Source organism: Marinobacter sp. VGCF2001 (assembly GCF_049943275.1).
Taxonomy (GTDB): Bacteria; Pseudomonadota; Gammaproteobacteria; order Pseudomonadales; family Oleiphilaceae; genus Marinobacter.
Genome location: NZ_JBNFVX010000018.1, coordinates 1 through 57,671 on the forward strand (window position 1 = coordinate 1; position 57,671 = coordinate 57,671).

Annotated in this window: 47 protein-coding genes (1 of these 47 running past the window's edge); 26 read left to right on the forward strand and 21 right to left on the reverse strand. The window is 58.7% G+C overall.

Annotated elements, in window-relative coordinates; translation table 11 throughout:
* Nucleotides 1-13: 13 nt before the first annotated feature.
* The 5 genes from ACP2AU_RS14570 to ACP2AU_RS14590 form a co-directional block, all read right to left on the reverse strand.
* Entirely contained in the window at nt 14-1,318 is a 1,305-nt protein-coding gene (locus tag ACP2AU_RS14570; protein WP_426376943.1) for an ABC1 kinase family protein, read from the reverse strand.
* Nucleotides 1,319-1,377: 59 nt separating this feature from the next.
* Nucleotides 1,378-2,040 carry a fumarylacetoacetate hydrolase family protein gene (locus tag ACP2AU_RS14575; RefSeq protein ID WP_426376944.1) on the reverse strand — a complete coding sequence of 221 codons (663 nt, stop codon included), beginning with the start codon at nt 2,038-2,040 and terminating at the stop codon, nt 1,378-1,380.
* A 14-nt stretch (nt 2,041-2,054) separates the two neighbouring features.
* Entirely contained in the window at nt 2,055-2,597 is a 543-nt protein-coding gene (locus ACP2AU_RS14580) for an adenine phosphoribosyltransferase (protein ID WP_426376945.1), read from the reverse strand.
* A 31-nt stretch (nt 2,598-2,628) separates the two neighbouring features.
* On the reverse strand, nt 2,629-3,927 hold the full coding sequence (locus ACP2AU_RS14585) for an NCS2 family permease (RefSeq protein WP_426376946.1): 1,299 nt from the start codon (nt 3,925-3,927) through the stop codon (nt 2,629-2,631).
* A gap of 131 nt (nt 3,928-4,058) precedes the next feature.
* On the reverse strand, nt 4,059-4,676 hold the full coding sequence (locus ACP2AU_RS14590) for a trimeric intracellular cation channel family protein (RefSeq protein ID WP_426376947.1): 618 nt from the start codon (nt 4,674-4,676) through the stop codon (nt 4,059-4,061).
* A 181-nt stretch (nt 4,677-4,857) separates the two neighbouring features.
* Between ACP2AU_RS14590 and ACP2AU_RS14595 the strand changes: the two genes are divergently transcribed.
* Both ACP2AU_RS14595 and ACP2AU_RS14600 read left to right on the forward strand, forming a co-directional pair.
* Entirely contained in the window at nt 4,858-5,421 is a 564-nt protein-coding gene (locus ACP2AU_RS14595; protein WP_426376948.1) for a BLUF domain-containing protein, read from the forward strand.
* Nucleotides 5,422-5,575: 154 nt separating this feature from the next.
* Complete coding sequence (locus ACP2AU_RS14600) at nt 5,576-6,556, forward strand: NADPH:quinone oxidoreductase family protein (protein WP_426376949.1); 981 nt, start codon at nt 5,576-5,578, stop codon at nt 6,554-6,556.
* 175 nt (nt 6,557-6,731) lie between these two features.
* On the opposite strand, the gene ACP2AU_RS14605 is transcribed toward ACP2AU_RS14600, so the two are convergent.
* From ACP2AU_RS14605 to ACP2AU_RS14640, 8 genes are all read right to left on the reverse strand, one after another.
* Nucleotides 6,732-8,561: a long-chain-acyl-CoA synthetase gene (locus ACP2AU_RS14605; RefSeq protein WP_426376950.1), complete on the reverse strand. Its 1,830-nt coding sequence runs from the start codon at nt 8,559-8,561 to the stop codon at nt 6,732-6,734.
* Nucleotides 8,562-8,633: 72 nt separating this feature from the next.
* The gene (locus ACP2AU_RS14610; RefSeq protein ID WP_426376951.1) at nt 8,634-9,461 is read right to left on the reverse strand and encodes an SDR family oxidoreductase; all 828 of its coding nucleotides are present in this window, start codon (nt 9,459-9,461) and stop codon (nt 8,634-8,636) included.
* A complete protein-coding gene (locus ACP2AU_RS14615) occupies nt 9,458-11,416 on the reverse strand; it encodes an acetyl/propionyl/methylcrotonyl-CoA carboxylase subunit alpha (RefSeq protein WP_426376952.1) in 1,959 nt (652 codons plus the stop codon). The genes ACP2AU_RS14610 and ACP2AU_RS14615 overlap by 4 nt, the downstream gene beginning before the upstream one ends.
* Nucleotides 11,417-11,644: 228 nt before the next feature.
* Entirely contained in the window at nt 11,645-12,463 is an 819-nt protein-coding gene (locus ACP2AU_RS14620; RefSeq protein WP_426376953.1) for an enoyl-CoA hydratase/isomerase family protein, read from the reverse strand.
* A gap of 178 nt (nt 12,464-12,641) precedes the next feature.
* Nucleotides 12,642-13,802 (reverse strand): acyl-CoA dehydrogenase family protein, encoded by a 1,161-nt coding sequence (locus tag ACP2AU_RS14625; RefSeq protein WP_426376954.1) that lies wholly within the window; start codon nt 13,800-13,802, stop codon nt 12,642-12,644.
* A 30-nt stretch (nt 13,803-13,832) separates the two neighbouring features.
* Nucleotides 13,833-15,449, reverse strand: a complete 1,617-nt coding sequence (locus tag ACP2AU_RS14630) for an acyl-CoA carboxylase subunit beta (RefSeq protein WP_426376955.1) — start codon at nt 15,447-15,449, stop codon at nt 13,833-13,835.
* Nucleotides 15,450-15,458: 9 nt separating this feature from the next.
* Nucleotides 15,459-16,325 (reverse strand): SDR family oxidoreductase, encoded by an 867-nt coding sequence (locus tag ACP2AU_RS14635; RefSeq protein WP_426376956.1) that lies wholly within the window; start codon nt 16,323-16,325, stop codon nt 15,459-15,461.
* A 213-nt stretch (nt 16,326-16,538) separates the two neighbouring features.
* Nucleotides 16,539-18,335, reverse strand: coding sequence for an acyclic terpene utilization AtuA family protein (locus ACP2AU_RS14640; RefSeq protein WP_426376957.1), 1,797 nt, complete (start codon nt 18,333-18,335; stop codon nt 16,539-16,541).
* A gap of 132 nt (nt 18,336-18,467) precedes the next feature.
* Here ACP2AU_RS14640 and ACP2AU_RS14645 point away from each other — a divergent pair, with 132 nt between their 5' ends.
* The 8 genes from ACP2AU_RS14645 to ACP2AU_RS14680 all read left to right on the forward strand — a co-directional run bounded on the left by ACP2AU_RS14645 (nt 18,468) and on the right by ACP2AU_RS14680 (nt 30,677).
* The gene (locus tag ACP2AU_RS14645; protein ID WP_426376958.1) at nt 18,468-19,097 is read left to right on the forward strand and encodes a TetR/AcrR family transcriptional regulator; all 630 of its coding nucleotides are present in this window, start codon (nt 18,468-18,470) and stop codon (nt 19,095-19,097) included.
* A gap of 326 nt (nt 19,098-19,423) precedes the next feature.
* Nucleotides 19,424-20,455: a hypothetical protein gene (locus tag ACP2AU_RS14650; protein WP_426376959.1), complete on the forward strand. Its 1,032-nt coding sequence runs from the start codon at nt 19,424-19,426 to the stop codon at nt 20,453-20,455.
* A 63-nt stretch (nt 20,456-20,518) separates the two neighbouring features.
* Entirely contained in the window at nt 20,519-21,529 is a 1,011-nt protein-coding gene (locus ACP2AU_RS14655; RefSeq protein WP_426376960.1) for a putative solute-binding protein, read from the forward strand.
* A gap of 15 nt (nt 21,530-21,544) precedes the next feature.
* Nucleotides 21,545-23,596 (forward strand): TRAP transporter large permease subunit, encoded by a 2,052-nt coding sequence (locus tag ACP2AU_RS14660; RefSeq protein ID WP_426376961.1) that lies wholly within the window; start codon nt 21,545-21,547, stop codon nt 23,594-23,596.
* 152 nt (nt 23,597-23,748) lie between these two features.
* Nucleotides 23,749-26,331 (forward strand): S8 family peptidase, encoded by a 2,583-nt coding sequence (locus ACP2AU_RS14665; protein ID WP_426376962.1) that lies wholly within the window; start codon nt 23,749-23,751, stop codon nt 26,329-26,331.
* A complete protein-coding gene (locus ACP2AU_RS14670) occupies nt 26,328-26,825 on the forward strand; it encodes a protease complex subunit PrcB family protein (RefSeq protein ID WP_426376963.1) in 498 nt (165 codons plus the stop codon). The genes ACP2AU_RS14665 and ACP2AU_RS14670 overlap by 4 nt, the downstream gene beginning before the upstream one ends.
* Before the next feature lie 93 nt (nt 26,826-26,918).
* Nucleotides 26,919-28,814 (forward strand): DNA topoisomerase IV subunit B, encoded by a 1,896-nt coding sequence (parE, locus tag ACP2AU_RS14675; RefSeq protein ID WP_426376964.1) that lies wholly within the window; start codon nt 26,919-26,921, stop codon nt 28,812-28,814.
* Between the two features lie 96 nt (nt 28,815-28,910).
* Nucleotides 28,911-30,677 (forward strand): SLC13 family permease, encoded by a 1,767-nt coding sequence (locus ACP2AU_RS14680; protein WP_426376965.1) that lies wholly within the window; start codon nt 28,911-28,913, stop codon nt 30,675-30,677.
* On the opposite strand, the gene ACP2AU_RS14685 is transcribed toward ACP2AU_RS14680, so the two are convergent.
* Nucleotides 30,665-31,948, reverse strand: coding sequence for an EAL domain-containing protein (locus ACP2AU_RS14685; protein WP_426376966.1), 1,284 nt, complete (start codon nt 31,946-31,948; stop codon nt 30,665-30,667). The genes ACP2AU_RS14680 and ACP2AU_RS14685 overlap by 13 nt on opposite strands.
* A gap of 590 nt (nt 31,949-32,538) precedes the next feature.
* Here ACP2AU_RS14685 and ACP2AU_RS14690 point away from each other — a divergent pair.
* Complete coding sequence (locus ACP2AU_RS14690) at nt 32,539-33,087, forward strand: cytochrome b (protein WP_426376967.1); 549 nt, start codon at nt 32,539-32,541, stop codon at nt 33,085-33,087.
* A gap of 59 nt (nt 33,088-33,146) precedes the next feature.
* The gene (locus tag ACP2AU_RS14695) at nt 33,147-33,728 is read left to right on the forward strand and encodes a YceI family protein (RefSeq protein ID WP_426376968.1); all 582 of its coding nucleotides are present in this window, start codon (nt 33,147-33,149) and stop codon (nt 33,726-33,728) included.
* Nucleotides 33,729-33,904: 176 nt separating this feature from the next.
* Here the strand turns inward: ACP2AU_RS14695 and ACP2AU_RS14700 are convergent, their stop codons facing one another.
* Nucleotides 33,905-34,168 carry a hypothetical protein gene (locus ACP2AU_RS14700; protein WP_426376969.1) on the reverse strand — a complete coding sequence of 88 codons (264 nt, stop codon included), beginning with the start codon at nt 34,166-34,168 and terminating at the stop codon, nt 33,905-33,907.
* Nucleotides 34,169-34,341: 173 nt separating this feature from the next.
* Here ACP2AU_RS14700 and parC point away from each other — a divergent pair, with 173 nt between their 5' ends.
* Both parC and serB read left to right on the forward strand, forming a co-directional pair.
* Nucleotides 34,342-36,648, forward strand: a complete 2,307-nt coding sequence (parC, locus tag ACP2AU_RS14705; RefSeq protein WP_426376970.1) for a DNA topoisomerase IV subunit A — start codon at nt 34,342-34,344, stop codon at nt 36,646-36,648.
* Complete coding sequence (gene serB, locus ACP2AU_RS14710; RefSeq protein WP_426376971.1) at nt 36,641-37,873, forward strand: phosphoserine phosphatase SerB; 1,233 nt, start codon at nt 36,641-36,643, stop codon at nt 37,871-37,873. Before parC ends, serB begins: the two co-directional genes overlap by 8 nt.
* 51 nt (nt 37,874-37,924) lie before the next feature.
* Here serB and ACP2AU_RS14715 read toward each other — a convergent pair whose 3' ends face one another.
* From ACP2AU_RS14715 to epmB, 3 genes are all read right to left on the reverse strand, one after another.
* Nucleotides 37,925-40,009 carry an EAL domain-containing protein gene (locus ACP2AU_RS14715; RefSeq protein ID WP_426376972.1) on the reverse strand — a complete coding sequence of 695 codons (2,085 nt, stop codon included), beginning with the start codon at nt 40,007-40,009 and terminating at the stop codon, nt 37,925-37,927.
* Nucleotides 40,010-40,111: 102 nt separating this feature from the next.
* The gene (locus tag ACP2AU_RS14720) at nt 40,112-41,923 is read right to left on the reverse strand and encodes a GTPase (RefSeq protein WP_426376973.1); all 1,812 of its coding nucleotides are present in this window, start codon (nt 41,921-41,923) and stop codon (nt 40,112-40,114) included.
* Nucleotides 41,924-42,100: 177 nt separating this feature from the next.
* The gene (gene epmB / locus ACP2AU_RS14725) at nt 42,101-43,168 is read right to left on the reverse strand and encodes an EF-P beta-lysylation protein EpmB (RefSeq protein ID WP_426376974.1); all 1,068 of its coding nucleotides are present in this window, start codon (nt 43,166-43,168) and stop codon (nt 42,101-42,103) included.
* Nucleotides 43,169-43,213: 45 nt separating this feature from the next.
* On the opposite strand from epmB, the gene efp reads away from it, so the two are divergent.
* Together efp and epmA are read left to right on the forward strand one after the other, a co-directional pair.
* A complete protein-coding gene (gene efp, locus ACP2AU_RS14730; protein ID WP_426376975.1) occupies nt 43,214-43,789 on the forward strand; it encodes an elongation factor P in 576 nt (191 codons plus the stop codon).
* Nucleotides 43,790-43,798: 9 nt separating this feature from the next.
* A complete protein-coding gene (gene epmA / locus ACP2AU_RS14735; RefSeq protein WP_426376976.1) occupies nt 43,799-44,767 on the forward strand; it encodes an EF-P lysine aminoacylase EpmA in 969 nt (322 codons plus the stop codon).
* A gap of 6 nt (nt 44,768-44,773) precedes the next feature.
* Here epmA and asd read toward each other — a convergent pair whose 3' ends face one another.
* Complete coding sequence (gene asd / locus ACP2AU_RS14740; RefSeq protein ID WP_426376977.1) at nt 44,774-45,634, reverse strand: archaetidylserine decarboxylase; 861 nt, start codon at nt 45,632-45,634, stop codon at nt 44,774-44,776.
* Nucleotides 45,635-45,813: 179 nt separating this feature from the next.
* Between asd and motA the strand changes: the two genes are divergently transcribed.
* Both motA and motB read left to right on the forward strand, forming a co-directional pair.
* Nucleotides 45,814-46,665, forward strand: coding sequence for a flagellar motor stator protein MotA (gene motA, locus ACP2AU_RS14745; protein ID WP_426376978.1), 852 nt, complete (start codon nt 45,814-45,816; stop codon nt 46,663-46,665).
* A 31-nt stretch (nt 46,666-46,696) separates the two neighbouring features.
* Nucleotides 46,697-47,656 (forward strand): flagellar motor protein MotB, encoded by a 960-nt coding sequence (gene motB / locus ACP2AU_RS14750; protein ID WP_426376979.1) that lies wholly within the window; start codon nt 46,697-46,699, stop codon nt 47,654-47,656.
* 15 nt (nt 47,657-47,671) lie between these two features.
* On the opposite strand, the gene rsgA is transcribed toward motB, so the two are convergent.
* Nucleotides 47,672-48,727 carry a small ribosomal subunit biogenesis GTPase RsgA gene (gene rsgA, locus ACP2AU_RS14755; RefSeq protein WP_426376980.1) on the reverse strand — a complete coding sequence of 352 codons (1,056 nt, stop codon included), beginning with the start codon at nt 48,725-48,727 and terminating at the stop codon, nt 47,672-47,674.
* Nucleotides 48,728-48,832: 105 nt separating this feature from the next.
* Here rsgA and orn point away from each other — a divergent pair, with 105 nt between their 5' ends.
* Entirely contained in the window at nt 48,833-49,375 is a 543-nt protein-coding gene (gene orn, locus ACP2AU_RS14760) for an oligoribonuclease (protein ID WP_426376981.1), read from the forward strand.
* On the opposite strand, the gene queG is transcribed toward orn, so the two are convergent.
* Nucleotides 49,370-50,458: a tRNA epoxyqueuosine(34) reductase QueG gene (queG, locus tag ACP2AU_RS14765; RefSeq protein ID WP_426376982.1), complete on the reverse strand. Its 1,089-nt coding sequence runs from the start codon at nt 50,456-50,458 to the stop codon at nt 49,370-49,372. The two genes, orn and queG, sit on opposite strands and share 6 nt — an antisense overlap.
* Before the next feature lie 137 nt (nt 50,459-50,595).
* Here queG and ACP2AU_RS14770 point away from each other — a divergent pair, with 137 nt between their 5' ends.
* The 7 genes from ACP2AU_RS14770 to hflX all read left to right on the forward strand — a co-directional run.
* Nucleotides 50,596-52,155: an NAD(P)H-hydrate dehydratase gene (locus tag ACP2AU_RS14770; protein ID WP_426376983.1), complete on the forward strand. Its 1,560-nt coding sequence runs from the start codon at nt 50,596-50,598 to the stop codon at nt 52,153-52,155.
* Complete coding sequence (gene tsaE, locus ACP2AU_RS14775) at nt 52,155-52,652, forward strand: tRNA (adenosine(37)-N6)-threonylcarbamoyltransferase complex ATPase subunit type 1 TsaE (RefSeq protein ID WP_426376998.1); 498 nt, start codon at nt 52,155-52,157, stop codon at nt 52,650-52,652. Before ACP2AU_RS14770 ends, tsaE begins: the two co-directional genes overlap by 1 nt.
* Nucleotides 52,649-53,983 carry an N-acetylmuramoyl-L-alanine amidase gene (locus ACP2AU_RS14780; protein ID WP_426376984.1) on the forward strand — a complete coding sequence of 445 codons (1,335 nt, stop codon included), beginning with the start codon at nt 52,649-52,651 and terminating at the stop codon, nt 53,981-53,983. The genes tsaE and ACP2AU_RS14780 overlap by 4 nt, the downstream gene beginning before the upstream one ends.
* Nucleotides 53,984-54,004: 21 nt before the next feature.
* Nucleotides 54,005-55,888, forward strand: coding sequence for a DNA mismatch repair endonuclease MutL (gene mutL / locus ACP2AU_RS14785; RefSeq protein WP_426376985.1), 1,884 nt, complete (start codon nt 54,005-54,007; stop codon nt 55,886-55,888).
* Nucleotides 55,889-55,947: 59 nt separating this feature from the next.
* A complete protein-coding gene (miaA, locus tag ACP2AU_RS14790; protein ID WP_426376999.1) occupies nt 55,948-56,940 on the forward strand; it encodes a tRNA (adenosine(37)-N6)-dimethylallyltransferase MiaA in 993 nt (330 codons plus the stop codon).
* Nucleotides 56,941-56,974: 34 nt separating this feature from the next.
* Nucleotides 56,975-57,220, forward strand: a complete 246-nt coding sequence (gene hfq / locus ACP2AU_RS14795) for an RNA chaperone Hfq (RefSeq protein WP_426376986.1) — start codon at nt 56,975-56,977, stop codon at nt 57,218-57,220.
* Nucleotides 57,221-57,313: 93 nt separating this feature from the next.
* A protein-coding gene (gene hflX, locus ACP2AU_RS14800; protein WP_426376987.1) for a ribosome rescue GTPase HflX crosses the window boundary here: on the forward strand, nt 57,314-57,671 show its 5' end (the start). The gene runs 941 nt beyond the window's last position; 358 of the gene's 1,299 nt are visible here — the first part of the coding sequence; the start codon lies at nt 57,314-57,316; the stop codon falls past the right edge of the window.

Genomic DNA, 57,671 nt, shown 5'->3' on the forward strand with positions numbered 1-57,671 from the left:
CAGGGCTCTTGCCTCAACCTCTCAGGTATTTCTCCAGTTCACTTTTGAATGCCGCTTGCACACCGAGCCGCTTCAACATCCAGTAATGCCCGGCAATCATCCGGTCGATAAAGATGCTTTCCACCGGTGGCTTGAAATAATCGAGATATTTGAACACGGTGCTGGTTTTCGCGGCCACGTGTTTGTGGAGATCGGCTTCGGCAAAGTCGTAGGGTTCGTCATTCAGGAACGGGATGATCAGGATGTCCCGCCACATGGCGTAATAGGCTTCATCTACCGCCGGTTGATGGTCCACCCGGGCGCCCAGATCGATCAGGTACTGGTCCAGAGCCTGATAATCTTCATCAAGCGCAGCGACCAGGGCCTTGCGGTAGGCATCGACGATCTCGGGTTTGAGTTTCTTTACGCACCCGAAGTCGTACATGATGATGGTGCCGTCGGGCCGGTAGGCAAAGTTGCCGGCATGGGGGTCGCCGTGGATGCACTGGAAGCGGAACAGTTGGTCCGCCATGATGGTGAAGATGCGGTGGCCGATCAGGTTCAGGGTTTCCTGGCTGTAGCGCTCCGGTGTTACCTTGCTGACGTGATCGCCTTCCACCAACTCCAGGGTGAGTACGCGTCGGGTGGAATGACTGTCGACGACTTCGGGGATGATGACCCAGGGCTGGTCCTGATGGAATTCGTGGAACAGCTTCAGGTTGCGGGCCTCGTTTTCGTAATCCAGCTCCTCTTTCAGTCGCACCCGGATTTCCCCGAACAGCTGGTCGACCGATTCTTTCGGCATCTTCAGCAGACCGCCCAGTTTCAGCGCCATACGCAGCTGTTTCAGGTCGGAATCGCAGGATTCGTCGACACCGGGATATTGCACTTTCACAATGACATCGGTGCCGTCGTGCATCCTCGCCCGGTGCACTTGGCCGATTGACGCCGACGCATAGGGTGTTTCCTGCAGGTATTCGAATAACTCACCCACGGGCTTGCCCAGCTCGCTTTCCACCTGTTCCAGAATGACGCTGAACGGCATGGGCGGGGCTTCTTTCTGGAGCTTTTCGAGAGCATCAGAAAACTCTTTTGGCAGAAAGTCCTGGGTCTGGGAGGCAATCTGGCCGACTTTCATTACCGCACCCTTCAACTCTCCCAGGGTATCCGCAATCTGGCTGGCCATTCTGGTGTAACTTTCGCTTTGGGCGCCCTCATCGTTTTCGGTACGGAGCATACGCCGCGCTCTCTGGCCGGCGTATTGGCCTGCAACCGAGGCGGTCATACCCGCAAGTTTGAAAAAACGTCCTGTGCGTGAGGTAACTGGTTTCCTGGCCATGTGCTTGCCTGTTTCCCGGGATGTAAAAGCTCGTCTGAATATCCGTATCAGGATCCCGTTCAGACCACTCTGGTCTCCACAAATAACACATCAGACAGTTCCAGGGACAGGGTTTGCCCCGGGATTAACGGGCCAACCCCCTTGGGAGTGCCCGTCAGCACCACATCGCCAGGCACCAGGCTGAAATGTGAACTCATGTGGGCAATCAGTGGCGCAACGGGGTTGAGCATATCGCGGGTGTCACCGGTTTGCCGGCGCTGGCCATCAATGTCCAGGGTAAAGTGGATATTTCCCGGTGGCAGGGTGTCGGCGGCAACGAAGGGCGACAGGGGGCAGGCGCCGTCGAAAGCTTTGGCACGCTCCCACGGGTGGCCATGCTGTTTCAGGCGGTTTTGTACTTCTCGCAGGGTAAGATCGAGGGCGAGGCCGTAGCCGAGAATAGCGCTCTCTGCCTCACTGGCAGAGGCATTGGCCAGCGGACGACCGATCAGAATGGCCAACTCCGTTTCAAAATGCACCTCACCCTGGTTTTTGGGTGCATCCAGGGGCCGGGTGATGTGAACCGCTGCCGTGGCGGGTTTGATGAACAGCAGCGGTTCCTCGGGCACCGGGTTATTCAGCTCCCGGGCGTGCTCCGCGTAGTTGCGCCCGACACAAACGATCTTGCCTAAAGGAAGATGCACCGGTGTGCCATCTTTCCAGTGATGCTGGTAATCGCCCATGATGGCGCCTCCGCTCAGTCTCCTTCGAATGAGCAGACAGTATAAACCCGAAGGCCTTCTTCCTGTAGCTTGCGTGACCCGCCGAGATCCGGCAAATCAATCATGGCGGCAACCTCGACGATCTCGGCTCCGATCCGGCGGATCAGGCGGGTGGCTGCCAGCATGGTGCCGCCGGTGGCAATCAGGTCATCAACCAGCACCACGTTGTCGCCGGGCTTGAACGCATCCTTGTGCAACTCGACCGAGGCCGTGCCGTATTCCAGCTCGTAGTCCTCGACCAGGGTATCGAAGGGCAGTTTGCCTTTCTTGCGAACCAGTACCAGAGAGGCGTTGAGCTCATAGGCAAGGGCCGAGCCGATAATGAATCCCCGGGCATCCACCGCCGCCACCGCATCGATGTGCTGGCCATGGTAGCGATGCACGAAGGCATCGATCAGTTTTCTGAAGGCCGTTTTATCCTGCAGCACCGTTGTGATGTCGCGGAACGATACGCCGGGGTTCGGCCAGTCGGGCACCGTGCGAATGGCTTTTTTAATGCTTTCGGAGAAGTAGTCCATGGGCTGATCCGGTGATAACGCTGGAGGCCGTTCAGGCGGCGTCCAGGAACGTGAATTTCAGAACGAAGACAACGGCAATCGTTACCACGCTGGCGTTCAGGTCAGACCAGCGACCGGCAAGAGCCTTGATCACCGCATAGGTAATGAAGCCCAGGGCGATGCCGTTGGCGATTGAAAAGGTCAGGGGCATGGTCAGCGCTGTGACGATGGCCGGCGCCGCATCGGTGATGTCATCCCAGTCCACCAGTTTCAGGCCGCTTGCCATCAGTACCGCAACGTAGAAGAGCGCCGGTGCCGTGGCATAAGCCGGAATGATGCTGGCGATGGGGGAGAGCAGAAGGCACGCCAGGAACAACAGGGCCACGACCACGGCGGTGAGGCCGGTGCGACCGCCGGCCGAGATACCGGCCGTGGACTCGATATAACTGGTGGTGGTTGACGTGCCCAGTGCCGCGCCAGACATGGTGGCCACGGAATCCGACATCAGCGCGCGGCCCAGGCGCGGTAGTTTGCCGTCTTTATCCAGCAGTCCGCCGCGCTGGGCAGCACCAATCAGCGTTCCGGATGTGTCGAAAAGGTCCACAAACAGGAAAGCAAAAATAACGCTGATCATGCCGACATTCAGTGCCCCGGCCAGATCCATCTGCATGAACGTGGGGGCGAGGCTCGGAGGCGCAGAGACAAAGCCTTTGTACTCGACCATGCCCAGCATCATGGCCGCAACGGTTACGGCAAGAATGCCGATCATTACGGCGCCGGTGATCTGGCGAAAAGAGAGCGCGCAGATCAGCACGAAGCCACCGAAGAACAGCAGGCTTTCGGCGACCTTGATATCGCCCAGACCCACCAGAGTGGCCGGGTTATCAACCACGATACCCGCGTTTTTCAGCGCAATCAGTGCCAGGAAAAAACCGATACCGGCGGAAATACCGAAGCGCAGCGACATCGGAATACTGTTAATAATCCATTCACGAATTTTTACAACGCTGAGAATGAAGAAAATAAAACCTGAGAGAAAGACGGCCCCCAGAGCTACTTCCCAGCTGTAGCCCATGCTGCCGACGACGGTGAACGAAAAGAAGGCGTTCAGGCCCATGCCCGGGGCGAGTGCGATGGGATAATTCGCCAACAGGCCCATGATCAGGGTGCCGATAGTGGCCGCCAGACAGGTGGCGACAAAGACAGCGCCGAAATCCATACCGGTGGATGACAGAATGCTGGGGTTGACCACGATGATGTAAGCCATGGTCAGGAAAGTGGTAATGCCCGCTACCACTTCTTTACGAACAGTAGTGCCGTGGGCCTGGAGTTGAAACAGTCGTTCAAGCATGACGGGGGCTGCCTCTGAGAATACCTGGGTTAGGGGATATGAAAGTTTGTCTGTGCGCGGAAATGTGAACTGTGTGAAAAGACGGCAATGTTACCGGCTAGAACGTCTGACGCCAAGCGTTGATTGTGCGTTCAATCCAGTACCTGATCACGCTGCAGGCGGATATCGAAACGCACGGCGAGCATACGCACAATCACGATAAACAGCAGGCCAATGGTCAGGGCCAGGGATTCACTCTCCAGGAACCACTGGCAGACGAAGTACAGCCAGCAGCCGGCGAATGCGATGGAGGCGTAGATCTGGTCTTTACGGAAGATAAACGGCACTTCATTGCACAGGGTGTCGCGCAGCGCGCCGCCGAAGCAGCCGGTCATGACTCCCAGCATGGAGGCGATAAACCAGGAATGGCCAAGATCCAGGGCCAGTTGGGCGCCGAGAATGGAGAAAATGCCAAGACCGATGGCATCGGGGAAGACAATTCTGGATTCCTTGAGGGCATGGGCGCGGCTCCAGTAGCTGAAAACGATCGCCATGGCGAGTATGAGGATCGGTTGTTCCTCGTGTTTGATCCAGTACAGGGGGTGGTTGTCCATGATCAGATCCCGCAGAGTGCCGCCACCAAGCGCTGTGACGAAGCCGATCGCGAACACGCCGACAGGGTCCATATTTTTGGAGCGGGCAACGATCATGCCGGAGATGGCGAAGGCCACAACGCCAATCATTTCCAGGGTGTAGATGATGTCGAACATGGGCGGCTCTGGTCTGGCGAAAGCGGGCTGGGGGGCTCCCAGAGGGCTGAAGCATAGCCGAATTCGGCTTTTGATTCATCTTCCCGGGTGCCGGGTGTGGTGGCGGGATGTGATCTGTTTCACAGGCGGCAACCGTAAGATACCGTTTGTTTGCTACTTAATGGAACTGGAGTATTGCGCTATGGCCCTGATGAGACTGGCTTACGCCAGCGAAGCAACGTTCGAAGCACAACCCCTGGAGAAGGGCGTAGAGCCACACGTGGCCAGAATTCTTATGGCCTCCCGGCGCAACAATGCCCGCACTGAGCTGGTGGGCGGACTGTATTACGGCGACAACCGGTTTTTTCAGTACCTGGAAGGTGAGGAAGAGTTTGTCCGGGAAACCTTTGAGTGCATTCGCCAGGATTCGCGCCACCGGAATATCCGCACACTGATCGAGGAGCCGCTGGGTTCGCGAACCTTTTCCAACTGGTCTATGAAGTACGTGCCCTTGTCGTCTGACGTACAGGCGTTTCTGGAGAAACACCAACTGTCGAGTTTTAACCCGGCGGGGTTTTCTGGTGAACAATGCGAAGAAATGATCGAGTTGATACGGCGTTCCAGTGAAGACCAGAAACTGGTGAACCATGATGATCACAGCGCTCTGGCCCCGGCGCAGGCCCTGGCCCCGGGCGTTAAATACGGTTTGCTCGCGGCGGGTGTGCTGGTTGTGGTTGCCTTGGTGGCAGGCGCTCTGGTGTTTTGATTGCAGATTTATCAGCCGGACTTATTGCCCGTAATAAGCAGCCTTGATTTGCTTAGCAGGGTCTGTGCGTTTAGCTTGATCCGGGTCAATTATAAGATCAAGCCAGTACCCGCCTGACAATGTCAGGATTGGGGCAGACACACCAGGAGCAAACATGAAAGCCATTCTGTGCAAGGAATATGGGCCGGCCGAGAATCTGGTCATCGAAGACATTGCCAGCCCGGAGGTCAAGGGCAGTGGTGTTAAAATCCGGGTCAAGGCCGCAGGCCTGAATTTTCCGGATACCCTGATTATTCAGGGCAAATACCAGTTCCAACCACCCATGCCGTTTGCTCCCGGCGGAGAGCTTTCTGGTGAGGTGGTCGAAGTGGGCGAGAAAGTAACTCGCTTCAAGCCCGGTGATCGGGTAGCGGCGCTGACCGGATGGGGCGCTTTTGCCCAGGAAGTGGTTGCCCCGGAGTCCAATCTGCTGCCGGTTCCGGATACCCTGCCGGACGAAAAAGCGGCGGCCTTTATGATGGTTTATGGCACTTCTTACTATGCGCTTAAACAACGCGCCAATCTCCAGTCCGGTGAGACGTTGTTGGTGCTCGGTGCCAGCGGCGGGGTAGGCCTGGCAGCCGTGGAACTGGGTAAGGCCATGGGAGCGAGAGTGATTGCGGCAGCCAGCTCCGCAGAAAAACTTGCGGTGGCCAAAGAGGCAGGCGCCGATGAATTGGTCAACTACACCGAGGAATCGCTCAAGGATGCGGTGAAAAAGCTCACCAAAGGTAAGGGTGTGGACGTTATTTACGACCCGGTAGGCGGCGATTTCACCGAACAGGCGCTGCGTACCATGGGTTGGAATGGTCGCCATCTGGTGATCGGCTTTGCGGCAGGGGATATCCCGAAAATTCCGGCGAACCTGACGTTGCTCAAGGGCTGTTCGGTGGTTGGCGTGTTCTGGGGCAGTTTCACCCAGCGGGAGCCACAGACCAGCGCCCAGAACATGATGGAGCTGTTGCAGATGTACGCCGACGGCAAGATCGATCCGAAGGTCAGCGAGGTGTTCCCGTTCGAGGAGTATGCCGCGGCGCTTGGGGCGCTGACTGAGCGGCGGGCGACTGGCAAGATCGTTTTGCGGGTGGGCGAGTGATGCTCTTAGCCTTTTAGGTTTGGTGCGGGGTGCCCCTCCCAAAAATTTCGGAGGCCATGGATGGCCGGAGAGAAGCGCACATGGATGTGCTTGTAGCGGTTTCTGGGAGGGGCACCCCGCTCTCGCTATCACCAAACCTTTCAGGCTGGATTACGGCGCCCCTCAAAGGCCGGTATTAAAACCGAATACTCCCCGAATCCATATTGGACACCAACTCCGGCGTCAGCAACGCGTAACCGGACGAACCGGGCAGCCAGGCATAAACATCATCCTCCGGCCGCTCCAGCGAGTAGCCAAGCTTCTGGATATCCACTTTCCGGTACTTGAACGTTCCCGTCTTTTCGATGGCATTGGTCACCCGCACAAACACCGGCACCGCGTAAGCCGGCAGATTATCCTGCAGATAAGCGAACAATGCGTTCACGTCAAAGGCCGGCCCCTGAGCTTGCGGCACCAGCGTTACCATGCCGGCCTTGCCGTTGGTACCCGGTATCTCCACACCATAAACAATGGCTTCATCCACCAGCCCGGAGCCGTCGATGATATTCTCGACCTCCGTGGTCGACACGTTCTCGCCCTTCCAGCGGAAGGTGTCGCCCATGCGATCAACAAACTGGAGGTGCCGACAGCCGATCTCCTTCAGGACATCACCGGTGTTGAACCAGGCGTCGCCCTTTTTGAAGGCTTCCCGCAGGATCGATTTTTCCGTGGCCTCCTTCTGCGTATAGCCCTCAAAGGCCCAGTTCTTGTTAATCTCCCCGATCAACAGGCCGGGCTGGCCCTTGGCAACTTCCTGCAAACGGCCTTTGTCATTCCGGACCGGGTCGCGGGTGCCCTCGTGGTACTTCACCAGCTTGTAGGGCGCGGTTGAAAAGCCCACGGTGTTGTCCATGTTGAAAAAATTACTGAAACCGATGTTGCCCTCAGAAGAGGCATAAAGCTCCGCAACCTTGTCGATACCGAAGCGTTGCTTGAATTCTTTCCAGATGGACGGCCGAAGTCCGTTACCGATCATTTTGGTGAGGTGGTGGTTGCGGTCCTGGTCGCTTTCCGGCTGATTCAGCAGGTAGCGGCAAAGTTCGCCCACGTAGCCGAACGTGGTGGCCTGGTAACGCCGAACGTCTGGCCAGAAGGCGCTGGCCGAAAACTTTCTGCGCAAGGCAATGGCCGAGCCGCCGGCCAGTACCGATCCCCAGCACACCAGCAGGGCGGTGCCGTGGTAAAGCGGAAGCGTGCAGTAGAGTACGTCTTCCGGCTCCATGGCCAGCGACAGCAGGCCAAAGCCGCCATAAGCCCGGATGAACTTGCGGTGCGACCCGGGGGCCGCTTTCGGCAAGCCAGTGGTGCCGGAGGTGTAAAGATACACGGCCGTGTCGCCCAGGGTTACCGGATTGCTCAGAATCGGGCGGGTAGAGGGTCGTCGGCTGACTTCCAGGGCAAGGTTAACGTAACCTTCGGGTGCTTCGCCGAAGGTGTTGAGGGTATTGCCATCGTGGAAATAAAGCAGTGGTTGAGTGTGCCTGAATTGAAGATCGCCACGAACCGATTCGGCGTGGCTCAGCAGCTCTGAACCGACCACCAGCATCCGGGGCTCGATCAGGTTGATACTGTGCGCCAGCACCTTTCCTTTCTGGGAGGTATTGAGCATGGCGCAGGCAACGCCCACCTTGGCGGCGCCGACGACGGTTGCCAGCAGTTCCGGACGATTCTCCAGAAGCACGGCAATGGCATCGCCCTTCACCAGTCCCTGGTCTTTCAGGTAATGGGCTATCCGGTTGCTCCAGGCGTCAAGCTCCGCCCAGTTGATCGCCCGGTCTTCAAACAGGATGGCGGGCCTGTTCGGGTATTTGTCGGCGTTCTGCTCGACCAGCTTGCCCAGGGTCAGTTCTTTGCTGTCATCTTTGAGCTTGTAGTAGTACAGGCCTTTGGCGACGGAGGGAAAGTTCCTGAGTACACCGGGCAGGCTGCGCATAATGTCGCGAGCGGTTATGTTGTCCTGGCTCATATTGCATCCGTTTCAGTCGTCTTTGTGTTGTTATCGGTTGTCGTCCGCAGAGCAATGCGCCAGGCCCTGCGGTTAATCGAGGAAGAGATCCGGCAGCAAAGGTTTGTCGCCTTCGGCATATCGGTAATGTTCGAAATCCTCAACACCATCCTGGCGGAGCACATCTTCATCAATCAGCGCCTGTCCGGTCAGTTCTTCGGCTGTCCGCGACAGGATGCTGACAGCGGCATCGGCCATGATCTCGGGCTTGCGGCCCTGCGCCATCAGTCGCGGCCCACCCACCTCGAATTCGATGGCTGCGGTCGAAATCAGCGTTTTCGGCCACAGGCAATTTACCGCGATACCGTGCCGGCGGAACTCTTCGGCCATCCCCATGCTGAGCATGGTCATGGCGTACTTGGTGGTGGTGTAAGGACCATGTTGGGCGAACCAGCGGGGATTCAGGCTGATGGGGGGCGACATACTGAGGATGTGGCCATGATCCGACTGTTTGAGCCAGGGCAGTGCGGCCTGGCTGCAGGTGAAGACGGCCCGGGCATTGACCTGATGCATCAGGTCGTATTGGCTGGTTTTCAGTTGTTCCACCCCGGTCAACCGGATGGCGCCGGCGTTGTTGATCAGGGCGTCGATACCGCCGAAATGATTGGCGGCCTCGTCTATACGCTGTTTCACTTGTTGCTCATCGCGGACATCCAGCACCAGTGGCAGCGCTTCGCCCCCGAGTTCCCGGATTTCGTCGGCGACGGTATGGATGGTGCCGGGCAGCTTGGGGTGCGGACTATCGGTTTTGGCGGCAATCACCACCCGGGCGCCCTTTCGTGCGCAAGCCAGCGCAATGGCGCGGCCAATGCCCCGGCTGCCACCGGTGATGAATACGGTGCGATTTTCCAGTGATATCATGATGTAGCCTCTTCCGTTGTTGTTATTTCCGCGAGTAATTGTCCGCGTTTTACCTGGTGGCCCGGCTCAATCAGCAGGCGCTCCATTTTTCCACCCCTGTCGGCTTTTACCGGGTGCTCCATTTTCATGGCCTCCAGTATCAGCAGGGGTTGTCCCTGTTCTACCGTGTCGCCTTCTGCCACCAATACATCAATCACTGCGCCATCCATACCCGCCTGAATGCGCCCGCTACCCGCACCGGCTTTGCTGCTGGCGGGTTGGTGTGTTACATCGCGCACCGCCCAGGATCGCCCAAGCGCCTGCAAATATAGGAAATCTCCGTGGCGGTAGTATTGGCACCGTTGACGGACCCCGTTGTCGATTATGCATAAGGTTCCGGGGCTGTGGCTTTCGAGCTGTATTTCGTAGTCGTCCTGGTTAAGCGCTACCAACAATGCATCATGGGTATGGCGTACCAGCAGTTCGAAGGTTTCGTCCTGGGCTTCCAGCTTCATGGGCATCACGGAAGCCGGGGCGTTGCTCCAGCCATTCTGGCCGGCCGTTCCAAGGCTCAGGGCGCAGGCGCTCAGGGCTAGTTCCCGAAGGGTCAGCGATTGTGGGGATAGTGAACTATCGTCTTTGAAGGCCTGCTGGAGGAAAGCGGTCGTTGCCTCACCGGCGCCAAAGGTTTGGTCTGCGATGATGCGGCTCAGGAAATGGCGGTTGGTGGTAACGCCAAATACGGTGGTGTCTTCCAGGGCCCGGATGAGCCGGCGCCGGGCGTCGTCCCGGGTGGGCCCCCAGGCGATGACTTTCGCCAGCATCGGGTCGTAGTGGGGGCTTACCACATCGCCGGAACGCACCCCGGTGTCAAACCGCAGGCCTTCGCCCGCGGCCGGGATGAATTGGTGCAGGGTGCCGGTTTGCGGCGTGAAGCCGCTGGCCGGGTCTTCGGCGTACAGGCGAACTTCAATGGCGTGGCCGTTAAGCTGGATGTCGTCCTGGGCGAGCGGTAGCGGCCGGCCCTCGGCGACCATCAACTGCCAGGCCACCAGATCCTGCCCGGTGATCAGCTCGGTCACCGGATGCTCTACCTGCAGGCGGGTGTTCATTTCCAGAAAGTAGAAGTTACGGTCTTTGTCGACCAGAAATTCCACCGTGCCTGCGCCTTCATAGCCGCAGGCCAGCGCGGCTTTGACGGCGGCTTGGCCCATGGCCTGGCGCAGTTCCGGCGTAACGAAAGGTGAGGGGGCTTCCTCGACGACTTTCTGGTGCCGGCGTTGCACGGAGCAGTCCCGCTCACCCAGATAGACGGCATGGCCACGACGGTCGGCGAAAACCTGTATTTCCACATGACGGGGTTCGATGACGGCTTTTTCGATGATCAGTTCGTCGTCGCCGAAGGCCTGTTTCGCTTCGGAGCGGGCCCGTGTGATGTTATCGGCCAGTTCGCTTTCGCTTTCCACCAGTCGCATACCCCGGCCTCCGCCGCCGGCGGAGGCTTTGAGCATGAGCGGGTAGCCGATATCCTGTGCGGCGGCGATCAGTTCATTATCGTTTGCATTATCGCCTTCAAAGCCGGGAACCACGGGCACACCAGCTTCCTGCATGGCGATTTTGGAGCGGCGTTTGCTGCCCATCAGTTCAATGGCGTTTTCAGGCGGGCCAACGAAGGCAAGGCCGGCCTCTTTGATGGCTTTGGCGAAGCCCGCATTTTCCGAGAGAAAGCCGTAGCCGGGGTGAATGCAGTCCGCGCCGGTTTTTCGTGCGGCATCTAGAATGGCATCGGCGTTCAGATAGGAGGCGCTGACCTGGGCGGGGCCGATGCAGACGGCTTCGTCGGCGTATTCAACGTGCAGGGCGTTGCTGTCAGCTTCGGAGTAGACAGCCACAGTCCGGTAGCCTAGTGCCCTGGCGGTGCGGATGACCCTGACGGCGATTTCGCCACGGTTAGCGATGAGTAGTTTTTTTAGCATACGCGTTATCTGCCTTGTTACTGGTCCGCCCCAGGTTAGTGTTCGTCCGCACCACCGGCGGGATAAGCCTCCGGAAAACCGCTACGAGCACATCCATGTGCGCTTCTCTCAGGCCATCCTTGGCCTTCGAAATTTTCCGGAGGCTTATCCCGCCAGTGGCGCTCCCGCGACCTTGGGTGTTTGCCTGCCCAATGATTGTTGAGTGGCTTGTTTTAATATTTGTATTCGTTAACTCTCGGCCCATTTCGGTTCACGCTTTTGCATGAACGCCATGGTGCCTTCTGTACCTTCGGGCCCACGGATGGCACCGGCGAACTTCTCAGCCGCATCATCCAGCAGCCCCGCCATGGCCTCATGGCCCACGCGGTGCAACAAGGCCTTGGTTTCTGCCGTGGCATCGGGGGCGCACAGGCGTACCCGTTCCAGCGCCTGGTTCAGCATATCGTTGAGCTGTTCTTCGGATGTGGCAACCTGATGAACAATGCCCAGAGCGCAGGCTTCGGTTGCGTCGACCCTCAGGCCCAGCAGGGCCAGCCGACGGGCCTGGGTCAGGCCGATCCGCTCAACCACGAACGGGGCAATCTGGGCGGGAATCACGCCCAGGGTGGTTTCCGGCATAGCGAATTTGGCACTGGGACTGGCGATGGCAAGGTCCGAAACGCAGGCCAGGCCGAAGCCGCCGCCCATGACGGCGCCTTCGGTGATGGCGATGACGACTTTGGAGGATTCGTTGACTTGCTGAATCATCTGGCCGAAGGCGCGGTTGAGTTTGTAGAACGGGTCGTCGCGGCCTTCGCCGGCTTTCTGGCCCCGGGCGCCGGCCATGTCTTTGATGTCGCCGCCGGCGCAAAAGTGCCCACCGGCGCCGCGGATGACGGCGGCGCGAATGCTGGTGTCGTTTTCGATCTCGCTGAAGACGGTGGCCAGTTCCGCCACCATTTGCAGGCTCATGGCGTTGCGGACGTCGGGGCGGTTGATGGTGATGAACAGGGTCGGGCCCTGTTTTTCCAGAATCAGGGTTTCGCAATGTGGTAGTTGTTGGTCCATGTCAGACTCCATGTTTGGGTAGTCAGCAACGGGCGCTAGCTCAGGCGTTGGTGGGCTTGTGGGCAGGTGGAGTTTTCCGGGACTGTCTGCAGCAGGGATGCTGCAGTCAAGCGTACAGGGATGTATTCACCGCGTGTCCCGGAAAGCTCCACCTGCCTACAAGCCCATACTCCAAAGACTAGTCGCGCTGCTTGCCCGGCAAAGTCCCCATCAGCTTGCAGATAATGCCCAGCATGATTTCGTCGGCACCGCCGCCGATGGACACCAGCCGAACGTCCCGATAGGCCCGGGACAGCGGGTTATCCCACATATAGCCGTTACCGCCCCAGAACTGCAGACAGGAATCCGTAACCTCACGGCCCAGACGGCCCGCTTTCAGTTTGGCCATAGACGCCAGCTTGGTGACATCCTTGCCCTCAATGTGCAGCTCACAGGCCTGATAGGTCAGCGCCCGCAGAGCTTCAATTTCCGTTTGCAACTCCGCCAGGCGGAAATGAATGTACTGGTTGTCGATCAATGGCTGCCCGAACGTTTTGCGCTCGCGACAATACTCGATGGTCTGGTCTACGCAGTGCTCCAGAGCCTTGATGATGTTCGCGGCACCCCACAAACGCTCCTCCTGGAACTGCAGCATCTGCATCATGAACCCCGTGCCCTCGGCACCGATGCGGTTGCGTTGGGGAATGCGGACATCGTCCAGGAACACCTGCGCGGTCTCGGAGGAGCGCATACCCAGCTTGTTCAGGTTTGGGCTGAAGGAAATGCCCGGGGTATTCATGGGCACGATCATCAGCGTCTTGTTCTTGTGGGGCTTGTCGTCGCTGGTGTTGGCCAGCAGGCACATGAAGTCGGCTTTGGGCGAATTGGTGATCCACATCTTGGAGCCGTTGATCACATAGTCATCGCCGTCTTTCTTCGCGGTGGTTTTCAGGCCGGCCACATCGGAACCCGCCCCCACTTCACTGACACCAATACAGCCGACCATATCGCCTGAAATAGCCGGCGCCAGAAAGTCTCGCTTGAGCTCGTCGGAACCAAAGCGGGCGATGGCCGGCGTGCACATATCGGTCTGCACCCCCACGGCCAGCGGAACACCGCCACATTTCGCCATGCCGAGTTCCTCGGCAGCGACCAGGTTGTAGCTGTAATCCAGGCCCATACCGCCGTATTCCTCGGGCTTCTGGATGCCCAGCAGGCCCAGGTTGCCCAGTTTCTTGAACAGATCGTGAATGGGGAATTCGCCTGCCGCTTCCCATTCATCGCAATACGGGTTGATTTCTTTTTCCACGAAATCGCGGACGGTTTTTCTGAGGGCTTCGTGTTCGGCTGTGAATTTCATTGTTGTTCTCCCAGTGAATCAGTAACGAAATCAGAAACGGGCGACGCCGTAGGCGTTTGGCCGAAGTGGTCGTTGTTCGGCTTCGCGACAGACCGAGAGCACCAGCGCCAGCACCCGGCGGGTGTCTCGTGGATCAATCAGGCCATCGTCCCAGAGTCGGGCAGTGCCGTAGAGTGCGGTAGAGCCATCCTCCAGCTTTTTGGCGGTGGCCTGTTCCAGGAATGACAGGGTTTTTTCATCTGGTTCGAGGCCGCTTTTGCGCTGTTTTTCTTCGGCCACAATACGCATGACTTTGCCGGCCTGGGCTGGCCCCATAACGGCGGTACGGCTGTTGGGCCAGGCAAAGATAAAACGCGGATCCAGACCCCGGCCACACATGGCATAGTTGCCAGCGCCGTAGGAGCCCCCTACGACGATGGCAATCTTGGGCACCCGGCAATTGGCCACGGCCTGAATCATCTTGGACCCGTGTTTGATGATGCCGTTCTGCTCGGAATGGGTACCGACCATGAACCCGGTGGTGTTATGCAGGAACAGGAGGGGTGTGCCCGCCTGGTCGCACAGCTGGATAAACTGGGCGGCCTTGGTGGAGCCGGCCGGTGTGATCGGGCCGTTGTTGCCAATAATGCCCACGCTGTGGCCTTCAATCCGGATGGTGCCGCACACCGTCTGGTCGTCGTAATCGTTTTTGAAGTCCAGGAACCGGGAGCCATCGGCAATGCGGCTAATAATGTCGCGGACGTCATACGGTTTCTTGGCATCGGATGGCGTCACGCCCAGCAATTCCTCCGCCGGATACAGAGGTTCGTCCCACTGGGGCTCCCGGCGAAGTGGCAGGTTTTCGTTCCAGGGCAGGGCGCCAAGAATTTCCCGGGCCTGGCGAATGCCGTCGGCATCATCTTCGGCCAGGTATTCGGCGGTGCCTGCGACTGTGGCGTGCATTTCCGCACCGCCCAGCTCCTCATCAGTCGCGATCTCGCCGGTGGCCGCTTTGAGCAGTGGCGGGCCGGCCAGGAACATCTTGGCCTGTTCACGGACAGTAATCACGTAATCCGACAACCCCGGCTGATAGGCACCGCCGGCCGTGGCATTGCCGTGCACCACGGTAACCTGAGGAATGCCGGCGGCCGACATTCGCGCCTGATTGGCAAACCCCCGGGCCCCCAGCACGAAAATATCCGTGGCATAGTTCAGGTTGGCGCCCCCGGATTCCGACAGCGACACCACTGGCAGCTTGTTCTCCATGGCGATCTGCTGCAGACGCAGGGTCTTATCCAGGCCGGCGGGGGTGATAGTGCCGCCCTTGATGGCACTGTTGCTGGCCACCACCAGACAGCGCACACCCGCTACCCGACCAATGCCGGCAATAATGCCGCCACCAGCCAGAGAGCCGTCTTTATCATCGTGCATTTTATAGCCGGCCAGTGAGCACAGCTCCAGGAATTCACTGCCCCGGTCCAGCAACCGGTTGATGCGATCCCGCGGCAGAAGCTTACCGCGTTTGGCGAACTTGTCCCGGGCAGACTCTGCAAGATCCAGCACCTTCTGCTCCACATCCCGGAAGGTGTTGATGTGCGCTTCCATGGCCTCGACATTGGCCCGGAATTCGTCGGACTGGGGGTTTATTGTTGTATCCAGTACCTGCATGGCAAATCCTCAGTCGTCGCTCAATACTTTCGGCGTAACCGCCCGGTGGAAACCGTTGTAGGGCTCATTGTTCTTCGCCTTTGGCATCGGCCAGATGCGCGTACCCTGCGACGCCGCGCCGTCAATACGCAGGCAGTCGCCGCTGATAAACGCAGCCCCAGGGCTCAGTAAAAAGCAGATGGCGGAGCTCACCTCCGACTCCGTGCCCATGCGTTTGATGGGCACCGCATCGGCCAGGCCGCGAATCCACGATTTCATGTGGGCCGGGTAGTTATCCATCCCGCTGGAGGCTATCCACCCTGGTGCCACCGCATTGACCCGAACCCCTGACGGCGCCCACTCCACGGCGGCTGTCTGGGTGAAATTCACCATCCCGGCACGAGCCGCCCCGGAGTGCCCCATACCCGGCATACCGCCCCACATATCGGCGACAATATTGACAATCGCGCCCCCGGATTTGCTCAATGCCTGGGTGTAGGCCTCCCGGGCCATCAGGAATCCGCCGGTCAGGTTGGTCCGGACGACCGTTTCCCAACCCTTCTGATTAATCCCGGTCAGCGGTGACGCAAACTGCCCGCCGGCGTTGTTCACGACCCCGTTCAGCCCACCGTGGGTCTCAATAATGGCGGTTACCGTGGCTTTCACCGATTCCTCTTCACGAATGTCGCAGGCGTGCGCACTGGCAACGCCGCCGTCTTCTTCGATCTCGGCTTTCACGGCCTCCAGTTTTTCCTGCTTACGCCCCACCAGTGCGACCCGGGCTCCCAGTGCTGCCAGCTCGTGAGCCGTACACCGGCCAATGCCCGAGCCTCCACCTGTGATAATGAAAACCTGGCCGGCAAACAACCCGGGCCGGAGAACAGACTGATAACTCATAAACACTTTCCTATAAAATGCGTCGAATCCACGAAAAAGCCTGGGGCGCCTCGCTGGGGGGAAGCCTTACCAGAACTGTGCGCAGCAGGGATGCTGCGCTCAAGCCCCCAGGGATGGGTTTACGGCGTGTTCGGGAAAGGCTTCCCCCCAGCGGGGTGCAGGCACCAAGGTTTGATACCGATGGCGATTGATCCAGAACGGCGATAACAGGGCTCATTGCGGCACCAGATTCGAGGGCACTGGTACTGGAAACTCCAGCAACTGCTGGGCAAACGCCTTGCCCTGCGGATCAATCCGCAGCGAGGCCACGCCACCGCCACCCAGGCTGTGCTCCAACAGGAAATTAAACGCCTGCAAGCCCGGCAACGACCAGCGAGTGACCTTGCCAGACGCCGGATCCAGCGTGTGCGCCATCCATTCGGCCACCGCCTGCTCCGTCAACGCCGCCTCAATGTAAGGAAGATACCCGGCATCCCGCGCAATCACCCCGATATTGCTGTGGTCACCCTTGTCGCCAGAGCGCGCCCAGGCCAGGTTGATCAGGGGAACGGTCGTATCGGTGGCGACCTCCACCCGTGATTGCGGTTCCGGTGCCAGCAACTCCGTGTGAAAGCCGCCGTTGGTGGCAACGGCAACCTCGGAGCTTTCACCATCCTTATCGACCGACACCGTGACTTCCGACTTCGGCACCAGACACGAAAACAGACGAATCTTCGGCCACACCGTCGGTCGGCCGCCGACGATACCGGTGATGCCCGGCGCCATGCCGGTGGCGGCCTGGGCGATTTCCCGGGAGAACAGCACCAGCGCTTCTTTCTTCGGGTGCGCGGTGGCGATCTTGATCACCACTTCGCGACAACCGCTGCCGTTTGCGTGAGCGCCGTAAGTGCTCTCGGTCCCCAGCAACTCGATGCTGGTTTCGGAATAATCCGGCAATCCCCGCTGCGCAAACATCGCCGAGGTTTTGGCGAGAATGGCCTCCGCGACTTTCTGCGCCTTGGCGGGGGCATTGATACCGGCCAGCAGGAAAGTGACTGTACATTTGAATCCATCCGGCCAGGTGCCAGACACCTTGTAACTGTCCGTAGGTGGCAAGCCCCGGGCTCCCTTCACGCGAACCTGATCCTTGTCGATGTCATCGAGGGTTACCTGGGTAAAATCACAGGTGACATCCGGCAGCAGATAGGCCCGTGGATCACCAATTTCATACACCAGCTGCTCGGCTACCGTGCCCCGGCTGACCATGCCGCCCGTGCCTTCGGGCTTGGTCATCACAAACTCGCCCGAGCCGCTGACTTCAGCAATCGGAAACCCCATGTTGGCGAAGCCGTCGGCCACCTCTTCCCAGTCGGTGAAGTTACCGCCGGTGGATTGGGCGCCGCACTCCAGCAAATGCCCGGCCAGGCTGCCCTGGGCCAGCTTGTCGTAATCGTCCCAGTGCCAGCCAAACTCATGGACCAGTGGCGCCAGCACCAACGCGCTGTCGGCTATCCGGCCAGTGATGATGACATCGGCACCCTGTTCCAGAGCGGCGACCAGCCCCGGTGCACCCAGGTAAGCGTTCAAGCTCACCATCATGGCGGGGAAGGGCTGGCCTGTGGTCATTTCAGCAATGCCGGCTTCGGCCAGCGTCTGCTTCTTCGCGAGCAGATCGTCGCCAAGTACCAGGGCAATGTTCAGGTCTACGCCCGCCTTGTCACACAGTGCCTGGAGTGCATCGCGGCAGGCCTCGGGATTGACGCCACCGGCGTTGGCCAGCACCCGGATACTCTTTTCTTTGATCTCACCGAGCAAGGGCCCCATCACAGTTTGCACGAAGTCCCGGGCGTAACCCTGGGTGGGATCTTTCATCTTCTGGCCGGCCATGATCGACATAGTGATCTCGGCCAGGTAATCGGCCACCAGATAATCAATATTGCCGTGGCGCACTAACTGCGCCGCTGCCGTTTCGGTATCGCCCCAGAAAGCGGCAGAGCAGCCGATACGGATGGTTTGGTTGGCGTCTGACATATTCTTGGCCTTGTTCTGATGCCCGCACTGGCGGGACGTTATCCAACAATGGAAATGACGATACCAAGCAAGCGCTTGGTTTGTAAACAGGGAAATCTCGGGTAGAATAAAAAGTCCCACCAAGACAACCGGATGGCCTTTGTGAACCAGAACCCGATCCTGCAGTCCCTTATCGCCGAACAACGTGTTTCCGACCCTGCGAGCGCTCGCGGGCGGCTGCTGAATGAGGCGGCGCGACTGTTCCGGGATAAAGGCTATGAGCGCACCACGGTGCGGGATCTGGCAGCGGCTGTGGGCATTCAGTCGGGCAGTCTGTTTCACCATTTCCGCACCAAGGAGGAAATCCTCAAGGCGGTCATGGTGGAAACCATTCGGTTGAATACGGCCTTGATGCAGGCCGCCGCAGGTACCGCCGAGTCACCTCGGGAAAAATTGCGGGCGCTGGTGCGGACAGAGTTAGAGTCAATCAACGGCCAGACCGGCGAGGCCATGGCGGTGCTGGTTTATGAATGGCGCAGTTTGTCCGAGGACTCCCGGGCGGAAGTGCTGGAGTTGCGGGATATTTATGAAGAGTTGTGGCTGTCGGTATTGCGTGAACTGGCTGCGGCAGGAGAATTGGGGGCCGATCCGTTCATTACCCGAAGAATGCTGACCGGTGCGTTGAGCTGGACGGTAACCTGGTATCGCCCGGAGCGGGGTGGTTTGTCGCTGGATGGCCTGACGAGCCAAGTGATGTCCATGCTGGGGTTCCATCCCCGGTAATGTGCACAGGTCTCAAAGTGGCACGCTTGTTCTGAAATGCGTGTCTTTGGTAGTGCGTTGTTTTAAATCAATTAAATGTTGGTTTTTCCGCTTTTTCTCAGGCCATTGGCCTGATCGGCATACCTGTTTCGGCAATCAAGCCATTTCTGTCTGACAACATTCCTCGCATTCTTGCTCACGTTCGGGCCCCGACTGAAAAGCTTCGGAGCCGGTTCACGGATTGACGGGCATCAAGTGTGATAAAAACTCTCGTCATCCCTTACATACAAAAATAATGTCAGACAGGTCGAATTATGATCTCCTCAATGGTTGTTCGGGCGGGCCTTATGATGGCTCGCGTGCGTGGCGCAGTACTGGGCAGTTCTGCACTGCTGCTGGCTGGCTGCTCTGCCAATCCTATCTACACCACCACCGGTGTCGTGCTGTCCAGTTATTCGGAATCCGAGGCAACGCCCTATGTCATGCAGATGTCTGACCCCGGGATGGCCTGCGCGCTGGGCGAGGGGACCGATCCGCTGGTCTACTCCTTTTCCCGGGTCACTGATGCTCCGGATTCAACCGGCTCATTGTTGATGCTGCTGGCGGCTAACTGCATGGAATACCGGGCCTGGGAAGCGGAGCTTGGTTATTTGCGGGCGGAGTATGAGGGCGAGGTGCCCGCTGCCAAAGACGCGCGAGAAGTGTCCAAAAGGCTCTACGCGCAGACGGCCAAACGCCGCTACCAAGCCTTTGCACGGGCTATGGCCGCCTACGATTTTGACCCGGCTGCGGAGCCACTGGAATGCCCTTTTCTGTTCACCGAGCAGGATGAACTGACCTTCCTTCTGGGACTACTCACCGGTATGCAGGCGATTGTGAACGACTCCAACTCCGGTGCTCTGGCCGGTGTTCCCCGCAATATTGCGCCGCAGGCAGAGCGTGCCGCCACCTGTGTTGACAATGAAAAATGGGGTGGCCTGCCGAATGCTGTTCGTGCGCTGGTCTGGCTGCTGTTGCCGGATACCCGCCCGGAACTGTCGCCAGACCCCTGGCAGGTATTGGACAACAGCGCAGAGCTGGGCGTTGAATCCGGCATTCGTGCGTCCTATGCCGTTCAGGTTGTCGCTGCCGAAACTTTCGGCCGTCCGAACGTGCTGGCGGATGCCATCGCCGGTTTTGCGGAGGCCGAGGAGCGCATCGAGGTGTGGGATGAGTACCAGCTGGTGGATGAGGTCGCCCGTGGCGTTGTCCAGTTTGCCTCGGACAAACACTGGAGCACCCATTATGGCCACCGCACCCCGCAGCGCTTTTTCGGCAAGATGAGCCCCGAGCGCGACCTCGAGAACGTCGAAACCATGGATCTGGATGGCCTGCTCTGAGGCTGGTCGTCCAGACCACTCTGCCGTAATGACCAAAACCACAAGAATGACCCGGAGGTCGTCATGATTCGCAAATCCCTCGCAGCCCTGTCTCTTGCCGTTGCCGCACCGCTGGCTTCCGCCCAGCCGGTTTCCATGTGCGTGTTCGATGTCATCGGCGCCAACGGCGATGTGTATAACATGGTCAAAGACTATGCCCTGGAAATGAAAGCCCACGGGGTGGATTTCCAGCTCAAGCCCTACACCGATGAGGGCGTGGCCATTGGTGATTTTAATGCGGGCCAGTGCGACGCCGTGGCCGCCACGGATATCCGTATCCGGCCATTCAACCGCTTTACCGGGAGCATCAGTGCCGTGGGTGCGTTGCCCACCTACAGTGACCTGAAAACCCTGCTGGCCACTCTGGCCCAGCCCAAAGCCGCCTCCCTGATGAAAGATGGTGATTACGAAGTGCTGGGTATCGTGCCGGCGGGTGCCGGCTACCTGTTCGTGAATGACCGTGAGATAGATACTGCAGGCGAGTTGGCGGGCAAGCGGATTGCCACGCTGGATTATCAGAAAGACGCCATTCACATGGTGAACTATGTCAAGGCGACAGTGGTGCCCTCGGACATCACCAACTTTGCCGGTAAGTTCAATAATGGCTCGGTGGATACCGCTTATGCCCCGGCGTTCGCGTATCAGGCGCTGGAACTTTACAAAGGCATTGGTGACCAGGGCGGTATTGTTGACTATCCGCTGGCGCAACTGACCATCCAGATTATTGCCCGTGATGAGGTGGTCGGCGATGACACCGCCCAGAAAGCCCGTGAAGTTGCCTGGGGTATGTACCCACAGGCCATGAACCTGATCGAGAGTCAGGAGAGCGCCATTCCGGATGCGCAGTGGCTGCGGATTCCGGAAAAGGACATCGTCGGTTATCAGGAGATGTTCCGCCAGAACCGTCTGGAAATGCGTGACGGTGTCGATGGCGCGCCCAGCGTGTATCACCCGAAAATGCTGAGCCTGCTCAGCAAAATCCGGTGCGCCAGCAATCCCGGTGCCTCAGAGTGCACAGCGGATAACCGGGAATAAACGGGGAGCCTGATCATGAACTGGCGTGCAATGACTGCTACGGGTGTGAGAACCCTTTATCCCGTGCACCGTTTGCACGGGGTGGTTCTGCTGGCTTTGCTTCTGGCCACTCTGCTTCTGGGGATGGGCAATTCGCTGCATTCCCGTTTGTTGTGGGTAGGCGAGCAGGTATGGCCCAACTACTACCTGCTCAATCCGGATGCGACTGAGCCCACCTGTAACCTGTTCATGGATATCGACACGGAGGTTGAACGACGGGTTCAGGCGTACAAGCCGGACCCGGACGATCTGTTCAGTTCTCCACCGAACCCCGAGGCAATCCGGCAGTCCTTGCAGCGTAACCTGGAGCTCTGCGAACAGCGCCACTTGCAGTTTGCAGAGAATCAGAAACACGCCACCTGGGCACTCGGAGTGTATAAAACCGTGGAGCAGGGCCTGGCGGATTTCCTGCTGGATAATATCGACCTGACCAAGTTCCTGTTTATTGGTATGTTTGCCCTGGCCGCAGCTATTGCCGCCCTGGATGCCGACCACATTGCCCTGCGCCTGCCCCGGAACCGGGCTGAATGGCGTTTCAGTCAGGCCGTCCAGTTTACGGTGAATGGCCTGATGATCTTGTCGCTGAATGCCTATACAGGGCGTCTTGCCCAATCTCCGGGGGCCGACACAACCATGGTGTTGCAATATGCCTGGGGGGGCGTATTCGGGGTTTTCATGATCATCAATGCGGTGCGGTTCGTGTATGTGCCGGAGCGGATGCGTGCCGGCAGTCTGGCCTTGTCTTCAGGGCTGGTGGTGCCGCTGTATTGCACCATGGGCCTTATTGCCATGAGCTATTTCTTTTTTGTGGATGGCTACGCGTCGGGTCTTGCCATCTATTTCGGCATGATGTCGAACCTGTCCTCAATGTTCATCAATATCGGCCTGTATGTGCTGGTGGGGATGATGCTCAAACAAACCCGGGTTCCGGAATTGCTGCTGAACCTGGTCAAGCCGTTTAATCTGCCCGCACCTTTGCTGGCTTCGGTGATTATCTTCGCGACGGCCTTCCCGACAGCGTTTACCGGGGCTTCCGGTATTTTTATTCTGGCCGTGGGCGGGGTGGTTTACGATGAACTCCGTCGGGCCGGCGCCGGGCGCCAGTTGTCACTGGCGACTACCGCCATGTCGGGCAGTCTGGGGGTGGTGCTCAACCCCTGTTTGCTGATTGTGGTTGTTGCCGCGCTTAATAAAGAAGTGACCACAACCGAGATGTATGGCTGGGGCTTCTGGGTATTCATCATGTCGGCCACGCTGTTCTCGATCATCGTGTGCAAAACCGAGGGCAACTGGAAGCCCCGGCCGGCACCGAGTGCCTTCCGTGCGGCTGTCCTGGAGCTGCGCCCCCTGCTGCCGTACGTTTTGACGGCGGCTTCGGTAATCCTGGCTATCTGGGCGATCCTGGGTCTGCAGTTCAACGAGTACAGTGCGCCACTCATTCTGCCTCTGGTTATGCTGGCGCTGGTGGCCATGGACGCGGGCCGCAATAGCCGGGATGCCGGCCAGAGTCGCACGGGCGCTTTCTTTGCCCGAAGCACGGCGGCCGCCAGCGACTCGGCCGTGCACATTGGCGCCTTGCTGGCTTTGATAGGCTTCTCGATTTGCCTGGGCGGCATCCTGGAACGCTCCGATATCGTGCATGCACTGTTCCCTGAAGATCTGACCAGCCCGTGGATTGCCATGCTGGTGATTGTGGTTATGCTGACGGTTATCGGCATGGTTATGGATCCGTTCGGGGCAGTGATTCTGGTATCAGCCACCATCGCCCAGCCGGCGCTGCAGATTGGCATTGATCCGTTGCACTTCTGGATTGTGTGCCTGGTGGCCTTTGAACTCGGCTATCTCAGTCCGCCGGTGGCTCTGAACCACCTTCTGACCCGGCAAGTGGTTGGCGAGACCGAGGTACTGGCGGCTGAGCGCACGGGCAGCTTCTGGCACCGGTATGAACGCCTGCTGCTGCCGCTGGCGGTTATGATTCCGACACTGCTGCTGGTGGCCTTTGTGCCCATGTTTTTCTACGTTTGGTAAGGCCATTGAAAGCAAAGTAGTATGAGAGAACCCGCGTGGCTGCAGCTCGCGGGTTTTTTCATGGGTATCGGCGTAAATATGGCGCAGGTCGATCAGGGATGGCTGGCCGTATACTCTGCAGAGAAGTTCAATAAAAGACAACGAGAGAAGCCGTGAGATTATCGATTCTTCCTTTTGTTCTGGTGTCAGGGATGACATTGCTCGCCGGCTGCGGCGGTGGGTCTGGCAGCTCCGATGCCGTCGCCCCCATCGCTCCGCCCAGCCCGCTTTCCGGCGTGATCAGCATTGAGGCCAACAGCCGGGTGGATCAGGATACGATGGATCAGCTGGGGCTTGAGGGCGCCGCGCCCGCCTCGGGGGCCCAGAGGCTGCCGGAAAACTTTGTGATGGCGGGGTATGTGAGCGGCGGTAGCGGTTTTTATCCGGTTGGCCGATCGGACTGTCAGGACCTGTCGTACTCGGCGGACGCAACCGATACGTTCAGAGTGCCCCTTGCCCCGGGTGAGACTCTGGTGCTACAGAGCTTTGGCAGTTGTCTGGGGGATCCCGAACTGGAGCTGAGACTGGACACCGGTGCCGCCGATACGGCCACTATTGGTGGTACCGCCCGACTAACCGGCTTTACCGAGGCGCGGGAGTATACGGTCACGGTCGGCACCCGGGACGCCCGGCCTGCCCGGTACATCCTGGCAAAAACCGCCGGTATGACGGCTGACAATCTTTCTTTTGAGTGGGTCGACCACGATTTTGTCGAAAACCATGCTCTGGTCACTTTGGTTGGTCAGTCAGGCCAGCAAAGCGTTATAGCTGTTGATTCGGGCGTCACTTCCAGACATCTGGGTGGGGCAAGCTGGTTAATGGCGAGGACTGTGCCATCGGCTCTGAATAACACGCCCGATGCCGCCAAACGCGAAACCCTGGAATGGATTCGTGAATTGCGCCGCCACCCGGGGGCTGCCGAGGTGCAGCCAGATTATCGGGTGCAGGCCCAGCAGGAAGCCGGTACGCCGATTAATGAGCCGGGTTACCCCCGCCAGTGGCACTACGGGCTGATCAACGGGCCGGCAGCGTGGCAGCTGGTGCCGAATGGGGGAGCCCCGGTGGATGTTGCGGTTCTGGATACGGGCTTACTCAGGCTGACTACCGGGTGGCATCCGGATCTGGCTTTGAACGTGCGGGGTGGTCGTGACTTTGTTGATAATGACAGTAACCCTGCGGATCCGGGTAACAGCGTGGGTGGTGATGTTTTTCATGGCACCCATGTGGCAGGCACGGTCGGCGCGGTGATCAATCAAGAAGGCATAGGCGGCGTGGCCTTTGGCGCGGGGATTGTCCCGGTTCGCGTGCTGGGCGAGGGTGGCACAGGTGCCGCCTCCGACCTGATTGCCGCCATTAACTGGGTGGTCGAAGAGGGGCGAGCCGATGTGGTGAACATGAGCCTTGGAGGGTTGCCGGAGATTGGTCAGCTGGAGTCTGCGCTGCAAAACGGAGTCGACAATGGGGTGCTGTTCGTTGCTGCGGCGGGTAATTCGTCGACATCGGTGAAATCCTATCCGGCGGCCTCGCCTTCTGTGCTGGCTGTCAGTGCCGTCGACGGCGCTGGTAATCTCGCCGGTTACTCGAACTTTGGCAGCTGGATCGATCTCGCTGCGCCGGGGGGCGATGCGAGCCGCGATGGCAACCTGGATGGCAGTTCGGACGTGGTATGGAGTACCAGTGGCGAGCGCACCACCACAGGATTCCGTGCTGGCTATCGGGGGCTTCAGGGTACATCGATGGCCGCGCCTCATGTGGCCGCCGTGCTGGCGTTGATGAAACAAGTGGACCCGGCTTTGAATCAGGGCACGGTGATGAGACACCTGATTGCCGGGGATCTGACCGATGGTAATGGTAGCCGAAATGACGCGCTGGGGTATGGTCTGGTTGATGCGGCAAAAGCCGTATCCGCCGCTGCCGATGGTCTTACCGGTACGGTGCTTTCCGCCTCTCCGGCCGTGGTGTCACTCAGCAGCGAGGGGAAAGACCGGCAGCGCGTTGAGCTGAATGTTTTCGGCAATGGTTCGGTCTCTGATATCGCTGTCGGGCGCCTGCCGGATTGGCTTGAGGTGACATCGGGCAGCCTGACCTCACAGCCGTACTCGTTGACGGTATCGCTGCTCAGGGAGCGCCTTGTTGCCGGTGAAGCCGCCCGGGGCAGCATCGAGGTGACCTACGCGACGGGGACCGGTGGGCCTGAAACGCTCTCCATTCCCGCGGTTGGCCAGTTGATCAGCGATCAGGAAGCCAGAAATGCCGGTCGACACTTTGTGCTGCTGGTCAATACCGAACCCGATGATCGCGGCTTCTATCTGGCAGAATCCCAGGTGGTGGTAAACGCCGATGCCGGCCAGTACCCCTTCCGGTTCGAGTTCGATGACGGCGAAGAACCCAGGCGCCTGAACGAGGTTCGTCCGGGTAAATATTATCTGGTGGCCGGAACCGACCACGATGGCGACGGCCTGATCTGCCAGCCGGGAGAGGCTTGCGCGGAATACCCCGTGGCTGGCCTTAGAGAGGTGGTGTCTATCACCGGGGAGTCGGACCTGTCGGATATCCGGATGACCACCAGTTTCTCGCGCCCGACCATTTCCAGTGCCACCCCCGATATCCTTCCCAGGCCCGGCTTCAAAGGTTACAAGATATTGCAGGCCGGGCCTGATCCTGCACCCGACAACGGAGTGAAATCGGTCCGATGAATAAGGCCCTCGCTCAATGTCTTGTCACACTTGCAGCCTCGCTGCTGTTAGGCGCCTGCAGTGCCACTGGCAGTGCGGAAACCGCTGGAATTGTGAACGTGCGCCAGATTACCCAGTCGGCCCATTGTGGCCTCACCGGTCCGGGCGTGGCGTTTGTGCGTTCAGAAGCGGAACGCGAGGCCCTGTTGGATGTCAGCGGCCAGAACATGGCCACGGATGCGGTGCGCAAGGTTGCACTGGAGCAGGAAGCTCTGGTGCTGGTCACCCTCGGCCAGAAGCCAACCGCGGGATACAGTATTGGCCTGAATCGCGCCCATCGGCAGGGGCAAACCCTGGCACTGCATATGCGGGTGCGGGAACCGGCGCCGGACAGAATGGTGGCTCAGGTAATTACCTCGCCGTGCGTGGTGCTGGCGGTTGAGCCCGGCGATTGGCATCAGATCACAGTGTCGGGCGTGACTGAAGAGGCTCTGGTCCGCAAACTTGAACACTGACCCACTTGGCGCCACCACAAAACAACCGTTGATCTTTCAGCCTGAATCCCTAAGCTATGGCGCAACGATCATTTGCGGAGCCACGCCAGTCCTATGAGCGAGCAACAGTACAACGCCGATTCCATTGAAGTCCTGAGCGGCCTTGATCCGGTGCGCAAGCGCCCGGGTATGTACACCGATACATCGCGGCCGAACCACCTGGCGCAGGAAGTTATCGATAACAGTGTTGATGAAGCGCTGGCCGGTCATGCCCGGAAGATCGAGGTTGTTCTGTACAGTGATAACTCACTGAGCGTCGAGGACGACGGGCGGGGAATGCCCGTGGATCTCCATAAAGAGGAGGGCCTGCCCGGGGTTGAGCTGATTCTTTCCAGGCTGCACGCGGGCGGCAAGTTCTCCCAGGGCAATTATAACTTCTCCGGCGGGTTGCACGGTGTGGGGGTTTCCGTCGTAAACGCCCTGTCGACCCATCTTGAAATCACCATCAAACGGGACGGTCAGGTTCATCGGATGACGTTTGCCAATGGCGACAAAGCGTCCGAACTGGAAGTGATCGATACCGTGGGCAAGCGCAACACCGGTACCCGGCTCAAGTTCACACCGGACTCCGGTTACTTTGACAGTCCCAACTTTTCGGTTAGCCGTCTGCGCCATAACCTGCGTGCCAAGGCGGTGCTCTGCCCGGGCCTGACGGTGACCTTCCTGCAGGAGAAAACGGGCGAGAAAGACGAGTGGTGTTACGAAGATGGCCTGCGGGACTATCTGCGCAGTGCACTGGCCGATATTGAGGCGGTGCCGCTGGAACCATTCACCGGCAGCTTCTCTGGTAACAAAGAAGCCGTGGATTGGGCCATCCAGTGGTTGCCCGAAGGGGGCGACGCCGTTCTGGAAAGCTACGTGAACCTGATTCCGACGGCGCAGGGTGGTACCCATGTTAATGGCCTGCGTACCGGGTTGCTGGAAGCCATGCGCGAGTTCTGTGAGTTTCGCAATCTGCTGCCCCGGGGCGTGAAATTGTCGCCCGAGGATATCTGGGAGCGGGTAGCCTACGTTCTCTCCTTCAAAATGCAGGAGCCCCAGTTCTCGGGCCAGACCAAGGAACGGCTCTCTTCCCGGGAGGCGGCGGCGTTTGTTTCCGGAGTGGTGAAAGATGCCTTCAGCCTGTGGTTGAACCAGCATACCGATATTGCCGAGGCCCTGGCTGAGTTGTTTATCAGCAATGCCCAGCGGCGGCTGCGGGCCAGCAAAAAAGTGGCACGAAAGAAAGTCACCTCGGGCCCGGCGCTGCCTGGCAAGCTGGCGGATTGTTCGGGCGCTGACGCCACGCGTTCTGAACTGTTCCTGGTCGAGGGGGATTCTGCCGGTGGTTCGGCCAAGCAGGCCCGGGATCGGGAGTTTCAGGCTGTGATGCCGCTGAGAGGTAAAATCCTCAATACCTGGGAAGTGGATTCCAGCGAAATCCTGGCGTCCCAGGAAGTTCATGACATTGCGGTTGCGATTGGGGTCGATCCGAGTTCCGATGACCTCGCCGGCCTGCGTTACAACAAAATCTGTATCCTCGCGGATGCAGATTCCGATGGCTTGCATATTGCCACGCTTCTTTGCGCATTGTTCGTCAAGCATTTCCGGCCGCTGGTGGCCGCGGGCCATGTGTTTGTGGCCATGCCGCCCCTATACCGGGTGGATCTGGGCAAGGAAACCTTCTATGCCCTGGATGAGCATGAAAAGCAGGGCATCATCGATCGCCTCGCCGCGGAAAAGCGGAAAGGCAAGATCCAGGTCACGCGCTTCAAAGGCCTGGGCGAGATGAATCCGCTGCAGTTGAGAGAAACCACCATGGCCCCGGATACCCGTCGGCTGGTTATGCTTACGCTGGAAGAGGGCGATGATACCGACGAGCGGATGGATATGCTGCTGGGCAAGAAGCGCGCGTCGGATCGCCGAGCCTGGCTTGAGGCCTATGGGAATATGGCGGACATTGCGGTCTGATATTCTTTAAAGTGCTATAAAAATCGATAGTTATTCTTTCTCAGAATTGCTCTGCCTCGCTATCCTGCCAGCTTTTACACCGGAAAAGACCGAGTTATGGACTGGCAAGGATGGTTTTCCCTGGGCCTGGCACTGGCCGCCCTTTTATTGATGAGTTCAGGTCGCTTTGCGCCGCATCTGGTCATGATGACGGTGCTGGTGGTGCTCAGTGCCAGTGGCATTGTGTCCGCCGACGAGGCGCTGGCCGGTTTCAGCAACAGTGGCCTGATCACGGTGGTGGCGATGTTCGTGGTGGCCGCCGGCATCCATCATTCCGGTGGTGTCGATTTGCTGGTCAATCACCTGCTACGCAATCCGAAATCGGTTCGCTCTGCCCAGGCCCGCATTGCCCTGCCAGTCTCGTTGTTGAGTGGTTTTCTCAATAACACCCCCGTGGTTGCCACCATGATTCCAGCGGTACATGCCTGGTCCCGAAAAATCGGTATTGCGCCCTCAAAGCTGATGATCCCTCTGAGTTACTCTGCCATCCTGGGTGGCACGCTGACGCTGATTGGCACCAGCACCAATCTGGTTGTTAACGGGCAGTACCAGCAGTTGACCGGTGAAGCCGGGTTTTCGATTTTCTCCATTACCGCCGTTGGTTTACCCGTGGCGATCATTGGCCTGGCGGTCATGCTTCTGGTGATGCCGCGGCTGTTGCCCGATCGTAAAGACCAGCAGAAGTTTGGCTCCATGCGCGAGTTTACGCTGGAAGTGGCGGTGTCCTTTGAGGGGCCGCTGGTGGGCAAGACCGTGGGCGAAGCCGGCTTGCGGGAGCTGGAGCGATTGTATCTGGTGGAAATCGAGCGGGATGGCAGCGTGGTCACGGCGGTGCCCTCGGAAGAACGGCTGCGTGGCGGGGATCGTCTGGTATTTGCCGGCGACACCCAGGCGATTTCAGACCTGTTGCGCATCAATGGCATTGTGCCATCGGTTCACGACGACGAGCCCAGCCTCAGTCAGGATCGGGCAGAGCGTCGCCTGGTGGAAGCCGCGCTGTCTCCGCAATCGGATGTGCTGGGGCTGACCATCCGGGACGCAAGGTTCCGGGATCGTTACGGTGCCGTGGTGCTGGCGGTGGCCCGAGGTGGAGAGCGAGTGTCGGGAAATCTGGGCAATATCCGCCTGAAACCCGGTGATGTGTTGCTGTTGGAAGCGCGACCGGCGTTCGTCAGTCGCCAGCGTTACAACAAGGATTTTCTGCTCATCAACGACCTGGAAACGGAAACGCCCCGGCATGACCGGGCCTGGCTTTCGTGGGGTATCCTTCTGGTACTGGTTGGGTTGGCAGCTTGCGGCGTGATGAGTATGCTCAACGCCGCCTTGCTGGGGGCCTCTTTGATGATCCTCTCCGGCTGCTGCTCGGTGGGCCAGGCCCAGAAATCGGTCGATGTGCCGGTGATTCTGACGATCGCGGCCTCCTTTGCGCTGGGGGCGGCCCTGGAAGAAACCGGGGCGGCGGCCTTCATGGCCGAGAGAATTCTGGCCTTCAGTTCGGGTGAGGTTCTGCTCACGCTGTTTCTGGTTTACTGCGCGGTGTCTTTTCTGACCGAAGTGATCACCAACAACGCGGCTGCCGTGCTGGTGATTCCCGTAGTGCTCTCGATGACTGGCAGTATGGGCGTGCCTGCGGAACCCTTTGTCATCGCCGTGATGATGGCCGCCTCGGCGAGCTTCGCCACGCCACTGGGTTATCAAACCAACATGATGGTATTCGGCCCTGGCGGCTATCGGTTTTCCGATTTTGTGAAGGTTGGGCTGCCCATGAACCTGCTGGTGGGCGTTGTTACCGTTGCGGTTATTGCTGTGGTTTACGGATTGTGATCCGTGTTGGCCAGAATATCGCAGCACAGCACCCGGAGTTGTCCTTCCAGATAAAAGGCCAGTGACAGGGTTACGCACATATAAGCGCCGGTTACGCAAAGGTAGGGTGCGGTGACGTGAATGCTCTCGGGCTGGGCCAGAGCCTGGCGGAGGTATTGCTGGCGAAACCAGTCTGCGCTGCTGGTGTTTTCGAGAGGGCGGAATCGGGGGTCCTGTTTTTCAACGGCGCGGTCTGAAACCAGCGTGTCTTCAAGCTGAACACCGTTGTCGTCGACCAGATAGCAGCGCGAGACGGTATGGTGGCCGAGCAACTCAAAGCACGCCTGGTCCATGGAGAGCCCTTGCTGAAGGCGCTCGATGACCCGCCTGAACGGCTCGGTGAAGTGGTTGACCACCAATTGTGTCGGGTCGTGGCTAATCTGTTTGCTGCTTTTATATTCCTCCAGCAAATCCTCGAAATTGGTGGTCGCCTGGGGCAGTTCATCCAGTTCCAGGCAGGGGCGCCGAAAATAAAAACCCTGCACAAAGTCCACGCCTGCATCAATCGCGATCATCGCCTGAGCACGCGTCTCTACACCCTCCAGTAATACCAGACAGCCTGATTGATGAAGCAGAGAGACCATCCCGTTCAGTATCTGCCTTGCGCGAGACTCTTCGGTGGCTCGGGTCAGCAGGGTTCGGTCCAGTTTGACAATATCCGGGGAGAGGTTCCAGATGCGCTCGAAATTGGAGTGCCCGGCACCAAAATCATCGATGGCGATCAGGCAGCCCAGCTTGCGGTAATAGGCCACGGTGTCCCGCAGTTTCTCGGCGTCATCCGTTGGCTGCTCGACAATCTCCATCACAATGCGGTGTGGCGGCAAACCGGTCTTTTCGAGCAGTTGGCCGAAAAACGAATCTGACTGGGAGCCTGAGGTGACCACCTGGGGAGAAACGTTCAGGAACAGCCAGTTAAGCTGATCCTTGATCTCGCTGTAGTTGCGAATGTGCAGGTAGCGACAGAGCCGGTCCAGCAGCAGATTTTCGGCTTGCGAGGCGGGTAGCTCGAAAAGATGGAGGGGCAGCACCGACGCGTTATCGTTATCGAAAGCACGGATCAGGGCTTCGTAGCCGACCGTTCGTTTGTGGGAAATACTGTAGATCGGTTGCAATGCGGTGCGCAGTTTCAAACCGCGAAAGTCCGCTGTCCAGACTGGCCCCTGCTGGTTCAGCATTGGCGAGAGCAGGTCTACTTCCGTCGCGGGCAGGGAATCAGACAGATTGTGGGACATAGGCGAAGGTACCCTTCAACGAATACTCTGGCGCCTTCGGAAGCTGAACGCCAAACTGTTAGCCACTGTGCCTGTGTCCCTGGCGCCGACACCCGAACCTGGGTGATCGTACTTTGACTATTGGAAAGGTTGCCAAAAAAAAGGAGCTATTACCACCACTTAGTTGGTAAAAGACGAAACAGTTTGTAGCTTTTGGTAAGGTCAGATGGGTAAAGAAAGCCCGGCTGAAACCGGGCTGGTGTTGAATCAGTTATTGCTGGGTACTACCACAGACTCGTCGAATTCAAGTTCCATGTCGTTTCCTCTCGGTCACTGAGGCCCCGTGACGGGGCGGGTTAAAAGTATGGGTAAAGTCTATCGTGCTGATAATTTCCGGCAATCCGTAAAACCGCATACGACCAAAGTGGTTGCTGTCAAGTGTTAACTGCACAGGTATCGTCATGATCAGAAAATTTGATGGTTGCAACCAAAACATTTTGGTTTTGACCCGTGCTGCCGCCCCCTAGACTATGATCTCAGTATCATGAGACGTTTGGGGCCAAGTGGCCCGGATACCAGTACCAGAATCAGTAAAAGGAGCGTGTGTTTTAATGCAGGCAAGAAATTCGGAGGGCGCGTATGGCTGGGTGGCCATCGTACTGCACTGGGCCGTGGCCGTGACCGTCGTCGGGCTGTTCGCGCTCGGGTTCTGGATGGTCGGGCTTTCCTACTACGATCCCTGGTACCGCCAGGGCCCGGACATCCATCGCAGCGTCGGCATTCTGCTGTTTATCGTCATGGTGGTCCGGTTAGTCTGGCGTATGCTCAATCCTGCACCACGGCCCCTGCCTAACCACAAGCGCTGGGAGATTGTGGCCGCTCATGTTGCCCACGGACTGCTCTATGTTCTGATTTTTGTCGCCATGATCAGCGGTTATCTGATTTCAACGGCCGATGGATCCGCCATTCACGTGTTTGACTGGTTCTCGGTTCCGTCGGTAACAGGGCAGGTTAAGGGGCTCGAGGATACCGCGGGCGCTGTTCATTACTGGCTTACCTGGGCGATTGTCGTCCTGGCGGGAGTGCACGCGCTCGGTGCGCTCAAGCACCATGTGATTGATCGTGACAGCACGCTCCGTCGAATGCTCGGATTGTCCTGACACCCTCGGCCAATCGCTGAGTTTTACACAACGCATACCAAACTCGAAAGGAGTATACGATGAAGAAAATATTGCTGGCTTCAGTTATTTCAGCAGCCATGATCGGCCCGGTTCAGGCAGATGAGCACAGTGGTACCTATGCGTTTGATACCCAGGGGGCGCATCAGTTCATCACCTTTAAAATTTCCCATCTGGGCTACAGCTGGCTATATGGCCGGTTCAACGATTTTGACGGTGAATTTACCTACGATGCCGATAACCCGGAGAACAGTTCAGTATCTGTGACCATCGACACCGAGAGCGTCGACAGCAATCACGCAGAGCGCGACAAGCACCTGCGCGGTGAAGATTTCCTGTACGTGAGCGAATTCCCTGAGGCAACGTTCGAAAGCAAGCGGGTGATTGTTGATGAAGCCGGTGAGGCTGACATTATCGGTGATCTGACCCTGCGTGGCGTGACCCGCGAAGTCACTCTGGATGCGGAAATGCTGGGGCACGGTGCGGACCCCTGGGGTGGCTATCGCATGGGGTTTGAGGCTGAGACCGAATTGCGCCTGAAAGATTTCGGAATTCCGATGGACCTCGGAGAGGCCTCGGAAACCGTTGAACTTGAAATCTCGGTTGAAGGTATTCGTCAGTAACCCTTACCGGAACTGAACTTCCAGGCGACGTTTCCGTTCGGGAAGTCGTCTGGCTGTTTATTTTCGCCTTTTCGTTAAAGCCTCCCTCAAGAGGCCGTTCTTATGGCGCCGGCCATGTTCGCACGGGCCGGTTTCCTTCCGTTGTTTCCTGTTTTCAGATTGCACTGCGTGGTGAGTCAGGAATTGCTCGTGCTTTCCGCATTTTCGGTAGCCGAGGGCTGGTCTGTCTGATCGCAGGCGCGACAGAGGTGGCGCTGGCGGAGAAACTGAGCGGCGAAGATCACGGCCCAGATCAGCACACCCGCCCAGATGTAGGGTTTGGGCACCTGGAAAGTGCCGCTGATGGCAAATTCCACCAGGAGCATCAGGGCAACGGCCAGAACCGCATTCACCAAGGCTGTAACCATGGCTTGCCCGCAGGCTTTGAGGTTGGGTTTCATAGATTTCCGCTTGTTCAGAGAGTAAACGGCTTACCAATCACTGTGCCGAGAATACGGCGCACCTTACAGACTCTCCATGCGGGAATTCCGCTATTGGAAATTGGTGTATCGGAGCCGGCGTCCATATAATGTGCGCCACACCATTGATAGGCACCCAAGGCAAAGAGGCGTCCATGCCAGAGTTTCAGACAACGGATGAAGGTTTCGAGCGGGTATCACTGCGGGACTACACCGAGAAAGCGTATCTAGATTATTCCATGTACGTTATTCTGGATCGTGCCCTGCCCAACGTGGGGGACGGTCTCAAGCCCGTACAGCGGCGGATTGTATACGCCATGTCGGAGCTGGGGCTGAAGTCCACCTCCAAATACAAGAAGTCTGCCCGTACCGTCGGTGATGTTCTTGGTAAATTTCACCCCCACGGCGACAGTGCCTGCTATGAGGCCATGGTGCTCATGGCCCAGCCGTTTTCTTACCGCTATCCACTGGTTGATGGCCAGGGTAACTGGGGGTCTCCGGACGATCCGAAATCTTTCGCCGCCATGCGGTATACCGAATCGCGACTGGCACCGTTTGCAGAGGTGCTGCTTAGCGAATTGGGGCAGGGCACCGTGGACTGGGTGCCCAACTTTGATGGCACCATGGAAGAGCCGTCTGTGCTTCCGGCCCGTTTGCCCCATGTATTGTTAAACGGCACGACCGGTATTGCCGTGGGCATGGCGACGGATATCCCCCCACACAACGTAAGGGAAGTCACGGCCGCCTGTATCCGGTTGCTTGATCAGCCGGAGGCTTCGGTGGATGAGCTCTGTGAGCACATCAAGGGGCCGGACTTCCCGACGCGCGCTGAAATCATCACACCACGTAAAGACCTCCGGCAGATGTATGAAACGGGTCGTGGTTCACTGCGGATGCGTGCCCGGTGGGTTCGCGAGAACGGTGAAGTGGTGATTACCGATTTGCCTCACCAGGTATCCGGAAACCGGGTGCTGGAACAGGTTGCCCAGCAAATGCAGGCAAAGAAACTGCCGATGGTGGCGGATCTACGGGACGAATCGGATCACGAGAATCCCACCCGGCTGGTGATTGTGCCCCGGTCTAATCGGGTGGACCTGGACGGGCTGATGGCACACTTGTTTGCCAGCACCGACCTGGAGAAGACCTACCGGGTAAACATCAACGTGATCGGGAACGACGGTCGGCCCGGTGTCAAAGGTCTGCACACCATTCTTACGGAATGGCTGGCGTTCCGGAGAACAACGGTAACGCGTCGTTTGCAGCACCGGCTGGACAAGGTGCTGGCGCGTTTGCACCTGCTCGAGGGGTTGTTGATCGCTTACCTCAATATTGATGAAGTGATCGAAATTATCCGCACCGAAGACAAGCCCAAAGTCGAGCTGATGGCCCGCTTTGGCTTGTCGGCCGAGCAGGCCGAGGCGATTCTGGAATTGAAACTCCGGCATCTGGCCAAGCTCGAGGAAATGAAAATCCGCGGCGAGCAGGACGAACTGTCGGCAGAGCGGGATGAGCTGCAGGCTATCCTGGGTTCCGAGGACCGGCTGCGGGAGTTGATCAAAACCGAGCTGAAACAGGACGCCGAGACCTTCGGCGATGACCGTCGCTCGCCCATTGTTGAGCGTGAAGAAGCTCGGGCATTCAGTGAGACCGATCTGGTGTCCAACGACCCGGTGACCGTTGTGTTGTCCGATAAGGGCTGGGTTCGTGCTGCCAAAGGGCACGACATCGATCCTGGCGGGCTCAGCTACAAATCCGGCGACCGTTTTGCCCTGGCGGCCCGCGGGCGCAATAACCAGCAGGCGATTTTCCTGGATTCGACCGGGCGGGCTTACTCGCTGATGGCCCACAGCCTCCCCTCGGCGCGGGGGCAGGGTGAGCCGCTCACCGGCCGGATCAACCCACCGTCGGGTGCCACGTTCTCCGGCTTGTTGATGGGGAACCCGGAACGCAAGACGTTGCTGATCACCGATGGCGGTTACGGATTTGTGACGTCGCTGAATGACATGATCAGCAAAAACCGGGCAGGCAAGGCTGTCGTCAGCGTGCCAAAGGGAGCCCGGATCATGCCACCGGTATCGATCCCGGAGACGGCGTCCCGGCTGTATCTTGCGGCCATTTCGAACGAAGGGCGAATGCTGGTGTTTCCGCTGAGCGAACTGCCTGAGTTGGCAAAGGGCAAAGGCAACAAGATCATCAGTATTCCCTCGGCGCGAGTGCAGAACCGTGAGGAGTATGTGGTGGCGGTTGCTGTGTTTGGTGAGGATGACCAGCTCGAAGTCAAAGCCGGCAAGCGTAAGCTGGGGCTGCGCTTCAGTGATCTTGAGCATTATCTGGGCGAACGTGGCCGGCGCGGACATAAGCTCCCCAGAGGGCTGCAGCGTGTGGATGGTATTGATGTGATTCCTTCGGCCGCACGGGCGCAGGAAGAAGCTCAGAACGGGGAGAATGCAGACAGTGAGTGAACTGGTACTGATCAATGTATCCGGGCGTGACAAGCCCGGCCTGACCTCGGAAATTACCGGCATCATGGGGCGCTACGATGTTCGCATTCTGGACATTGGCCAGGCCGTCATTCATGACCATCTCACCTGGGGTATCCTGATTGAGATCCCCGATGAATCCAAGTCATCGCCTGTGATCCGTGATCTGCTGTTTCGCCTTCACTCGCTGGATCTGCAGGTGCATTTTGCGCCGATTACCGAGCAGGATTACCAGGTTTGGGCGGAGGGGCGAAACCGTGCCTGCTACATCGTGACCCTGTTATCGAGGGACATCAAGGCGGAGCAGATCGCAAAGGTTTCGGCCATTACCGCCCGCCATGGTCTGAATATCGACAACATTACCCGGCTGTCGGCCCGACCATCGTTGAATACCTCCGAGAATCGTATTGCCTGCGTGGAGTTCTCGGTGCGTGGCACGCCCTCGGATCTGGAGCAGCTGAGGGCCGATTTCCTGCACATTGCCGGTGAGATGAACGTTGATATCGCCTTCCAGGAGGATTCGATCTTCCGGCGTAATCGCCGGCTGGTGGTGTTCGACATGGACTCCACCCTGATCGAAGCAGAAGTGATCGACGAGTTGGCCCATGAAGCGGGGGTGGGCGAACAGGTTGCCGACATCACCGAGCGGGCCATGCAGGGTAAGCTCGATTTCAGTCAGAGCTTCACAGAGCGACTGGCGTTGCTTAAGGGGCTCGATGAATCCGTGCTGGAGGGGATTGCCAACCGTCTGCGGATGACCGAGGGCGCCGAGCATCTGATCCGCAGCTTGAAAGCACTGGGCTATCGTACCGCCATCCTCTCCGGTGGCTTCACCTATTTCGCGCGCCATTTGCAGCGCAAGCTTGGCATTGACTACATCTACGCCAATGAGCTGGAAATTGTCGATGGTAAGGTGACTGGCGCGGTGAAGGGGCAGATTGTCGATGGCAAACGCAAGGCCGAGCTGCTATTGGAAATTGCCGGAAAAGAGCATATCTCCCGGGAGCAGGTGATTGCTGTCGGCGACGGTGCCAACGACCTGCCCATGCTTAGCCAGGCCGGTCTGGGCGTTGCTTTCAGGGCCAAACCGCTGGTCAAAGAGTCGGCGCGCCACTCCATTTCTACCCTGGGGTTGGACGCCATTCTGTATCTGATCGGTTTTCGGGAAAGCGAGACTAACCAGTCCCTTCAGAATACCCATCTCTGAAACAAAAAGGGCGAGAATCTTCTCGCCCTTTTTTGTGCCGCCGTGCGCTGATCAGTTGTCGCCGAAATCGTAGTTCATCTCGGGCACCGGCGCTTGCAGGTAGTAACCCTGGATGTAGTTGACCCCCGCCTGCCACAGCGTGGCGAGTACACCGGCATTTTCCACCAGTGGAATGATCGTCAGTTTGCCGGCACTCTGCAGGCTCTTGACCATTTCCTTGACCTGCTCTTTCGCTTCGTCGTTTTTCTGAATTTCTTCGGTAAACGAACCGTCGATTTTCACGTAGTCTGTTTCGATGTGTTTGAGCGTGTTGAAGGGGTTGATCGCCCCGCCAAACTGCGAGATGGAAACCTTGCTGTGGAGTTCATGCACGGCCTTGGCGAACTCCCTGGCCTGCTTCATATACTTGTTGGCATCGCCCTCGCGAATCTGGAAGATCAGCGAATCGCCCGGCAAACGGGCGGCCTTGAGTGCCACGCTGAGCCAGGGCGTGAAGGTTTTGTCCTGCAGGGTTTCTGCCGTGACGTTCAGGAACAGGCGCGTGTCGTGACCCCGTGAACGGTGGCTGGACAGTTGCTTGATGGTCTGCAGGATGACCCAGCGGTCGATTTTGATCGCGGTATCGCTGGGGCCCATGGGCGGCAGGAAGTCGTAGGGAGAAACTTCTTCGTCGTCCTTGTTGAGCATCCGGACAAAGGCCTCGTAGTGTTCTTCGCCTTCGCCACGCAGGTTGATAATCGGCTGGAACAGCAGGCGGAACCGATTATCGTCCAACGCCTTGAGAATGGCTTCCACCGAGTTGGTTGAGTCCAGATTCTCGTATTCGGCCGGGTTGTAGACCATAATGCCGTTACCGCTCTCATGGCCCGCCTGTTTTTTGACTTCTGCCGAGGCCGTGTGAGCACGGGCCATCATTTCTTCTGCCTTGGGCGAGTTTTCGGTGATGGCGGCGATACCGATGGAAACCGTCAGCGGCACGGTCCGGCCATTGATGTCGAATAAATGATCTTCAACCGCTTTGCGGATTCGCTCGCACAGGCGCTCCATGCCCACCTCGTCGCAGGGCAGGCACATTACGCAGAATGCGTCGTCACTCAGGCGCGCCAGCGTCACCTCTTCTCCGGCGTGTTCACGCAACAGGGTGGCGAGGTCTCCCAGCAGGAGGTCGGCACCGGCAATACCTACCATGCCCTTCATGCTCAGGAAGTTATCCAGGGCAATGTAGGCAAGGGCGCCGGTCTGGTTGTTTTTGCCTGCGGTGGCAATCGTCTCGGCGAGGGAATGCATCAGGTGCTGACGGTTGTAGAGCCCGGTCAGCAAATCCTGACTGCTGATCTGCTTCAGTTTTTCTTCAAGCTCGGCATCGCTGTGTTCCGGCTGCAGAACGATCTGGGTACACGCTTCGCCGTCATAGGTGGCCGCGGAAACCGACATGGTGACGTTCAGCTCATGGTCGTCGCTGCGGCGGGCGGTGCAGTTCAGGGTCATGCCATCCTTGCGCTCATCGGCAAAGGCTTTCATGAAATCTTTATATTTTTCCTGGCTGTCCGGTGTCAGTGTGTCCAGCACCGGTATGCAGATCAGCTCGTCGATGTCGTCGTAGCCAAGGAATTCCATGTAGGATTGGTTGGCGTAGATGTGCATTCCATCGTTGATGTAGGCAATGGCATCTTTGGAGCTTTCAAGCAGCAACTGGCAACGTTGCTCGGCTTCGCGCAGGTGCGATTCCAGTACCCGGCGCTTCCGGCGTTCCTCAAGGGCAGCCAACTCACGCCTGACCACCAGCACCAGCTGGTCGGTGTATTCGAAGGGCACCGCATCCTGGGCTCCGGCACGGATGATGCTGACGCTGCGCTCTCTGCTGTATTCTTCGGTGAGCAGAATAAAGGGGATGTCTTTGTCCAGGCGTTTGACCATGGCAATTGCATCGTCTGCGCCGAACTCCTGGTCCAGGTCACGTGCCAGCAACAAGTCCCAGTTGGCGGTCTTGAGTGCTTCTTCCAGATCTTCTTCCGAAGTGATTCGGTGGGCGCGGGTTGCCTTACCTGAGTTTCGGAGAAGGCTGACCATGGACTCCGCATCGTTTTGCGATGGGTCAAGAATCAGCAGGTGTACGGTCGCGTTTTTCTTCTGCATTCGTCAGACGTCTCGTGGTGCCGGATATTCACGGATGAATGATGCAGGGGTTGGCCACCAATAACAACCCTGGTGGCCCGGACACTTGATGAACCGCAAGATTTACAGCGACGGCCACAGTGAATCGAATTCATCCTCCGTGGCGCCCGGGGTGGAGGGCGGGGTTCCTCTATCGCCCGTTGGCACGGCCGGGCTATGAAGCTTCAGTTCGAACTGGCTGATGCTGCCGGTGGCCGATACCTTTTTCAGTAGCTGGCCCTGATCTTCCCGGCCGTCATGCAGCAGGGTGATCCGGCTGCCGGTCTGGAAGGGCAGGCGCGGAGTGAGAAGTGTGGCGGCCTGGTTGACCACGCTGATTTCCGGTAGCAACAGGCCCCGGAGATATTCGCTGCTGTTACCCACCTTCTGGATCAGGCGCACGGCACACGGTGCTGCGCTGGGCGCCAGTAGCTCAATGCCTACCTGGGTGCCCTGGTTACGAATCTGGCGCAGCCAGCGAACCACGGCAATACTCCAGGGATGGGAGCGTTGCTCCCGTACACCCAGAATTTCACCCGCCTGAAGTGATGCGGGCACGTTGCTTTCCCAGGCCACGCAGTAGCCTCCCGGACTGGTATTAATCAGCAGCGCCTGATGGGACCGGGGTGTGTGTTTTTCCTGACCACTCGGGGACTGACTGCCGCCCGCCGTGCGGAAATTAATGGGAGCATCGGCCGCGTGCAGCCGGTCTTCATTGGGAGCGGCATCATGGGCGCCGGACCAGGCATCGGCTTTGCGGTTGGCGGTGCGGATGAACCGGTTGTCCGTCTCGTGGTGGCCATCGTCGTTGCCATCCAGGAATTCCGCAAATGCTTTCTGTCCTGCCACGAAATAATGCGCTGAGGTCAGGCCGACACACACTTCAAGGGTGCCCTGGCTGGCAATGCGGTTGAAATTACGCTTGGCCAGGATGCCCAGTGCCTGGCTCATGTGGGTAAGCAGGGTGTCGCTGACTTTCGATGAAATCCGCAGGGTCGGAGATTCCTGGGTGTCATGGCGCCTGGCGTGCAGTGTCTCGGCCAGCAGGCTGGAAAGCTCCCGGGTATCAAAGCTGAAGCTCTCGCTGCCCGGCGTGTTGTCCAGCAGGCTCCGATACACCGGGGGCGCGTCTTTTTCCATGTTGAGCACAAACAGGCTGTCCGGCCCCAGGTCCGGGGCGCATTGACTGTACTCGGTCCAGGATTCAAACAGCTCGTATACCAGAGTCAGTTCTGCCTGGCGTAGCTGATTCGGCCGTGCACAGCCCAGTAAAAGAATGCGTTTGTAGCTGTCACCCACCGTGCTGGCACGCCGGTGGCTCAGGGTGTCGTCATCCACTTCCTGGTCCGCCAGTTTGTTCCGATAGGCAAACCGGAACAGTCTGTGGCATTCCAGCCAGCTGTTGGCCGGGCTTGGGCAGTAAAGTTGGTGCGATCGCAATATGGTGGCCGCCAGTTCAGAAATCGCGCGGTGGATGGTGGTTGCGATCTGGCGGCGGTGCTTGTCTACGCCGCCGTTGTCAATGTACTCGAGCAGGCACAGCTTGTAGCCTGCGGACAGGTGCAGCTGTAGAGCCTGGGTCAGATTGGCGATTTTTCGCTGTTTTTCGGGCAATGCCACGGCAAGCCCGAGAAAATGACGCGACAGTTCGTTGCAGACAAAATGGATTTTGTCGCGCACGATTTCCAGAAACTGCAGACGCTGGAGCGGCGAAACGAACAGCTGGTTCAGCTCGATGATCGCATGGTAGAGCTGGCGCGAGGCTTCACCAATGTTTGCCATAGGCAACTGGTTGGCCCAGATGCGAAAAGCTTTCGGGTTGGTGTCGCAAAACGACAGGCTCGCCGTTTTCTGTTCAGGAACCTTGAGTTCTGGTTTCAGGATTCTGCCATCCATGTTGTCACGCCAATGTCGGGACTGCGTTGGTTTTAATTCCGCTAAAACACCGAAAATACAGGTTGTTATTGTTTGTGGATATTGAACTTTAAGATAGCAAAGCAACAACAAAAAGCGAGAAGATCACGAGTTGACAATCTTTGACAAGTGAAAAAGGGTCAGCTTTTGCGACAGGCCTCACGAACCCAGGCCCAGAGGCGTTTTACTGGCTCGCCCAGGCAGTTCCCTCACCAGTCGCGGAACCAGAAACCCCGGCAGTTGTTCCAGCATTTCATTTACCAGGCCCACCGCCCTGGTATCGCTGACATCAAAGTGCTGGGCACCGGACACCGGGTCGAAGGCGTGCAGGTAATATGGCATCACCCCGGCTTCGAACAGGGTCTCGCTCAATGCCGACAGGGTTTCGCTGCTATCGTTGACCCCCTTGAGGATAACGCTCTGGTTAAGCAGCGTTACTCCGGCATCAGCGAGCCGCCTGAGAGCCTGGCGTGTGGCCTGGTCAATTTCTGAAGGGTGGTTTACGTGCAGGACCAGTATTTTCTGCAGTCTGCTGCCGGCAAGCCACTCAATCATTGCATCACAGACGCGCTGCGGCACCACCACCGGCAATCGGGAGTGAATGCGGAGCCTGCGAAGATGGGGCACTGAGTCGAGTAAATCCGACCACTGTGCGAGCAAACGGTCGTTCACCGCCAGGGGGTCGCCTCCGCTCAGAATGACTTCGTTGATGTCCGGGCTGGCCATCAGGCTGTCGGTAACCTGTTGCCGGTCGTCCGGCCCCAGCCGGTGATCACCATACGGGAAATGCCGTCGAAAGCAGTATCGGCAGTTAATGGCGCATTGGCCGGTTACCATCAGCAGTGCACGGCTGGTGTATTTGCGGATCAGCCCGGTGGTCTGGATGGCGGCTGCTTCCTCCAGTGGGTCAGACACGAACCCGGGCTGTGTTTTTGTTTCATCGGCAACCGGTAGCACCTGCCGGAGTAGCGGATCGTCCGGGTTGCCGGGCTCTATGCGGGCCAGGTAGGGCTCGGGGACCCGAATCGGGAAAAGCTTGTGGCCGGAGGCTGCACCCTCGTAGAAATCCGCCGGAGACAGCCCAAGACGGCCCAGCAGTTGCTCCGGTGTGGTTATTGACTGGCTCAGAATCTGTTGCCAGTGCGGCTGCACAACGCCATCTCCGGAGACCTCCGGAGAGCGGGAAGCATCGCGGGCTTCTATACGGGCGGGGGTTCGCTGTATCATAGCGACCTTTGAAATTTTAACGACAGTCTGTCAGGTGGACATTTCATGGCTTCATATTCTACCAACGAATTTCGCGGCGGTCTCAAGGTTTTGCTGGATGGCGATCCTTGCATCATGCTCGAAAACGAATTCGTCAAGCCGGGCAAGGGCCAGGCCTTCAACCGGGTTAAACTGCGTAACCTGATGACCAATCGGGTGTGGGAGCGTACGTTCAAGTCGGGCGAATCGCTGGAGGCAGCCGATGTTCTCGAGCAGGACATGGAGTACCTGTATACCGACGGTGAGTTCTGGCATTTCATGCTGACGGACGGTTCATTCGAGCAGTATCCTGCCGACGCCAAAGCTGTTGGAGATACGGTTAAGTGGCTGAAAGAGCAAGATGTTTACACCGTTACGCTGTACAACGGCGCGCCGCTCTCGGTTACGCCGCCGAACTTTGTCGAACTGGAAGTGGTCGATACCGATCCCGGCATGAAAGGCGATACCGCCCAGGGCGGTTCCAAACCGGCCACCCTGTCGACGGGCGCCGTTGTTAACGTACCCCTGTTCATTACCATCGGGGAAGTGCTGAAGGTGGATACCCGTTCCGGCGAGTATGTTAACCGCGTAAAAAGCAGCTGATTTTCGACCATGACTGATCGTCCTGTCTGGCAGCCTGCTGCCTCACGGGCCGTTCTCGAGAGCCGTGCACAGCTTCTGGCGTATGTGCGCGGCTTTTTTCATGAACGGCAGGTGCTTGAGGTGGAAACCCCGGTTCTGGGGCGTTACGGCGTTACTGATGTAAACCTTGATGGTATACCGGCAGCGGTTGATGCGGCAGGTGTTCGCGGAGGCTGGTTGCAGACCTCTCCGGAATATCACATGAAGCGGTTGCTGGCGGCAGGCTCGGGGTCCATTTTCCAGGTGGCCCGGGCGTTTCGTAACGGCGAACGCGGACGCCGGCACAACCCGGAATTTTCGCTGCTGGAGTGGTATCGGGTTGGTATGAACGATGGCCAGTTAATGGAGGAGGTGGCTGACCTGGTGTGTGGTTGGCTTGAGTGCCCACGGCCTGCCGTTCTGGGTTATCGTGAGGCCATGCGGGTTCAGGCGGGCATTGATCCGATGACCATCAGCGATCGCCATTTGAGCCGCTACTGCGAACAGTGGCTCGAGCCCGGGCAAGTGGCTGACCTGAGTCGTGACGACTGCCTCGACCTGGTCATGAGCTTTGTGGTTGAACCGGGTCTTGGGCAGGATGCGCCGGTGTTCATTCATCGTTATCCGGCATCCCAGGCCGCTCTGGCCCGGGTGTCCGAGGAACAGGGGCACCCCGTGGCGCACCGCTTCGAGCTTTATATAAAAGGGCTTGAGCTGTGCAATGGCTATTGGGAACTGACGGACCCGGCTGACCAGCGGGCGCGTTTTACAACGGATAACCGGCTCCGCAAAGCCGGTGGCAAACCAGAGATGGGGTTGGACACCGCGTTTCTGGCGGCTCTGGATGCCGGGCTGCCCGACTGTGCAGGCGTGGCCCTGGGGCTGGACCGTTTATTGATGCTGAAAATGGGCGCCACGGATATACAGGATGTTATGGCTTTCCCGCTTGAGCGCGCCTGAGCGCCGTTAGTCGGCGCTCAGATTGCCAAAGGCTTCACCCAGGCGAACGGTTTTTTCTGCCACCTGGTTCGGGCTCCAGGTGACCGCGCCTTTCGGCATCACCAGCACCACGGTGGAGCCCAGGCGGAAGCGGCCCATTTCGTCTCCCTTCTGAAAATGCACGGCGTCATCGCCACTGTACTGCCAGTGTGCAACGCCGGCGGAATTGGGAGCAACCACGCCCGCCCAGCTGGTTTCGACGCTGCCGACGATCATGGCACCAACCAGCACCATGGCCATGGGCCCGGCCTCGGTATCAAACAGGCAAGCCACCCGTTCGTTCCGTGCGAACAGGTTGGGCACGTGTTCTGCGGTCACCGGGTTTACCGAGAAAAGCTTGCCGGGCACGTAAACCATCTCTTTGAGGGTGCCGGCCAGAGGCATATGAATGCGGTGGTAATCGCTGGGGGAGAGGTAAATGGTGGCGAATTCGCCTTCCCGGAAGGCTTCGGCCCGTTTGTCGTCTCCGCCGAGTAATTCGGTCAGGCTGAAGGACTGCCCTTTCGCCTGGAAGACCCGGTCGGTGCTGACCTGGCCGATCTGGCTGATTGCGCCGTCTACCGGGCTGGTCAGCGTTTTGGGGGCCGGGTCGATGGTTCGGGCACCGGGTTTCAGGGCCCTGGTGAAAAAGGCGTTAAAGGAAGGGTAAGCGGTGAAGTCCGGCTCGGCGGCTTCGTTCATGTTTACCCCGTAGCGGCCGATAAACCATTTGATCACGCGATTTTTCAGGGCCGGCGAGCCTTCGCTGTCGGCGAGGCGGCCAGCCAGGCGGGAAACCGCCAGTTGAGGTGTGACGTATTGGCTCAAAACAAACAGTTTATCAAGCATTCGGGATAACCCTTGCAATCTTAAAGCGCGGTAGTTTATCAAATCCGGTCGCGTGTATAGAAATTGTTTCACACCTTCGCTGTCCTTGTTGATGCTTGCTATGATCTGGATCGTCCCGGGGGGAGCCCGGGCCGTAACCGGCTGCGGCCGAAAACCACCAAAAGGCGTGCTTAGACACCATGTTATTGATTATCGGAGCTGTGGTTGTTATTGCGAGCGTATTGGGGGGCTATGTCCTTCATGGCGGCAATCTGGCCGTATTGTGGCAGCCAACAGAGATACTGATCATTGGTGGTGCGGCGGTGGGCTCTTTCGTTATTGCCAACCCGTTGCACACGGTAAAAGAGGTGTTCCAGGCCTGCCTCCGGTTGTTGACGGGTTCACCGTTCAACAAGTCTTACTACATGGACCTGCTCAGCCTGCTTTACGAGGTTTTCGACAAGTCCCGCAAGCAGGGTGTTATGGCCATTGAAGAGGATATCGATAATCCGGAGTCCAGCCAGATTTTCAGCCGTTATCCCGCCATCATGAAATCGAAACATTTGCTGGACTTCATTACCGATTATCTGCGCATTATCAGCTCCGGCAACATGGCAACCCATGAGCTGGAAGGCATGATGGAAAACGAAATCGAAAACCGGCAGCACGAGCTTGAGGAGCCTGCCCACGCGGTCAACAAGATCGCGGATGCTCTTCCGGGCCTGGGGATCGTGGCGGCCGTTCTGGGTATCGTAATCACTATGAACTTCCTCAGCGAAGGGCCCGAGCGAATCGGTTTGAGCGTGGCGGCCGCCCTGGTCGGGACTTTTCTGGGTATCTGGATGGGGTATGGATTCGTTGGCCCGACCTCCATTGCTCTGGAGCATGCGGCAAAATATGAACTCAAGGCCTACGAATGCGTCAAATCTGCAATCGTCGCCACGGTTTCCGGCCAGGCGCCGCAAATGGCCATCGAATTCGGGCGCAAGGCGCTGCCGACCGACAAACGGCCCGGGTTCCAGGAACTGAATGATCATGTCCGTTCAAAGTAACGGCATCGCCCGCTAACGCCCGGAGTTCGTTGTGGAAGAACAGCCGATCATTATCAAGCGCAAGAAAAAGGTGGTTGGCGGCCATCACGGCGGCTCCTGGAAAGTTGCCTTTGCCGATTTTGCCACCGCGATGATGGCGTTTTTCCTGGTGCTCTGGCTAACGGCTACGGCATCCCCCGAGCAAAAGCTCGCCGTGGAGGGCTATTTCAAGGATCCGGTGGGCTTTACCGAGGGTGGCTCGCCTAACCCGGTGGACCTTGGTGGCAGCGCCTCCGTTGTCGAGGAGGCGACTCAAGACCAGGCTGCGGGCACCATTCAGATAGAAGACGAAGTGGTAGACGAGTTGGCAGATACCCTGGAGCAGCGTCGGATGCGGCAACTGTTCCAGGAGTTCCAGGAGCGGATCGAGAACAGCGATACCCTGCAGGAGTTCAAGGACCAGTTGTTGCTCGATATCACCGATGAGGGGTTGCGGATCCAGATTGTGGATCGTTCCGGGCGCCCGATGTTTGACAGTGGCCGGGCGGAGCTGAAGTACTATTCTCAGGATATCCTGTTCGAGCTTGCCAAGAAGCTCGGGTCGGTCAACAACAAGCTCAGTATCACCGGCCACACGGATGCCACGCCATTCAGCGGCCGGCCGGGCTACACCAACTGGGAGTTGTCTGCAGACCGTGCCAACACGGCAAGGCGGGCGCTGGTGGCCGGGGGGGTGCGTCTGGAGCAGATCGCCAGGGTGGTCGGGTTGAGTGATTCTGTGTTGTTCGACAAAGAAGATCCGACCGCTCCTGTGAATCGCCGTATCTCCATTATCGTGCTGAACAAAAAGGCGGCGGACAGTATCGAAACCGGGGCAGGCCGTTCCAGTCAGCCGGTCATTGACTTGACCCGCCCGACGGAAGAGCAGGAGCAGCAGGCCCGGGAGCGCCTTGAAGACGGCAGCTGGTTCGATCCCGCAGAGGAACCGGCCCCGGGCGAACTGAACTGGTAGCGGGAAGCTTCGTCGTCAGGGTAGCTTGAGCCCCCGGGCTTGCTGGTCTGCCATATCCTGGAGAATCCGGTGAAAGCTTTTCAGCCGTGCGCGGGAGATCTCGCCGGCGTCGGCGGCGGCATCGAGCGCGCAACCTGGGTCGCCCATGTGACGGCAGTTGCGGAATTTGCACAGCCCGATAAGCGGGCGTATTTCCCGAAAGCCATACTCCACTTCCTGTGGTGTCATGTGCCACAGGCCGAACTCCCGGATCCCCGGAGAATCGATCAGGTCGCCGCCGCCAGGCAGGTGGAAAAGCTTGGCGGTGGTGGTTGTGTGAACGCCTTTGCCTGTGCTTTCCGATACGGCGCCCACCCGCAGCAGTTCGTCTGGCAGTAAGGTCTGGATAATCGAGGATTTGCCGACGCCGGACTGGCCCACAAACGCGCTGGTCTGATGGCGCACCAGGGCGTCGACTTCCGGAGCAGGTTTGCCGGTGTTTTCCGCCGCCGAGGTGCGTTCCACCCGGTAACCCAGGGCCTGATATCTGGCCAGAAGTTCTTCAATCTGATCCCGGTTTTGGTCATTGATCAGGTCGGTTTTATTGAGAAGAATTACGGCCGGGATGTCGCTGCTTTCGGAGGCCACCAGGTATCGGTCGATCAGGTTGTCGTGGGGCTCCGGTTCCGGTGCAATCACCAGAATAATGTGGTCGATGTTGGCGGCAACGGGCTTCAGGGCGCCGAAGTTATCGGGGCGTTGCAGCAGGTTGTCCCGTTCACAGCGGGCGACGATGACGCCGGTTTCGCTTTTACCCGATCGCCAGACAACCCGGTCGCCGGTCACCAGGCTGTCGATATTGGCCCTGACGAAGCACCGGAAGACCCGCCCCGGTTCATCGCCTTCCAGCGCCTCAACATCGAGTTGCTGACCATAGTGGGCGATAATCAGGCCGGTCTGCTCGGGGCCGAGCTCGCCCGCGTCTGCCTGTTCCTGCACCGCCTTTTCCTTGCGCGCCGCGCGGACGGTGCGCTCTTTCTGGATTTTTTCAATGCGCCATTGCTGGCGTTTGTTTAAGCGTCGTTTTGCCATCTGTGTCCAATCGGTTAACCGGCTTTCGGGTATCACATCATACGTGAATCATGGACAATACACAGAACTTCATACACTTGATAAATCGGCATAGGTAACAGCGCAATGAGTAACGGCGACCGCCTGATCTGGATTGACCTGGAAATGACGGGCCTCGATCCCGAGCAAGAACGGATCATTGAAATGGCCAGTATCATCACCGACTCCCAGCTGAATGTTGTGGCCGAAGGGCCGGTGATTGCCGTGCACCAGCCAGACAGCCTGCTGGATGCGATGGATGAGTGGTGTACCCGTACTCACGGTGCCAGTGGCCTGACCCAGCGTGTGAAAGAAAGCACCATTGATGAGGCCGAGGCCGAACGGCAGACGCTGGAATTTCTGAAGAAGCACGTGGAGCCGGGCCAGTCACCACTGTGTGGTAACAGTATCGGCCAGGATCGGCGCTTTCTGGTGAAGTATATGCCGGAGCTGGAGGCCTTTTTCCATTATCGCAACCTGGATGTGTCAACGGTGAAAGAACTGGCTCGCCGCTGGCGTCCGGATGTACTGGATGGGGTGAAAAAGCAGGGCAGTCACCTGGCGCTGGACGATATCCGTGATTCGATCAATGAAATGCGCCACTATCGCGATCACTTCTTCAAACTATAGTCCGTGTTGCTGCAGGGCCCAGGCCACGTGTTCCCGGACCAGTTCCGAGGGGTGGTTGGACCGGGCCTTCAGCGCTTCCAGTACCGGGATGGTGGTGGGGGCGTTACCCAGCCCGACCGCAAGATTCCTCAGCCAGTTTTCGTAGCCGGTGCGCCGGATAGCTGACCCTTCAGTGCGTTTCAGGAACTCCTGCTCTGTCCACAAAAACAACTCCGCGAGGCCGGTGTTATCCAGGCCGTGCCGGGGTTTGAAGTCTTCCTCGCCGGTGGGTTTGCTGAATTTGTTCCAGGGGCAAACCAGTTGGCAGTCGTCGCAGCCAAAAACCCGGTTGCCCATTTTCGAGCGCAGTTCTTCCGGGATCGGGCCCTTCAGCTCAATGGTGAGATAACTGATACAGCGACGGGCATCCAGTAAGTGAGCGCCGACAAAAGCATCGGTAGGGCAGACCTCCAGGCAGGCCGAGCAGGAGCCGCAGTGCTGGCTTTCAAAGGGAGCATCCAGGGGCAGGGGGGCGTTGGTGAAAATTTCCCCCAGAAAGAAAAACGAACCCGCCTTCGGGTGGATCAGCATATTATTCTTGCCGATCCAGCCGAGGCCGGCCCGTTGTGCCAGGCCTCGCTCCAGTACTGGGGCGCTGTCGACAAAGGCCCGGTAATCGTAGCCGCTGACCGCCTGGTCGATGTATTTCGCCAGGGTGGCCAGGCGTTTGCGCATTAACTTGTGGTAGTCCCGGCCCAGGGCGTAGCGGGTGATGTAGGCTCTTTCCCGGTCAGTCAGTACTTGTTTCGGGCTGTCTGGCGCCGGCAGGTAGTCAAGTCGAACGGAAATGACCCGAGTGGTCCCGGGCACCAGGGAGTCCGGGGTGTACCTTTTGTCACCATGGTCGGCCATATACGCCATCTGGCCGTGATAGCCGGCCTCAAGCCAGCGTTGCAGGCGCTCTGCGTGAGGGCCCGTGTCGGCATGGGTAATCCCGGCATCGGAAAAGCCCAGTTCTTTCGCCCACTGGCGGATTTGTCCGGGCAACCCCGAGAGCCCGGTTTGCGGCGTTTCCGGGGCCTTGTGCTCTGGTGTGGCGGTCATAATGAGGTCGCTGGCAGGTGCGTGCCTGCAAAACTTTAATTTGATTAAGTTATGACCTTTTTTCCTGTTTTGCTATGCTTTACAGGTGTCTGGCCAATGTATTTAAACCGGTTTCTTTATTGAGGAGTGCCCGGCCGATGTCCCCTGTTTGCAAACCCAGTTTACCAGAAGCGGTCTATTCCGCCGACTCGGTGCGGGCAATAGACCGCTATCTGATTGATAAGCGTGGGGTGGACGGCTTTGAGCTGATGCAGGCGGCGGCAAAGGCGGCGTTCCGTCGCCTCGTTACTTTGTGGCCGCAACCGCAGCCGTTAGTCGTGCTCTGTGGTGCCGGTAATAATGGCGGCGACGGCTATCTGGTCGCAGCAAATGCCAGGCGTCACGGGTTAGAGGTTGTTTGTGTGGCGGTGGCGCCAACGGAAAAACTCTCAGGGGATGCCCGCTCGGCGTTCGAGAAAGCCAGGGCTGACGGCGTCGGAATTGTGGACGCGCACCGTGAGCCTGAGGCAAATGTCCGCGCACATCTCGCGCAGGCCCGGGTTGTGGTGGATGCGATGCTCGGCACGGGGGTAACGGGGGCGCCCCGGGAACCGTTTGCGGGCGTGATTAGGCAGTTGAATGCCGCCGGTAAGCCGGTTCTGGCAATAGATCTGCCCTCGGGACTTAACGCCACGACGGGTGCCGCCGCGGGGGAAGTGGTTCGGGCCGAGGCAACGGTCACCTTTATCGGTGTCAAAGCCGGTCTTTATACCGGGGAAGGGGCGGCGGCCTGCGGGCATATTGTTTTCGAAGCGCTGGGGGCCGGGTGCGCCGGCCAGGAGAGCGGAGAATCGCCGTTGGCCGTGCTCTCGCCCTGGAGCCGTTGCCGGGAGTGGTTGCCGGTTCGCCCGGCGAATGCCCACAAGGGGCTGTTCGGCCATGTGCTCGTGGTAGCAGGCGATAAAGGTTTTGGTGGGGCGGGCATTATGGCCGCGGAAGCGGCCGCACGCACCGGTGCCGGGCTGGTGTCGCTGGCGACACGCCCGGAACACGTCACCGCTGCGCTGGCGCGTTGCCCCTCGCTGATGGTTCGCGGCGTGACCCATGGCTCGGAACTGCCCGGTTTGTTGCACAAAGCCGATGTTGTGGTGTGTGGCCCGGGCATCGGTCAGTCGGCCTGGGGCCAACAGATGCTGCAGCAGGTGGTCGCCAGTGGCAAACCGAGGGTTCTGGATGCCGACGCCCTGAATATCCTGGCGGGCCGGGCTCCGGTGCCGGCCAGCAATCACGTGCTGACGCCCCATCCGGGGGAGGCTGCCAGATTGCTGGGGTGCACCGTCAGTGACGTTGAATCGGACCGGGTGGCGGCGGCAATACGTTTGCAGAAACAGTGGCAGGGCATTGTTCTGCTGAAAGGCGCCGGTACCGTGGTGGCGACAGGGCGCGGCATACCCGGGATTATCCCCGGTGGTAATCCGGGGATGGCAACGGGCGGCATGGGGGATGTGCTCTCTGGCATACTCGGGGCCTTGCTTGGGCAAATGCCGGATGCTGAGCCGGCGGTGATCGCTTCGGCCGCTCTGCATCTTACCGCCGCCGATCAGGCGGGGCAGGCCAAAGGCTGTATGGGGCTGCTCCCCACCGATGTGATTGACGCTATTCCGGCCATTCTGGCGAGGGCCGAACGGAGCGATAATGATGATAACCGGGGGGAATGATGACTATTTTTGGTAATGAACGCCGGTTGTTTCTCGAGAACGAGACAGAGACCGAACAGCTCGGTGGCGAACTGGCCAGATTAGCCCGGAAGGCGGAAGAAGGGCTGACGGTGTTTCTCGATGGCGAGCTGGGTATGGGCAAAACCACCCTGAGCCGCGGGGTGATGAGAGAGCTGGGGCACGAAGGTGCCGTGAAAAGCCCGACGTATACGCTGGTAGAGCCGTACGAGCACCTGGAGCCGCCGGTCTACCATTTTGATTTTTATCGCCTTGGCGATGCCGAAGAGCTCGAATACATGGGCATCCGGGATTATTTTGCCAGCCAGAGTATCCGAATCATTGAATGGCCAGAACGGGGCAAGGGTGTGTTACCTGCACCCGACCTTGAAATCCATCTCGAGCGGCAGGGCCAGGGGCGTTCTGTGGTAATGCGCGCGGGCTCCGAGCTGGGCGCCTCGTTGTTAAACGACATAGAACTGATAGGTCCGGATTTATGAAAATCTTGGTGATTGCAGCACTGTTTTTCTCGGTAAGCGCCGTTTGGGCCGGCACGCGGGTTGACGGCGTGCGCTTATGGCCGGCGCCGGATCATACGCGCCTGGTATTGGATACCGCAGATCTGGTTGACCACAATGTTTTCGCGCTGAGCAACCCGTCACGCCTGGTCATCGATCTCAAGGACACGGCCCTGGGCACCGATTTCAGTAACGTCGACACCGCCGGCAGCCCCATTCAGCGCATTCGCAGTGCCCCCCGCAATGGCAATGATCTGAGAGTGGTGTTGGATCTTAAAAGCGAAATCAAGCCGCGCAGCTTTGTGCTTGAACCCAACCAGCAATACGGTCACCGGTTGGTGATCGACCTGATCGACGAGCAGGGCAGCCGTCTTGACCGGGCCGCCAGTAATCCCACCGTGACCCAGGATTCCGCCGGTAAACGTGACGTTATTGTGGTCATTGATGCAGGCCACGGCGGCGAAGATCCGGGGGCCATTGGTCCGCGGGGCACCCGGGAAAAAGACGTGGTGCTGAAGATGGCCACGCGGCTTGCGGACCTGATCAACCAGCAGAAAGGATTTACCGCCAAGCTGACCCGCACCGGCGACTATTATGTTGGCTTGCGCAACCGGACTCTACTGGCGCGCAAGTACAATGCGGATCTCTTTGTGTCGGTGCACGCCGATGCCTTCAGAACGCCTCAGCCCAGAGGGGCGTCTGTGTTCGCCTTGTCCCAGCGAGGGGCGACCAGTGAAACCGCGCGCTGGCTGGCCCAGAGCGAAAACCGGTCAGATCTGATTGGTGGGGCCGGCGGCGTGTCGCTGGATGGTCGTGACGATATGCTGGCCGGTGTATTGCTGGATCTGTCCATGACCGCCAGCATCAACGCGAGTCTCGGGGTAGGCGATTCTGTTCTGGGCCGTCTGGGGCGGGTGGCCAAGCTCCATAAGAAAGGCGTAGAGCAGGCGGCGTTTGTGGTGTTGAAGTCGCCGGACATCCCTTCAATCCTCGTGGAGGCCGGGTTTATCTCCAATCCCACCGAAGAGAAGAACCTCTCCACCGAGTGGTATCGAAACAAGCTGGCTAATGCCATTTTTGATGGCGTCGAGCAGTATTTTCGCCGAACACCACCGCCGGGCACCCTGCTGGCCTGGGAAAAGCAGCGGGGTCGCGGTGATCTCGACATCAGCCAGTACCGCATTCGCCGGGGAGACACGCTTTCGGCAGTGGCGCGTGAGAACCAGACAACGGTCAACGAGCTGATGCGCTTTAACGGGATGAGCGATGATCGTGTTATGGTAGGGCAAACCATTCGCATCCCCTCATCCTGATTACAGAGGTAGTTCCCGGATATGCCCCACATCCAGTTGCTGTCGCCCCGGCTCGCCAACCAGATTGCCGCAGGGGAGGTGGTAGAGCGCCCTGCCTCGGTGGTAAAAGAGCTGGTCGAAAACGCCCTGGATGCCGGGGCCGCCCGTGTCGATGTGGACGTCGAACAGGGGGGAGCAAAGCTGATCCGGGTGCGCGACGACGGCTCCGGTATCGAAGAAGCTGACCTGCCTCTGGCGCTGAGTCGCCATGCGACCAGCAAGATACTGACATTGGACGACCTCGAGGCGGTGGCTTCCCTGGGCTTTCGGGGCGAGGCGCTGGCCAGTGTCAGTTCCGTTTCACGCCTGACTCTGACCTCGCGTACCGAACACCAGGAGGCTGCGGCCCGGGTAGAAGTCGAGGGCCGCGACATGGATGCCCACATTTCACCGGCAGCACACCCCGTGGGCACGACTGTGGAAGTGCGAGATCTGTTCTTCAATACCCCCGCCCGCCGGAAGTTCTTGCGTACCGAAAAAACCGAATTCAATCACGTTGAAGAATGCGTCCGTCGGCAGGCCCTGGGGCGCTTCGATACCGGGTTTACCCTGCGGCATAATCAGCGGGTGGTGCACAGCCTGCGCCCGGCAGAGACCGACCTCGACAAAGAGCGCCGCATTGGCTCGCTGTGTGGTCAGCAGTTTATCGACAATGCCGTGGTAATCGACGCGGAGGCCACCGGGCTCCGGCTGTGGGGCTGGGTGGCCTTGCCGACCTTTTCCCGCAGTCAGGCGGATTTGCAGTATTTCTTTGTTAACGGCCGGGTTATCCGGGACAAACTGGTGGCCCATGCCGTGCGCCAGGCGTATCGGGATGTGTTGTATAACAATCGTCACCCGGCGTTCGTTCTGTACCTTGAGGTAGATCCGGCGACTGTGGATGTCAATGTCCACCCAACCAAGCATGAAGTGCGGTTCCGGGACGGACGATTGGTACACGACTTTATTTTCCGTACTCTGCATCGGGCTCTGGCGGATGTCAGGCCGACCGACCACCTTCGCGGTGCCAGCGCCCAGTCGTTCGGTCGAGAGGCCGTTGCGGCCCCGGCTGCAGGCTCTGTCGGTGAGCCCGCCGCCGGGAATTCGTCATGGTCATGGCCGGCGCCGTCGGGTTCCGCAGATGGGCCGGTTCCGGCGGGGCCCCAGAGACAACAGGAATGGCGAGCCAGCGATCAGATGGGGTTCTATCAATCCCTGAACGAAGGTGGTGGTGTTGCGTCCCGGGAGCCCCACACAGTTGCTCCGACCCCGGCCATTACACCTGCGGTGGGAGGTGCAGAGGAGCCTCCGCTGGGGTACGCGATCGCTCAGCTCCATGGCATCTATATCCTGTCTCAGAGCCACGCGGGCATGATCGTGGTGGATATGCACGCAGCCCATGAACGCATCACCTATGAGCGCATGAAACGGGCGTTGGCCGAGCAGGATCTGAAAAGCCAGCCTCTGCTGGTACCGTTATCGCTTGCGGTTAGCCAGAAAGAGGCCGCGGTGACCGAAAGCCATGGCGAGGAATTGCAGCAGCTTGGCCTTCAGATTGAACGTATCGGGCCCGAAACGCTGGCGGTACGGCAGGTGCCTGCACTGCTTCGCGGCGCGGATACCGAGCAGCTGGTGCGGGATGTGCTGGCGGACCTGATTGAGCATGGCCAGAGCGACCGGGTTGAGGCCGTTACCCACGAACTGCTGGGAACCATGGCCTGTCACGGTTCAGTCCGTGCAAACCGGCAGTTAACGATTCCGGAGATGAATTCGTTGCTGCGCGACATGGAAGCCACGGAACGCAGTGGCCAGTGTAACCATGGCCGGCCCACCTGGACTCTGGTCACACTGTCGGAGCTCGACAAATTGTTCCTGAGGGGGCGCTAAGCGTGGCGCCCGCCGAGAGCACCGTCGAACAGCATTCGCTGCCCCCTGCGATATTTCTGATGGGGCCAACGGCCTCGGGCAAGACCGATCTCGCCATCGAGTTATGCAATCGCTTGCCCTGCGAGATCATCAGCGTTGATTCCGCGATGATTTACCGCGGAATGGATATCGGAACGGCCAAGCCTTCCGCTCAGGAACTGGCCCTGGCTCCTCACCGGTTGATCGATATCTGTGACCCCGCTGAGACCTATTCGGCGGCTGACTTTCGCCGGGATGCGCTGGCGGCCATGAGCGAGATTACGGCGCGGGGCGGAATTCCGCTGCTGGTGGGCGGCACCATGATGTATTTCAAGGCGTTGCTGCACGGTATGTCCAACTTGCCGTCCGCAAGCCCGGCGCTCAGAGCGCAGATTGAGCAAGAGGCACGGGAGCATGGCTGGGAAAGGTTGCATCGCGAGTTGGTGAATAAAGACCCGGAAGCCGCGCGCCTGATTCATCCAAACAATCGCCAGCGCCTTATGCGGGCGATTGAAGTCATACGGCTCTCGAGCCAGCCGATTTCCTCGTTCTGGCGCGCCAGGGCAGGCAGTGACGGTGTTTCGGAGCAGTCCGGCATTGAGGATTACACGTATTTCACCCGGTGGCAGGCAGACGAAAGCGCTGACCTGCCGTATACTGTCCTGCAGTTTGCCCTCGCACCTGCCGACCGTTCGGTGCTCCATGCGCGCATAGAACAACGGTTTCTGGCGATGCTCGAAGCAGGCTTTATTGACGAAGTCCGCGCCCTGATGGCGCGTGGTGATCTCAGCCCCGATCTGCCCTCGATGCGTTGCGTGGGCTATCGCCAGGCCTGGGAGTACCTTTCGGGTGATGAAGAGTATGGAAACTTTGTCGCCAAGGGGGTTGCAGCAACCCGCCAACTGGCGAAGCGGCAGCTTACCTGGTTGCGGAAGTGGCAGGATGTGCACTGGCTGGATTCTTCCGATCCGCAGGTGGTGCTCGATACCTTGAAAAAATCCGGGTATAGCACCACATTTAACGCTGACTATTGACGATCTGCATTTACAAATAAACAGGAGAAAACTCATGTCAAAAGGGCATTCGTTACAAGACCCTTACCTTAATGCCTTACGCAAGGAACGCATTCCGGTTTCTATCTTTCTGGTCAACGGTATCAAGCTTCAGGGCCAGATCGAGTCGTTTGACCAGTTCGTGATTCTTCTCAAGAACACCGTGAGCCAGATGGTTTACAAGCACGCTATTTCGACCGTGGTTCCTGCTCGCAATGTTCGGCTTCCGCTGCAGAACCCGGAAGGTGAGTCTGAAGACTGATCTCACCCTCTTTTTCAACTTTTACACCCGCGTTCCAGGACAGCCCAGAGCTTGAATGGTCGCGGGTGTTTGTGTTTATGGAGCTGATGAAATTTGTTTGAGCGTCCAGATGTCGGAGAGCGGGCGGTTCTCGTCCATATCGATTTTACGGCCCACGATGAGGCGGAGGATCCGGGTGAGTTCCGGGAGCTGGTTGCGTCGGCTGGCGTAGAGTCTGTGGCAACGGTGACCGGTACTCGAAAACAGCCCAGCCCGCGCCTGTTCGTGGGGGAAGGGAAACTCGAGGAAATCCGGGATACCGTTGCGGCTTCTGAAGCCGATGTGGTGCTATTCAATCATGCCCTGAGTCCCAGCCAGGAGCGAAACATCGAGCGTGAATTGAAGTGCCGGGTGCTCGACCGTACCGGAGTGATCCTGGATATTTTCGCCCAGCGAGCCCGGACCCACGAGG

Bases quoted from the DNA above. Each gene is read 5' to 3' on its own strand.
- ACP2AU_RS14635 (WP_426376956.1), bottom strand. From the start codon at position 16,325: ATGAGTTATCAGTCTGTTCTCCGGCCCGGGTTGTTTGCCGGCCAGGTT.
- ACP2AU_RS14770 (WP_426376983.1), top strand. From the start codon at position 50,596: ATGTCCCCTGTTTGCAAACCCAGTTTACCAGAAGCGGTCTATTCCGCC.
- ACP2AU_RS14650 (WP_426376959.1), top strand. From the start codon at position 19,424: ATGATGGCTCGCGTGCGTGGCGCAGTACTGGGCAGTTCTGCACTGCTG.
- ACP2AU_RS14655 (WP_426376960.1), top strand. From the start codon at position 20,519: ATGATTCGCAAATCCCTCGCAGCCCTGTCTCTTGCCGTTGCCGCACCG.
- ACP2AU_RS14580 (WP_426376945.1), bottom strand. From the start codon at position 2,597: ATGGACTACTTCTCCGAAAGCATTAAAAAAGCCATTCGCACGGTGCCC.
- ACP2AU_RS14700 (WP_426376969.1), bottom strand. From the start codon at position 34,168: ATGAAACCCAACCTCAAAGCCTGCGGGCAAGCCATGGTTACAGCCTTG.
- ACP2AU_RS14640 (WP_426376957.1), bottom strand. From the start codon at position 18,335: ATGTCAGACGCCAACCAAACCATCCGTATCGGCTGCTCTGCCGCTTTC.
- efp (WP_426376975.1), top strand. From the start codon at position 43,214: ATGGCTTCATATTCTACCAACGAATTTCGCGGCGGTCTCAAGGTTTTG.
- ACP2AU_RS14615 (WP_426376952.1), bottom strand. From the start codon at position 11,416: ATGCTAAAAAAACTACTCATCGCTAACCGTGGCGAAATCGCCGTCAGG.
- motA (WP_426376978.1), top strand. From the start codon at position 45,814: ATGTTATTGATTATCGGAGCTGTGGTTGTTATTGCGAGCGTATTGGGG.
- ACP2AU_RS14695 (WP_426376968.1), top strand. From the start codon at position 33,147: ATGAAGAAAATATTGCTGGCTTCAGTTATTTCAGCAGCCATGATCGGC.
- ACP2AU_RS14660 (WP_426376961.1), top strand. From the start codon at position 21,545: ATGAACTGGCGTGCAATGACTGCTACGGGTGTGAGAACCCTTTATCCC.
- ACP2AU_RS14575 (WP_426376944.1), bottom strand. From the start codon at position 2,040: ATGGGCGATTACCAGCATCACTGGAAAGATGGCACACCGGTGCATCTT.
- queG (WP_426376982.1), bottom strand. From the start codon at position 50,458: ATGACCGCCACACCAGAGCACAAGGCCCCGGAAACGCCGCAAACCGGG.
- ACP2AU_RS14680 (WP_426376965.1), top strand. From the start codon at position 28,911: ATGGACTGGCAAGGATGGTTTTCCCTGGGCCTGGCACTGGCCGCCCTT.
- tsaE (WP_426376998.1), top strand. From the start codon at position 52,155: ATGACTATTTTTGGTAATGAACGCCGGTTGTTTCTCGAGAACGAGACA.
- ACP2AU_RS14585 (WP_426376946.1), bottom strand. From the start codon at position 3,927: ATGCTTGAACGACTGTTTCAACTCCAGGCCCACGGCACTACTGTTCGT.
- hfq (WP_426376986.1), top strand. From the start codon at position 56,975: ATGTCAAAAGGGCATTCGTTACAAGACCCTTACCTTAATGCCTTACGC.
- ACP2AU_RS14620 (WP_426376953.1), bottom strand. From the start codon at position 12,463: ATGGACCAACAACTACCACATTGCGAAACCCTGATTCTGGAAAAACAG.
- ACP2AU_RS14570 (WP_426376943.1), bottom strand. From the start codon at position 1,318: ATGGCCAGGAAACCAGTTACCTCACGCACAGGACGTTTTTTCAAACTT.
- ACP2AU_RS14625 (WP_426376954.1), bottom strand. From the start codon at position 13,802: ATGAAATTCACAGCCGAACACGAAGCCCTCAGAAAAACCGTCCGCGAT.
- ACP2AU_RS14720 (WP_426376973.1), bottom strand. From the start codon at position 41,923: ATGGATGGCAGAATCCTGAAACCAGAACTCAAGGTTCCTGAACAGAAA.
- orn (WP_426376981.1), top strand. From the start codon at position 48,833: ATGAGTAACGGCGACCGCCTGATCTGGATTGACCTGGAAATGACGGGC.
- ACP2AU_RS14605 (WP_426376950.1), bottom strand. From the start codon at position 8,561: ATGAGCCAGGACAACATAACCGCTCGCGACATTATGCGCAGCCTGCCC.
- parE (WP_426376964.1), top strand. From the start codon at position 26,919: ATGAGCGAGCAACAGTACAACGCCGATTCCATTGAAGTCCTGAGCGGC.
- asd (WP_426376977.1), bottom strand. From the start codon at position 45,634: ATGCTTGATAAACTGTTTGTTTTGAGCCAATACGTCACACCTCAACTG.
- ACP2AU_RS14690 (WP_426376967.1), top strand. From the start codon at position 32,539: ATGCAGGCAAGAAATTCGGAGGGCGCGTATGGCTGGGTGGCCATCGTA.
- miaA (WP_426376999.1), top strand. From the start codon at position 55,948: ATGGGGCCAACGGCCTCGGGCAAGACCGATCTCGCCATCGAGTTATGC.
- epmA (WP_426376976.1), top strand. From the start codon at position 43,799: ATGACTGATCGTCCTGTCTGGCAGCCTGCTGCCTCACGGGCCGTTCTC.
- ACP2AU_RS14600 (WP_426376949.1), top strand. From the start codon at position 5,576: ATGAAAGCCATTCTGTGCAAGGAATATGGGCCGGCCGAGAATCTGGTC.
- epmB (WP_426376974.1), bottom strand. From the start codon at position 43,168: ATGATACAGCGAACCCCCGCCCGTATAGAAGCCCGCGATGCTTCCCGC.
- parC (WP_426376970.1), top strand. From the start codon at position 34,342: ATGCCAGAGTTTCAGACAACGGATGAAGGTTTCGAGCGGGTATCACTG.
- ACP2AU_RS14670 (WP_426376963.1), top strand. From the start codon at position 26,328: ATGAATAAGGCCCTCGCTCAATGTCTTGTCACACTTGCAGCCTCGCTG.
- ACP2AU_RS14610 (WP_426376951.1), bottom strand. From the start codon at position 9,461: ATGATATCACTGGAAAATCGCACCGTATTCATCACCGGTGGCAGCCGG.
- ACP2AU_RS14685 (WP_426376966.1), bottom strand. From the start codon at position 31,948: ATGTCCCACAATCTGTCTGATTCCCTGCCCGCGACGGAAGTAGACCTG.
- ACP2AU_RS14630 (WP_426376955.1), bottom strand. From the start codon at position 15,449: ATGCAGGTACTGGATACAACAATAAACCCCCAGTCCGACGAATTCCGG.
- rsgA (WP_426376980.1), bottom strand. From the start codon at position 48,727: ATGGCAAAACGACGCTTAAACAAACGCCAGCAATGGCGCATTGAAAAA.
- ACP2AU_RS14780 (WP_426376984.1), top strand. From the start codon at position 52,649: ATGAAAATCTTGGTGATTGCAGCACTGTTTTTCTCGGTAAGCGCCGTT.
- ACP2AU_RS14590 (WP_426376947.1), bottom strand. From the start codon at position 4,676: ATGTTCGACATCATCTACACCCTGGAAATGATTGGCGTTGTGGCCTTC.
- ACP2AU_RS14645 (WP_426376958.1), top strand. From the start codon at position 18,468: ATGGCCTTTGTGAACCAGAACCCGATCCTGCAGTCCCTTATCGCCGAA.
- ACP2AU_RS14595 (WP_426376948.1), top strand. From the start codon at position 4,858: ATGGCCCTGATGAGACTGGCTTACGCCAGCGAAGCAACGTTCGAAGCA.
- mutL (WP_426376985.1), top strand. From the start codon at position 54,005: ATGCCCCACATCCAGTTGCTGTCGCCCCGGCTCGCCAACCAGATTGCC.
- ACP2AU_RS14715 (WP_426376972.1), bottom strand. From the start codon at position 40,009: ATGCAGAAGAAAAACGCGACCGTACACCTGCTGATTCTTGACCCATCG.